Source organism: Vibrio sp. 10N.247.311.12 (genome assembly GCF_041467515.1).
GTDB lineage: Bacteria > Pseudomonadota > Gammaproteobacteria > Enterobacterales > Vibrionaceae > Vibrio > Vibrio crassostreae_C.
Genome location: NZ_JBFSUV010000024.1, coordinates 1 through 57,671, shown reverse-complemented (window position 1 = coordinate 57,671; position 57,671 = coordinate 1). Strand labels below are relative to the sequence as shown.

The following is a 57,671-nucleotide window of genomic DNA, read 5'->3' as shown; positions in this document are numbered from 1 at the left end:
GCCGATCATTCAAGCGTGAACTTCTATTTTAAAATGCTGTTAAATATCGATTCGAAGCGTTGAATATTGTCGCGGTCGATGCGGTAACACATCTTCGGCGGAATCGACTCAGCCGTAATAAAACCTGAGGCTTTCAATATTCTTAAGTGCTCTGATACCGTTGATTGAGCTAAACCCAATTCACTCACCAGATCACTGTTCAAGCAGCCGCCCGATTTTTCTAACGTGGAAAGGATACTCAATATACGTATTCTTGCTGGGTGAGCGAGTGCTTTCGCCAGTGCGGCCATTTGCTTTTCTGCTTTAGCATCACCGTGTTCGATGGGCAGAGAACAGCCACCAGATGTCGAGCAAGTTGAGTTCATATTGACGTCTCACTTTCATTAATCGTTAAAAGACGATTAATGATAAGCCTATTTTAAATAGGGGTCAATGCTCACTGTCTATTTGAACGAACTTTAAGGTGGCGATTCAGGGACTATGGTTGAACTCTGCTTTGACTCAGCTACGCAAAATGGCGTGAACATCGATTAAACGCCATTTTGCTCGGTTATCCGCTAGTTAAGAACGGTATAGCCTCGGTTGATCATACAGTTACGATTCACTTGAAACTTCTGCTGCTCAGATAGCTCGGCGGATTGTCTTTTTTGAGCACCGTGCTTTAAAGCGCCGCTGATAATACCGATGCCAGCACCAATTTTTGCACCATCATGACCACTCCCGCCAGAGACGGCTCCACCAACCGCACCCAGCGCTGCACCCTTAGCGGTTGAACCGACAATATCGCTGCCAAGAGAATCGACCTCTTCAGGCTTCACTTGTTGAGCGTATTGCTCACATTCATACAGATCGGCGTGATACTGTGTTTCATCAACACCTTTAGTATCGACAATAATTTGATTAGCAAATACTGAACTTGATGCTACAAGCAATATCGCTGCGATTGGAGAGAATGGAAATTTCACAATATAGACCTCTAGAGTATTCATTGCATTGTTAAAGTGACGTGTAGTTCTCGATGAAATCAAGGCGACGATCGGTGTACTCACCAGAATCCAACATCTTAGATAACCCGCGAAGCGTGTTGTAAGGCTGAGAAACGGCCACCATGTTAATGAGCCAATACGGAATATCGCCACCTGGATCACTCAATACTCGATAAGAGATATGGGTGGTGTTTTCGTCGATTGGTGTCAGGATCCAACTCGCCTCTAATTCAGCCACTCTGATGATTTTTTTATTATTGTTTGGCAGGTAATCAGGCCTACCATGCTGACCAATGGTGACAACCATCGTCTCTGGATCTTGAGTGATGACGTTCTCTACGATAGCTTCACGATCGGCAACTGGCCAAGGTGCCTTGGTATAGGTTTTGGTGATCGTGTGCGCCGCACTAAAATGCTCTATTTCTTCCATGTCATCGATGTTTTCTACCCATTGCGTGCCAACAGAGGTATCGATAAAGAGTGCGATAATAGAAGTGAGGGACGCGTTGATGTCGCCTTCTGCTCGAAATTCTTTAAAGTGACTGCCTTCAATTTTACGGTTATAAACCTCGATGCCTTTTTTATCGCGTGCCAGTGACCAGCCATCGGTGTCTGATGCAAACACCGAAACTGAACAAGCAAGAAGAAGCAAAGTAATAATCTTATTCATCATGTTAATGAGCGCCCTTTCCAGCTGATTTTATTGGTTTTAGATAAGCGGTAACTGTTCAGCACGAGTAGGCTTTGAACACAAATACCGAAGGGTACGGTTAACGCAAATTTTGCGGGAACAAACAGTTCCTTAACCAAAATGAAGTAGGTGACGATCGACACCAAGAGCATCACAGAGCTGACAATGAGCGAATAAGCATGAATGGCAGACATGTCACTGATGAAGGCGTTCGCCGATACAAGCATCAAAAGCGGTCCCGCCCATGCGATGATGTTGGCTTTGATGAAGACTTTTAAAGCTTGTGCTTGCGATTGACAATTCACAATAAGATTCATGTTTTTGGAAAAGCCAGCCCAGATTGAGTTGAAGTCTGAATACATGTGCGTACTCATTAGTTTGTCTGCAAATGCCCAGAAAATCTTAAATCCATTGACCTTCATGACTTTTGCAAAGGCGATGTCTTCCGATATCGCGTTTGCTACTGCGGCGTGTCCACCGACTGCGTCGTAGGATTTTCGGGTAAACAACATCGCCTGACCGTTAGCAATCGCTTCTTCCTTAGTCATGTCGTTCGAGTTTTTAAAGTTCATATAAGATGCGATCGATAGAAAGATGCCCGGCAAGGTCGCTTTTTCTGCCACAGACGCAAAAGTTTGTTTTGGATTAAACGATAAGAGATCAGTTTTTTGTTGGATAGCAAAGTCGATAACGCTCTGTAGCATCGCGGGTGCTGAATCGGTATCTGCATCAATGAAATACACATATTCACCGCTCGCGTTGAGTGCGCCAGCCATACATGCATTGCTCTTACCAAGCCATCCGGTCGGTAACGTTCTACCTGAAATACAGCGCGCGTTAACGTCGAACTTACTGATCAATGCTTCTACTTTTGCACGGGTTGAGTCAGTAGAAAAGTCATCAACAACAATGACTTCAAACTTGTCTTTTGGGTAGCTCTGCTTCAATAGAGAGCCAAGGCTGATTTCAATATTGTCTTCTTCATTTCGCGCAGGAATAATGACGGAAACAGTCGGCCACTCAGTTCTTTTGAACGATATTTTAGGTTCAATGTGAATACGATGGCGCTCTAAGTTCGCAAGTGTGATTAGAAACTTGACGGTAACGATGCAAAGCAAGGTCGTAATAATAGCTAAAATCATAATGACTGTGGTCGGAATAAAGTGATGGAGAGACAGGAAAGAATATAGTGGAGTGTGACCTAGCGCACATCTTGTATGTAGGACTTAACCCTTCAAACTGGAATGCGCTTCTGTTAGCGTTTGCCTTGGAAAGATGTGAAACAGTGACTGACAGGCGGTAAAATAAGCATTGTATTCACCAGCGACTCTAGCGATATAATCGAACCCAGAACCGTTACTCAAGATAACGAATGATCATAATCCAATAATAGGTACGCCCGACATGCCCCAACAAAACATCAAATTTATCGCGACTGATATGGATGGCACCTTACTCGATGAACACGGAAAGTTAGACCCAGAATTTTTCAACCTTTACGAGCGCTTAGAAGCTCAAGACATTATTTTTGCTGCGGCATCGGGTCGTCAGTACTACAGCTTGATGGAAACCTTTGCCCCGCTAAAAGATCGCATGATGTTCGTTGCTGAAAACGGCACATTGGTGATGCATAAAGGCCAAGAGCTTTACAGCTGCTTACTTGATACTGATGCCATCAAAGAGATCATTAAAGAAGCTCGCGCGATTGAAGGCGCGCATGTGGTGCTATGTGGTAAGAAGTCTGCATACATCGAAACCAAAGATGAGCGTGCTCTGGCGGAGATCTCTAAGTACTACCATCGCCGTGAGCAAGTAGAAGACTTACTGGCGGTAGAAGACGATTTCATCAAGGTGGCTATCTGTCACTTCGACGGTTCACAAGAGAAAGTGAACCCAACTATTGATGCCAAATTCGGTGAGAACTACCAAGTGGTTGTAAGCGCAAAAATTTGGTTAGATGTGATGAACGCTGAAGCGTCAAAAGGTGCGGCGATTAAACATCTACAGAACACATTAGGTTTCACTTACGAGCAGACCATGAGCTTTGGTGATTACCTAAATGACTTGGAAATGCTTAAAGAGAGCTACCACTCTTACGCGATGGAAAACGCGCATCCAAAGTTAAAAGAGATCGCGCGTTTTGGCGCGCCAAGTAACGTTGACGCGGGTGTGTTCCAAGTACTTGAGAAGTTGCTAGCGTAACGCTCTTAAGCTAGATTCGATTTTTATCAAAGCCAACTCGTGAAAATGAGTTGGCTTTTTTGTTGGCTGCTGTTGTATTGAGTTAAATTTGAACGAGTGTTCAGCTTATTGTAGTCTAACCAGAAAGATGGGTATTCACTTTGAATTGGATACGCCTTAGTAACGATATTTGGAATGATTATGAGCAAGAAACTTCAACTTGATATTATTTCTGACGTAATGTGCCCGTGGTGCGTAGTCGGTTACAAAAACTTAGAGCTAGCCGTTGCGGAACTTGGTTTAGAAGACCAGATTGAACTTGAATGGCAGCCGTTTGAGCTTAACCCTGACATGCCGCAAGAGGGCGAAAACCTGCGTGCCCATATCATGAGAAAATACGGTTCTAGCGCAGAAGAGAGCCAACGTTCACGAGAACAGCTTTCGGCTCGCGGCCAAGCGGTTGGTTTCGATTTCAATTTCTATGACAGTATGAGAATGGTCAATTCACGTCATCTACATGTACTTCTCGATTTTGCACTAGCGCACGGCAAACAGACTGAGTTAAAGCTACGCTTCTTTGCTGCTCACTTCACAGAGCAAAAAGACCTGTCCGATCTTGAAGTCATTGCACAAGAGCTTGAAGCGGTTGGCTTAGACTCAACGAAGGCACTGAAGCGCCTAAAGAACACCGACAACTTGAAGCAAATTGAAGCGCAAGAGTTTGAATGGCAACGCATGGGGATCTCTGCGGTTCCTACTGTGGTGTTCAACCGTAAGAGTGCAGTAACGGGCGCGCAGACGGTAGAAACCTACAAGCAGATTCTTCAAGAGCTTATTGCTGAATCATAAACGGATCATTGCTATCAATTAGAGTCTGAATTTCATGGAATCACTGTCACTCGCTCAAGCGCAAAAACTGGTATTGCTTTCGCAAAAGCTGCCGCCTAAGAAGTTGCCACCTAAAAAGCAACGCAATGGGGGCGCTTTGGCGAACACGTTGTCTGCGATTGAAAACCTTGGCTATGTGCAAATTGATACCATCTCTGTGATTCAGCGAGCTCACCACCACACGCTTTGGAATCGCAATCAAGATTACCAACTGAACCATCTTGATAAGCTGTTAGAGCGTCGAGAAGTATTTGAGTATTGGTCGCATGCCGCCGCGTATTTACCCATGCGTGACTTCCGATTCAGCCTACACCGCAAGAATGGCTTTGCGAGCGGTAAGCTCAAGCATTGGTATAAAAAGGATGACGCACTGATGGCTCATGTTCTCAAACGTATTGAGAATGAAGGGCCGTTGATGGCGAAAGATTTTGAAGGGGATAGGCCAAACCCCGGCGGTTGGGGCGGTAAACCGGCCAAGCAAGCATTAGAAACATTGTTCATGCAAGGCGACTTAATGGTGCCAAGCCGAGTTAACTTTCATAAGGTGTATGACCTAACCGAGCGAGTTTTACCGAGCGGAATTGATACCTCTGAGCCGACAGAACAAGAGTACATCGAGCATCTCATAAAGCGTTACTTAGAGGCTAACGGAGTTGGAATAGCGTCGGAAATGAGCTACCTACTCAAGAACACAAAGCCTTTGATTCAGAGAGCACTCCAACAGATGCTTGAAGATAAGCAGGTTCTGAAAGTAGATATTCAAGGCTCTGATTACTATGTCCTGCCAGGTGCTTTTGAACTGCTGAATCAACCTCTTTCCAGAACCAAGCTTAAGATACTGTCTCCGTTTGATAACCTGCTGATTCAACGAAAGCGAATGCAATCATTGTTCAACTTTGATTACCTCCTAGAATGCTATGTTCCAGAGGCCAAGCGTCAGTTTGGTTATTTTAGCTTACCGATTCTGTGGCAAGGTGAGCTGGTGGCACGAATGGATTGCAAGGTCGACAGGAAGAGTGGTTTGCTCAATATCCGTAACTTGGTTGTGGAAGAGCGAATTAAAAACCATGAGTTGTTGGTTCATGCTTTATGCGATGAACTAAAACACTTCATGGTGTTCAACCAATGTGATGAGATGATCGTCCATAACACCACGCCCTCTGATCTTGGCAAGCGCTTGATGAGCCAATGGCAAACAGTCTAGCGGTCTTTGTTGTTTAGAAAGCGCTTAGTTACTCAGCAAACGCAGCTAACAAGAACTCGACAAAGGTTCTGTTCTTCAACGACAGTTGCTTGGTTTTGTAGAGCAAGTGAATCGGCTTTGGTAACGGCGCCATGCCGGGTAGGATTTCCAACAGCGCTCCACGATCAATCTCTTCTGCGACTAAGATAGTCGGTTGCAACAACACGCCCACACCCTGCAGGGCGGCATACCGCAACACATCACCATTATTCGACATCAAGCGCACACGTTCTTTATTCGGTGTGGCGTGAGGAGCTTGGCTGCTGTAACTGAATCCAAGCGATGGGTGTTGTGCCAAGTCTTCTAATACTCTGATTTCAGCATGTTGGTTTAGGTAAGCGGGCGCCGCGCAATAACACATCTCATAATCCCCTAAATACCTTGCGACCAAGCTTGAATCGGACAGGTCGCCAATTCGCACAATCAGGTCAATGTCGGATGAATAAGGGTCGACAAGGTCATTATTCAACATCAGCTCAACGTTGATGGTTGGGTGATGCGCGAGAAACTTAGCTACGATAGGGGCGAGTACCTTGTTTCCATAGGTGACAGGGCAGTTTATTTTTACCGTGCCTTGTGGTTGATTTTCCAAGGTTTGAATCAGGTTCTCTGCATTGCTGATGTCTTCGAGAATTCGCTTACACTCACGATAGTAAAGTTGTCCTGAATCGGTTAACGATTGCTTACGCGTGGTGCGGTGGATCAGCTGAGACTTCAAACTGGCTTCTAAGGAATGGACATGTTTGCTTATCATGGTCGCCGACAGGTTGAAGTGGTTTGCGGCGCTGCGAAAGCTACCTTGTTCCACCACATAGACGAAGACTTTCATGCTGGTTAACTTATCCATTGAACACTTTTGGTTGATAAACAATAAACAAAACGTGAGTTTATCAATTATTAGGGGTTAATTATATTAATGGCAAACCGATAATTAACTAAAATAAGAGCGTGCAATGCCTCAAACGAATGAAACTATCTTTGTTACTGCCGAACTTAAGATCAAAACCAACATAGAACGAGCAGCTGCGCTCGAAGCTATCGAACAGTTTTGTTTAGACATGCAAAGCGAACCGGGCTGCCTCCAAGCAATTGCAACCTATGATCAAAGCCAAAGCGATCGTGTGATCTTGCTTGAGCAATATGCAAACCGCGAGGCGATCAATCAGCACTTTGTGATGCCTCATACCCAAGCGTTTATTGAGCGTGATATTACCGAGTTGGTTCAAGCATTCGAAACGCAACGTGGGCCTATCAAAGCACAAGAGCAGGAGAGCTAAGCCATGAAATGGGGAATTCTAGGAACCAGTTTTATCTCAGGTGTAATGGCGGATGCAATTAAAGGCGATGCTCAAAGCGAGCTGTATGCCGTTGCTGGTCGCACTGAAAAAACACTTAACGAGTTTGCTGCCCAATACCAACCAACACAAACCTTCAACAGCTATGAAGCCTTGATTGAAGATGAGTCGGTCGACATTATCTATATTGCTCTGCCAAACCATGTTCATCATGAGTATGTGATTAAAGCGGCTCAAAAAGGCAAAGCGATCTTGTGTGAAAAATCGTTATCGGTTGATATGGAAAAAACCGAGCAAGCTTTACAAGCCGTGAAAGAAGCGGGCGTATTCTTTGCTGAAGGTCTGATGTATTTAAACCATCCACTTATCACCAAGCTTCATCAAGAACTGGCAACTGGTGAGATCGGCGAAGTGCGCTCAATTCAAGGTTCCTACGTTGCGGCGATTGATCAGTTCGTGAACCCAGCAAGCAAAGGCGCGTTGTACAACCTAGGTTGTTATCCAATGTCGCTGGTTCATTCTGTTGCGCAGCAGCAATTTGGTGAGAGCGTGTTCGATGACGTGCAGATCTCAGCAATCGGTCGACGAGGCGAAGATGGCAATATCTGTGAATCGTCGGCGATGATGCATTTCAACGACCGTTTTACCGCACAAATCCACACTGCTGAAGACCACGGTTTAAAGCATGGTTTTACGATCCTAGGCAGCAAAGGCTGTATCACGCTAGATACTAATCCATGGCTACCGACGGCAGAAAACACGTTTACGGTAGAGATCTATGAAACGTCGACACGTGAAGTGAAAGTCGAAGCGCAAGGTGATGGTTTCCATTATCAAGTGCGCAATATCCGCCAAGCGGTTGAGCAAGGTGATACACAACTTGCTGCGCCAATGGCAACCCACCAAGACTCTCGCGTAATCATGAAGTTATTAACTGATTGGGAACAAGCGGCGAGCTAATGTTTTAGTAAATTCTATACTCGTCTCATGTTTGATCGCCTCGTAAGCTATCAAACATGAGGCGTTTCCTCTATATCTTCCAGTCGACTCTCCCCAATAAATACTTTGCATTTGAAACCGCCACAGTGTCCAATATCAGGTAGTACGAAACTGACCGAAAAACCTTATTTTTTAAGGTGTTAAATAGGACCTTTGCCGCATGCGTAAATCAGATAAGAAAATCGAGAATCAAATCAGAGACGTGTTAACTGACGTTTGTGAAGACACGCTGAAAGGCTTCGATGGTTTTTTGTGGGTGACTCACTCGGTCAACTTTTCCTCTTTTCCGCAAAGTTTGAAAATTGTCTGTGTATTCGATACCAATCAGGATAGAACGAACTTCTTAAGTGGCGAAGGTCAACAGAGTGTCTCAGGGGCTATTCAACAAGCGTTCAATCAAGTTGGAATTCAACTGAAGAATATCGATAAGCATGTTAGCTACGATACGCAAGAAAATTGCGATCGCGACCATCAAGGGAAGTGGAACAAGAGGCTTTAAGGAGCGTTGTCATCGTTCTTGTTTAGACAGCCTATCCAAATTGAGTTTCAATAGTGTGGCGCTCAAACTGAGATTCGATACAGCAAATCCAAGTCCTATTCTGAGTTCTAGGCTCTGATAACTTCTCATCTTCCAAACCGTATTATTCTCATTTTGAGAAAATCTGAGCTGATTTCTCGTTAGCCGGAGATACTTGGTTTCCAAATAAAATTAAAATCACAAAAACTTATATTTTCCTTAATGCATTGATTTTGAATCGGCATTTGCTCGTTTTACTTGCCACCGATGAAACAAGACAGACGAGCACTTGAACAATAGAGCCATGTAGTCGATACTTTTTTCGTATTTTGATTCCTAAATTGACACGTAAGTTGGCTGACTTTTCGTTTTGTGATTTAAGGCATGACAGTATCGATTAGGAAATTTGAATCATGAAAACCTACATTTCTGGGCTGCTCGCACTCATACCGTCATGTTTAATCGCTGGTTACGCTTTTGCTGTTGGTACAGCGGTTGTGCTGCCAGGGCAACATGAAGTTGGTGTTGATCTTTTGGGCTCCCCACTATCTACGAATGCCGTCATTGATTGGGAAATTTCCAACAGTGATATTGTGTTCGGAGCTTATGCCGACAAAGCCGACAATGAGCGAGCCACGACAATTGGTTATATGTACAACCAAGTCATGGCGATGAACTCGGGTTGGTTGGAGAACGATCTCCGTAACCAAGCTGAGTTAGAAGGCCTCAATTTCGAAGACTATTTCCTGCACTTTTCCGAAGATACTGTCATTGCCGAAGTTGATAAAACTCATGGCGAAAAGACCCTTTTAAACCGAAAACCTATGATCTTGGGTTATACAGCCAGTGAAGACCATGCTGGTTTTTGGTTGTATCAAGAGCCTCCGTGGGATGCCGATGTGTTTGAGAATTTCGAACAGGGTGGGGCTTTGTATGTCTATCATGCTGAACAGTTCGAACGGCTGACCTTTAAGTTCTCACAGTTTGCTGGCAGCGGTGAATTTTGGATTGAATACCCAACTGCTATTGATTCTCAGGGTAGGGTTTCACAATGGGAAAGGCTTGATGTAAAGAAAGACAAAACGCTCAATATGACCAAAAACCAATCGGTGATCTGGAACCTTCCGGATAACTGGTTAAGAGCTACAACTCATGATGGGAGCGGTGCGAGTTATGGCGGCGGCCAGTATTTTGGTTCAACCTTTTTGAGAGATGGTGGGTGCTTATACGTTGTGAGAGTTCGTTGGCAAAGTGAGAATGCCGACGACAGGCCGCGTTTAAAAGAAGTAAAACTCAAAAACAGTTTTCCAACCGTCAAGTTAACCGATGCTCCGACTTCAACCCCGGACGGCAATGCTATCAGCCAATGGCGAAAAATCCGTGGTTTTGATGTGTCTGCAGACCTAGATGGTGATAACTACTTGTCGCCAAGCGAGTATCGAAATCGAACCAATAAGAACGCGACAGCACGTTTTCGTTGGGAATCAAGAGTGGTGCCATTTGGTCGAATGTGGAGCGCTAACTCATCTTGGTCGCTAACGAACGTCGCAAACGCGGATTATCTATCTGCTATTCATCGCTACTACAAGCAAAGCTGGGCAAGACAAGGTTTGAATGGTGCGTACAACGACGACACAAATAAACTCATTGGCTCGAACCAGTTCTATGTTCACTCTGGCGGGCATGTTCAAGAGTTAGGAGCTGTTGCGGGTTCGAATCAAGCGGATGATCTCTACAAGCAACAATTTTCAGCGTTTCTCAAAAATCTTTCTGCTTTAGAAAGTGATGCGTCGATTGGGTTGAATATCGGAACCGCGAACTTACTGGGTCGAAATGGACAGTCTCATCTTAGCGAGGCGGGCTCTCTGTATTTACGCGAGCACTACATTTTTCCGTCTACTGGGTTTAGTGGTTACTCGGGGATCTCAAAATTCTGGGATAATTCTGCGCTCGCCTACAATGGGCAAAGTGTTATTTTTCAGGCGACAACGCGTTATGGGCGAGTTCAGTATCTTGGAAATAGTGAAGATAATTGGAAGCAAGACCAATACTCGACCCTAGCGATCTACCACCTCAATCGACACGCTCAACATAGCTACTTTAATCAGTGGAACAATGGTTACGTCTATGGAAGTGGCAATACGACGGCTGACACTTTCTGGCAAAGTGGTGTCCCTAAAAACATCGCCTACCAACCCAGTTCGTTATTGGCCGTTGACTTGGGAGAGCCGAGTCATCAAATCCCACATGGCTTTGCGCCGATTCCTTTGATGCTTTCGACAACGACACCTCAGCCTGCTGACTACACCATCGTTGGCGATTCCTCTATGAACGAAATGGTGCATGCTGATCTGCCCAATGGTATCACTCACGTTCTACCGACGTTCACGTACTTTATGTATCAATCTGAAAATCAGGTGGTTGCTGGTGGCCCTGAGGACATGGTGTTAGCGAGAGAGTTCAGCAATGGTCGTGTGTTGTATCGCACGGATTTCCACGGTAAGAATCCGAGCTTTTATGACGCGGCAAAACTCACCATCGCGCTGGATGTTCCAATGAAACCTGTTGATGCTAACGGTAACGTTGGTGACTATGTGAGTGAAATAGAAATTGGCGGTTATGAAGGGCTGTTCTTACTTTATTAGAACTAATGCGAGTGAGCACTCTCGAACCAGAGCAGACTAGAGCTTAGGTTCGGGATATGAGCTTATTCTTTTTACACTGCTTAAATTCTTTGGCGATCCACGATTGCTCGTTTAAACCATTGTCGATTAGAGCAAAAAGGTAGCCATCGACTTTGCCTGAAGCCGCAGGATATTCTTGAAAAGCGTGCTTAGGGTAGCCGGGGTAATCCATCTCGTATTGAGCGTCTAACTGCTTACCGAGTTGACGCCATTTTACGAATAACTCAGAAGAAGATGTCTCAACCTTATATTGGCCCAAAATGCGTTGGTGATGGGTTAACGCCACTTTAGCGCAGTGGTTGGTCTGTACGACTTTTTGTATCAATTCAACTTGTTCTTCACTCATGGTTTTCGCCAGTACATTCTCTTGTTCGATGCGCGCCATTCGTTCACCAAACGTTTCAGCATGGGTGGAAAACACAAAAGTAAGCGGTAAAGCCAATACCAAAAGACGCTTGTAGAACATAACCTAACTCTTTGAATGGATTCATGACTATTATGCCGTTGAGTAACAATATTATTAACGAATAAACACGCTTAATTGTAAGAATTATTTTTATCGAGTGGATAAATAGATGATTTTGGAGTTGTGGTATTCAGGCTCTGAATGTTTGGTTATTTTACGAAGCGACACCGATAACAGAATCAACCCAATATCTAACCATCTTGATTATAAATGTTGGATATCAATCGAGTGGTAGGAAAAACCGATTGCTTTAGCGGCGTTCAACAAAGCTTGTTGAGTCTTGAATACCCTGGGTTGCATTTTTCTGTCGGATTCAAGAAAGCTGTTTACTCCCCACTTATGACTTTTGACCATTAAGTAATAACCATTAGCTCCAGGGGACACGACACCAATTGCTGCTTTCAGGTCGCCACGACTGAAATGTTTTTTGAACTCACGTAATACCATATCAACATCCTTATTCGATGATAAAAAAAGGGAGCGCATTGCTCCCTAGTTAGTGCTTTTCTTAATGTTTACAAGAATGCGCGGTATGGCAGTTCTGGGTCATTTGTGAAGATGTCTGCAAAGCCACGGAAGTGCTGGTAGTGCATGCGGCCTTTATCTGTTGGGTATGTGTATTTACCACCAACTTGCCAGAAGAAAGGTGCGAAGCCGTATTGAAGACGTTCTTTCTTCATGTTCCACAGCATTTCGATTTCACGCGGGTCATTTTGGAAGTTAGCCCAAATGTCGTGGTGGAACGGAACAACTACTTCACAGTTCAAAGACTCAGCAGCACGAAGAATGTCTGAAGATGTCATTTTGTCTGTTACGCCACGTGGGTTCTCACCGTAAGAAAGCAGTGCAACGTCGATCTTGTGGTCATTACCGTGTTTAGCATAGTAGTTTGAGTAGTGAGAATCACCAGAGTGGTAAACTGAACCGCCTGTTGTTTCTACTAGGTAGTTCACTGCACGGTCGTCCATTCCGTCTAGAATTTCTTTGTCTAGGGAAGATGTTCCTTCAGGAAGTGTCACTAGAGCTGTACGGTCGAATGCGTCAAGAACCTTGATGTTCACGTCTTTGATTTTGATCTCGTCGCCAACTTTAGCAATAACACACCGATCTTCTGGCACACCCCATTTCATCCATAAATCAACACACGCTTTAGGGCCAATGAATTTAACGTGGTCGCCGCAGTTTTGTAGAACTGCCGCTGCAACGTTGATATCAATGTGGTCGCCGTGGTCATGAGATGCCATAATTGCATCGATCTCTTTGATAGCGAAAGGGTCCAATGGGAAGATCGCGGTACGTAGGTTTGGTTGAAGTGCTTCCACACCGCCCATACGCATCATTTGGTGCTGGTTTTTCATTTTTTGAACGGCTTGTGTTTTTTTACCAGTACCACACCAGAAGTCCATTGATAGGTTTGCACCTTCTTCTGATTTTAGCCAAATACCTGTACAACCCAGCCACCACATAGAAAACGTACCCGGTTGCACAACTGTTTGTTCAATCTCTTCATTTAACCATGTGCCCCACTCAGGGAATGTATTTAGGATCCAAGACTCGCGAGTGATTTCGTTTACATTGCTCATGATAATACCTTTTATTTCAATAATTTGATTAATTTTGGATGTAGGGAGCCGAGCGCCTTAATTTGGATTAAGGCACTGAGCTAAATTTATTATTATTGGTGGGCTAGTTAGCCCTGCGATTTAAACTAGGATGACTTGCGTCCCTTGAGCTTCAATTAGTTTTACGACTTCGGGATTGGCGTCTTTACCGGTGATGACAATGTCTATTTGCTTGGTGCTGCAAAAGAGCATTCCGGTACGTTGTCCAACTTTTGAGCTATCGACCACGACGACAAGCTTATCGACCTGTTCGAGCATTTGTTGTTCGGCTACGGCCGTTAACATGTCGGCTTTGTACAGCCCGGCATCGGTTAAGCCTTTACCTGAGGTGAACATCCAGTTTCCCGCATAGCCGCCTAATGAATTAGGGGCAGGGTTTAGAAAGATGTTCTGCGCTTTGTTGTATTGACCACCAATGATGATGACATCGTCATGATCTTCGTTGATCAAGTAGCTTGCGAGTGGAAAGTAGTTCGTTACGATTTGAACGTCATCGCCACATAATTGCTGACCGAGTAGGAAAGCCGTCGAACCACAGTTGATCACGACTGTATCGCCAGCCTGACAAAGCCCTGCAGCTGCTTGAGCAATCTCTGATTTCTCTTCATAGAACTCAGTGCTGTTGATATTCAGTGGTGACCACTTTCTCTTCTGAGTTTCTACTCGTTCCGCACCATTTCGAATTTTTCTAAGTCGGCCAACTTCATCTAACTTAGCGATATCGCGCCTAGCAGTAGCAGGAGAAACGCTAAATTTATCAATAATATGAGAGACGTTGATTGTCTGCATATCTTCTAACAGCGACAAGATGCCGTTATGTCTTTGTACTTCATTCATATTTATCACTCTTTTTGTCGTTGTGACAATTTAATGATTACTTTTGATTTGTTTTGATTCTAATAATCACCATCATGATTGTCAAACCACATCGCTATAAAAACCAGACATTAATCACAATGTTTTATAAGTGGTTGATTTTATTGTATTTATAATTTTTACGTGTGATCTAAAGCTCAATTAAGCACATTCTGGGTGTGGTTAATTGATATAAATCAAAGTAATCACAAGTGAGCATTGAATGATTACTTTTGATTGGTAAAGTCTAGTTCGTGAGCAAAACTAGAATCATCACATCCTACAAATCATTAAAATTAAAAATCAATCAGGGGTAAAGATATGGAATTCTTATACGATATTTTCTATATTTTTTACAGTCAGGTAATGACCAAAGCACCGTTGCTACTCGGTCTTGTTACTTGTCTCGGCTACATCCTTCTAAAACGTGACGCAACAACTGTTATCTCCGGCTCTATTAAAACCATCGTTGGTTTCATGATAGTGCAGGTAGGTGCAGGAACATTGGTAGCGGGTTTTAAACCGGTTATTGAAAAAATGAGTGAAATACATGGATTAACGGGATCGGTAATTGACCCGTACACCTCCATGATGTCCACCATGGAAACCATGGGCGACAACTACTCTTGGGTTGGGTATGCAGTATTACTGGCTCTTGGGCTAAACATTCTACTTGTTGCCTTCCGACGTATTACGGGTATCAGAACCATCATGCTGACTGGGCATATCATGTTCCAGCAAGCTGGCCTCATTGCTGTTTTCTACTTCGTGCTTGGTGCAGGTATGTGGGAAACCATTATTTATTCAGCAATATTGATGGCGTTGTACTGGGGTATCTCCTCAAACATCATGTTCAAGCCGACTCAAGAAGTCACTGGTGGTGCGGGTTTCTCGATTGGTCACCAACAACAGTTTGCTTCATGGGTAGCCACCAAGGTTGCACCGAAGCTTGGCGACAAGAACGACAGTGTTGACCACATCAAACTGCCTAAGTGGTTACACATTTTCCACGACAGTATCGCTGCAACAACGTTAGTAATGACTGGCTTCTTCGGCATTATTCTTCTTTCGTTCGGTCTTGATAACCTTCAGGACATGGCAGGTAAAACGCACTGGTTTATCTACATTTTTGAAACTGGTTTGAAATTCGCTGTTGCCATTCAAGTCATCGTTACTGGTGTTCGCATGTTCGTTGCGGAACTGTCCGAGGCATTTAACGGTATTTCTCAACGCCTTATTCCTAACGCTGTTTTAGCAATCGATTGTGCTGCTATTTACGCCTACTCTCCTAACGCAATGGTATTTGGTTTCATGTGGGGCGCAGTGGGTCAATTCACCGCTGTTCTTGCAATGCTAGCGTTTGACGCACCAATCATGATCATTCCTGGCTTTATCCCAATGTTCTTCTCGAACGCCACTATCGGTGTGTTTGCTAACCACTTTGGTGGCTGGAAAGCGGTGATGAAGATCTGTTTCGTGATGGGCATCATCGAAGTGGTTGGCTCTGCGTGGGCAATCCATATCTTCGCTCAATCAGGTACTGAGTTTAATGGCTGGATGGGCATGGCTGACTGGGCTCTGGTATTCCCACCAATCATGCAAGGTATCTCAAGCTCTAGCATGTTCTTCTTTGTGATTTTGGCTTTGGCTGGCATCTACATGTACTTCGCTTCTAAGCAACTACGAGCTGAAGAAGACGCAGAAGCTGCTGCTGAAACAATGACCGCAGTAACGCCTGAAGGTATTGAGGTTGAAGTCGCGGTTCCACAACAATCGACAGCAACCGCTGAAGCACCATCTGTTTCAACAACGGCAGCTTCTACAACATCAGAAACTCGAATCTCACCAGCCGCTGACCAGAAACCGGTTCGTGTCTTAGTGTGCTGTGGCTCAGGACAAGGTTCTTCAATGATGTGCTCTAAGAAAATCAAAGAGTATTTGGACAAGAAAGGCATCCCAAGCTCGACCTTTAACAGCGCCATCACTGATTACAAATCACACCTTGGTTCATTCGACATCATCGTTACTTCGGTTGCTCTTGCAGCGAAGATCACGGGTCTGCCGGAAGGTAAGCAACAGTTAGCGGTTAAGAACATGATTATGGTGAAAACTTTCGGCGACGAACTTGTTTCCATCATCGAGAACAACTTCCATAAATAATTAAAAACGGCTCAGTGGTGTCGCACTGCTGAGCCAATAAAAACAATTATATAAGTGAGCAATAACATGAACTTAAAAGAATCTCTTATCAAGAATAACTCTATCCTACTGAACGCAAAAGCAGCTGACTGGAAAGCGGCGATCAAGCTTGGGACTGATGCATTGGTGAAAGCGGGTATTGCAGAAGAGCGTTACTACGACGCGATTACCAAAGCGATTGGTGAAGAAGGCCCTTATATCTGTATTCACGATGCGTTCGCACTGCCACATTGCCGCCCTGAAGACGGTGTTATTCGTACTGGGTTTGCGCTAACCGTGCTTGAAACGCCAATTACGTTTGAAGGTGTTGATGAGCCTGTAGATGTGCTGATAACACTAGCGGGTAAGGACTCAGAAGAGCACATCGAAGGCACCATGCAAGTGGCGAACTTGATTGAATTCGATGAAGACTTCTCAAAACTTCGCGCGTGCAAAAGCCCAGAAGAAGTGGCGCGTTTAATTGATGCTGCATTGCTTCAAGCGGAAGCGGCGTAAGGAGGCAACGATGTCTAAATATAGCCAATTGAAACAACGTGTTTTAGAAGCCAATTTGCAACTTCCGAAATACGGTTTGGTGACATTTACTTGGGGTAATGTCTCTGAGTTTGACCGTGTTAACGGAGTGATAGCGATTAAACCATCAGGTGTCGAATACAGTGATATGACGGCTGAAGACATGGTGGTCGTCGATCTCGAAGGCAAGGTTGTTGAAGGGAAACTCAATCCTTCAAGCGATACCGCAACGCACTTAGAGCTCTATAAAGCTTTCCCTGAAGTGAGTGGCATTGTTCACACGCATTCACGCAGTGCCACCATTTGGGCACAAGCGGGTATCGACATCCCAGCCTTAGGCACCACTCACGCTGATTATTTCTACGGTGACATCCCATGTACACGTCGATTGTCTCACTCTGAAATTTCTGAAGAGTACGAGAAAAATACTGGCTTGGTGATTATTGAAGAGTTCAAGCAACGTCGAATCGATCCAATGGCCGTTCCAAGTGTGATTGTTGCAGGACATGCGCCGTTCTCTTGGGGCAAAGATGCCAACGACGCCGTTCATAACGCGGTGGTATTAGAAGAAGTGTCGGCAATGGCGTTGGCAACGCGCACCTTGAATAGCGGCATCAAAATTCAGCCAGAACTATCCGACAAACACTACTTACGTAAGCACGGTGAAAATGCTTATTACGGCCAACAGTAAATCGGATTTCGTTTAAGTAAGTCGCTTCTATTCGAAGTAGCTTCAATATTGATTAGGCCCGACTTCAGGGAATAAGTAGAGGACTCTATGTATAAAGTGCTGGCGTTAGATCTCGATGGAACCGTGTTAAAGGATGATCACACGATTCATCCAGAAGTAAAAAAGGCGATCCAAGAAGCCAAACAAAGTTGTCATGTCGTGATTGTGACTGGTCGACACCACACAGCAGCACGACCTTATTACTACGAATTGGGGTTAGATACGCCAATCATTTGCTGTAACGGCACTTATGTTTATGACTATCAAACTGAAACGGTACTGACTCAAAACGCGATAGATAAAGACAAAGCGCTGACCTTCATCGATATGGCAGACGAGTTCCAGCTCAAAATGGTCATGTACATCACGCATGCCATGACGTACTCACACTACAACCCATTTGCCTACATGTTGGCATTGGAAAGTTGGGCAGAAACGGCACCAGAGCAGCATCGCCCTCAAATTTACCAAGTGGAATCATTCATAGAAACAGCTCAACAAGCTGAACACGTTTGGAAGTTTGTGGTAGAGGGGAGCCAAGATTCCGTCGACCGTTTAATGCAACACCCATGGATAGGAGAGAACTTCAACGGTGAGCGTTCTTGGTCAAACCGAATCGACTTTGCTGCAAAAGGTAACAGTAAGGGCCTACGCCTTGCTGAATACATCGCAGAACTCGGTTATCACGCCGATGACGTCATTGCCGTCGGTGATAACCACAACGACATATCCATGATTAAGTACGCCGGATTCGGTGTAGCGATGCTCAATGCTGATGACATCGTCAAATCACACGTTCAACGCGTGTGCTCAACAGATAACAACCATGATGGCTTAGCCCGTCTAATACGTGAACAAATTAAAGGATAACAACATGACTAAACCAATGATTCAGATCGCCCTAGACCAAACAAATCTTCCTGCCGCAATTGAAGTGGCAAACAACGTTGAAAGCTTTGTTGATGTGATTGAAGTGGGCACTATTTTGGCTTTTGCTGAAGGTATGACAGCGGTTTCTACCCTTCGTAAAAACCACCCAGACCATATCCTTGTGTGCGATATGAAAACCACCGATGGCGGCGCAATTTTGGCTCGAATGGCATTCGAAGCGGGTGCTGATTGGATAACCGTTTCTGCGGCTGCACACATCGCAACCATTGGTGCGTGTAAGAAAGTCGCTGACGAATTTAACGGTGAAATACAAATCGAAATTTACGGCAATTGGACAATGGACGATGCTCAATCTTGGGTCGACCTAGGTATCTCTCAAGCTATCTATCACCGTTCTCGTGACGCTGAATTAGCTGGTGTGGGCTGGACTGAAGAAGATCTTGTGAAGATGCGTGCATTGTCTGAAATGGGCATCGAGCTTTCTATCACAGGTGGCATCGTGCCTGAAGACCTTTACCTATTTGAAGGCATTAAAGCGAAAACCTTTATTGCAGGTCGCGCACTTGCGGGTGAAAAAGGTAAAGAAACAGCAGAAGCACTAAAAGCTCAGATCGACCGTTACTGGAATTAGGAGGCGTTATGTACCAAAACTTATTACGCCACCGAGTAGGGCTTTATGAGAAGGCCCTACCTAACGAACTCAGCTGGGAAGACAAACTGGCAACAACCAAAGAGCTCGGCTTTGATTTTCTTGAGATATCGGTAGATGAATCAGACGAGCGCCGTAGCCGTTTGGATTGGAATGACGATGAAGTGTATGTCTTACGTCGCCTGTGTGAAAAGCATGGTGTACCGCTGCAATCCATGTGTTTAAGCGCGCATCGCAAGTTCCCATTTGGATCTGCAGATCCGGTGATTCGTGAACAAGCGGCTATCCATATGGAAAAAGCGATCTCACTCGCTTACAAATTGGGTATTCGTACCATCCAATTGGCTGGGTATGACGTTTACTACGAGCCTGCGGATAAGGTTACTCACCAGAGGTTCATTGAAGGCATGAAGCTTTCTGCGCAGTTGGCGGAAAGGTCGGGCGTTATGCTCGCTGTGGAGATCATGGATACCGATTACTTGAACTCTTTGAGCAAGTTTGAAGTGCTGAGTCGTGAAGTCAATTCACCGTATTTCACGGCGTATCCAGATGTGGGTAATATCTCCGGTTGGAATTACGACATAGTGACGGAACTAAAGTTGAGCAAGCCTCATATCACTCAGATCCACCTCAAAGACACTTATAAAGTGACTAACGAATACAAAGGTCAATTTCGAGACTTAGTGATTGGTGATGGTGAAGTCGACTTTAATGCCATTTTTGAAACGTTGAAAGAGACTGAGTGCGTCGTACCACTCGTGATTGAGATGTGGGCTCAAGATGAACGTTGGAAAGAGAATATACTTACGGCACAAAAACGACTGAATGATGTTTGTGTGCAAACGGGTGTTCCGATGTTGTTTGACCACTAACTCTACTTAGAATTATTAACTAGTTTCTCTTTGCGTTCTCGGTGCTCCTAACGAAAAGAGAAAATGCAGCATATTGCCCCCCAATATGCTGCATTTTTATATCAACATGTCGCTCTAAACTGTTGAAGCTGAGGTTATGTCAATTTCGAAATAGTGGCTGTTCTTAAACAGCAATAGTCACATGATCACGGCCCACTTCAGCCATCTGAATCAGGTAGTCTGTGTGGTACTTCTTTTTGATGACGATTTGGCTACCGATTTCAGCAACAATCTTTACCACTTCTAACGCATCAGAGGGATGCAATGAAGAGTCTTTTGAAATTTCGATATTAACGCCTAAATTTGCCAATTTGATGATGTCGCTAGAATGCATGATGATGTCCAAGATGTTTGATTTTCGTGGACTATACCATCTTCAATTTATGCAACTCTACTCTGCCTATCCTAAAATTTCGGTCGATGCTCTCAATCTATGATTCCAATATGTAAGTAGTAGATCTAACTCACAAATTGCGGGTATCAATAACCTCAATGTGAGGGTGACGTTATGTGCTTAGTATTTACTTTATATACTGCCCCTATTAAGTGATTAGCTTGCTGATCTTCAATAGGGGCATTTTTGGATCGGGCACTCATCAAAATTACTAATCTTTTGGATCTCTCAGTATGAAAATTGTTATTGCACCAGACTCGTTTAAAGAGTCTTTATCTGCCTTATCGGTGGCAGCGTGTATCGAAAAGGGCTTTCGTGAAATCTTCCCTGACGCTGACTATGTGACCTTGCCTTTGGCCGATGGCGGTGAAGGGACTGTGGATGTATTGCTCCAAGGGCTTTTTGGTGAAAAGCGACATAGCCAAGTCGAAGGGCCGTTAGGGCAACCAGTCAATGCAGAATGGGCAATGCTAGAACCGTCGGATCAGAATCCTAAGAAAACGGCTTTAATTGAGATCGCCGCTGCCTCTGGTTTGGATTTACTTAAATCAGAACAGCGTAACCCGTTAATAGCTTCTTCATTTGGTACAGGGCAATTGATCTTAGAAGCCATTGAACAAGGTGCTGAGAGCATTATTTTAGGATTGGGTGGCAGTGCGACCAACGATGGTGGTGCAGGTATTGTTCAAGCGTTAGGTGGACGCTTGTTAGTTAGTAAAGGGCAAGATGGCAAAGGGCAAGATAGTACTGGACAAGAGCTTGGCCGAGGTGGTGCTGCACTTGCAGAATTAGCATCAATAGATCTTACAGGTTTGGATTCGCGCTATGCAGATGTCGAGTTGATTGTGGCATGCGATGTTGATAATCCATTGTGTGGGGATAACGGTGCCAGCCATGTATTTGGTCCGCAAAAAGGAGCGACACCTGAACAAGTCTTAATGCTTGATAAGGCGCTTGCGAATTTTGCTCAAGTCGCAGAAACGCAAGGTTGTGTAGACGGCGGTGAATCCGTTCAAAAGCGTATGGGTTATGGTGCGGCTGGTGGCTCGCCGATGGGACTTGGTTTGCTATTCAACATGCAAATTAAACCCGGTATCGAGATGGTACTGGACGTTTTGCAAGCCGATGATGTGTTGAAAGGTGCCGACCTTGTGATTACCGGTGAAGGGCAGATGGACAATCAAACTCTGCAAGGAAAAACACCTTATGGCATTGCCAAACGTGCGAGCTTACAGGGCATTCCAACCATAGGAATTGCCGGATCTTTAGGCACCGAAGTAGAAGCGCTTTACGGCGAAATGAGCAGCTTGTTTGGAACTGTAAGATCGCCACAAACTTTAGAAAAAGTATTACAAGAGGCGGAGCTTAACTTAACAAGAACGGCAAGAAATATCGCAGCGACTTTACGGTTAGGTCACAAAATATCTCAAAAATAGTGGCTTCTACGAGGTAGGCTGCGCCTAGCTTTGGTTTTCTGCGTGTTGTAAGTTCATGATTATTATATTGTAAATATTATTGTCAATATTGAATGATTATGATTTAGATCATTAATTTGATAGGTTTTATCCATGATAACGATAAATACAAACGATTATATTTTACTTTAGCCCAGGCGTATTCTATATCCTTAATTACTGCGTGGTTTTGTGTGATGAATAGCCACCATTCAGAAGTAAAGATGCAACAAAGATGGTGCATCTAAAAGGTAATAAGGAATAGATGATGAGTAAAAAATTAACTACAGCTGCGGGTTGTCCTGTTGCTCATAACCAGAATGTTCAAACTGCGGGTAAACGCGGTCCTCAACTTCTTCAAGATGTTTGGTTTTTAGAAAAAATGGCGCATTTTGATCGTGAGGTGATTCCAGAGCGTCGTATGCACGCGAAAGGTTCAGGGGCTTACGGCACTTTCACTGTGACTCACGATATTACTCAATACACCAAAGCTAAACTATTCTCTGAAATCGGTAAAAAGACGGATCTGTTTGCACGATTTACAACGGTAGCTGGCGAACGTGGCGCAGCGGACGCGGAGCGTGATATTCGCGGTTTCGCGTTGAAGTTTTATACTGAAGAAGGCAACTGGGATATGGTGGGTAACAACACGCCAGTATTCTTCCTTCGTGATCCTCTTAAGTTCCCAGACTTAAACCACGCCGTTAAACGTGACCCTCGCACTAACATGCGTAGCGCGAAGAACAACTGGGATTTCTGGACTTCTTTACCTGAAGCACTTCACCAAATTACTATCGTGATGAGTGATCGCGGTATCCCTGCGACTTACCGCCACATGCATGGTTTCGGCAGTCACACGTTCAGCTTCATCAATGCTGACAACGAACGTTTCTGGGTTAAATTCCACTTCAAATCTCAGCAAGGTATTAAGAACTTGTCTGACGCAGAAGCGGCACAAGTGATCGGTGATGATCGCGAAAGCCACCAACGTGATTTGCTAGACAGCATCGATAACCAAGATTTCCCGAAATGGACGTTGAAAGTACAAGTGATGCCAGAAGCAGATGCAGCGAAGGTTCCATACAACCCGTTCGATTTGACTAAGATCTGGCCTCATGCAGATTACCCGTTGATCGAAGTGGGCGAATTTGAGCTAAATCGTAACCCGCAAAACTTCTTCGCAGAAGTAGAGCAGTCAGCATTCAACCCAGCGAACGTAGTTCCAGGTATCAGCTTCTCGCCAGACAAGATGCTGCAAGGTCGTCTGTTTGCTTACGGTGATGCACAACGTTACCGTTTGGGTGTAAACCATCAGCACATTCCAGTGAATGCGCCTCGTTGCCCAGTACACAGCTACCACCGTGATGGCGCGATGCGTGTCGATGGTAACTTCGGTGGCACATTAGGTTATGAGCCAAACAACGAAGGTCAATGGGCTGAGCAACCAGATTTCGCTGAACCAGCACTGAACCTAGGTGGCGCAGCAGCACACTGGGATCACCGCGAAGATGAAGATTACTTCTCGCAACCGGGTGACTTGTTCCGCCTAATGACACCAGAGAAGCAAGCGATTCTTTTTGATAACACTGCTCGCAACCTAGGCGGCGTGCCAAAAGAGATTCAATTGCGTCACCTAAGACACTGTTACAAAGCTGACCCTGCATACGGTGAAGGCATTGGTAAACTGCTTGAAATCGACGTGAGCGAATTTAAGTCGTAATCAATCATCTTGATTCGTTAATTGAAAGGCCGTTGAGTGAATCACTCAACGGCCTTTTTTGATCTCGCTGTTTATTAAGCAACCATAAATCATTGAAAAATTTAATAATCCACATTGATAGTTTTTACCTATCGAATTGATAAATCTATCCCATTATCTTTGTAAGAGTGATGGGATTATTCTACGACTATCAGTTTAGAAAGTAGAGGAGTTTGAGATGAATAAGAGCGCATTAATCGTTGAAGGTGGAGCAATGAGAGGTATTTTTGCTGCTGGAGTTTTAGACGCCTTCATGCAAGACGATTTCCGTCCTTATGATTTTGCCATCGGCGTATCTGCAGGTGTGTCGAATCTGGTTGGCTACTTATCTCATGCACCAAAACGCAGTTATGATGTGATCACCACGATGGCGACGGATAAAACTTTCTTTAATCCTGCTCGCTTTGCCAAAGGCGGTAACTTGGTAGATGTTAAATGGTTATGGAACGAATCCAATCAACGTTATCCGCTCGATTGTGGTGAGTTGTTTTCAAGTATCCCACTCATTGCTGCTGTCACAAATGTCGATACGGGCAGTGCAGACTACTACCATATTAAGCCAGAAAACCTTTCTAATGTTGTTGAAGCAACAACGGCTTTACCTATCGCTTACCGTGAAACTCCGTGTTTCTCTGGTGGCTGTTATACCGATGGCGGTGTAGCCGATTCGATTCCGGTTCGTGAAGCATATCGCCGTGGCGCACGCGATATTACCGTGATTCTGTCTCACCCATTGAGCTACCGAATGAAGCCTCAAAAGCACCAATGGATGCTGAAGAAACTATTAAAGAAATTCCCAAATATTGCTGAATCGATGGCGGTGCGTGCTGAAAACTACAACCAGTCTCTGGAGTTCATTCGTAACCCACCCAAAGATGCGACCATTAAAGTGATAGCGCCGCCAGAAGCGTTCGCAGTAAAGCGTTTAACTATGGATCAAAGTACTCTTAATACAGGTTACGAGATGGGCGTCAAAGCCGGTGAAGAGCACCTTGCTATTAGAAAAGGCGTTTATGGTTTAGACACTGAAGATTGTCATTTCTGCGTCTAGGAACGTTTTTAGGATACTGGATAAACGACAAAGCCACGCTGTTCACTTCAGAATAGCGTGGCTTTGTATTTGTAGACCTAGTTTGTTTTTAACTCAGTCTGCTATTAACTCAATTAGCGATTAAACGAGTTCGTTACCGCTGGTGTTGCCAGCAAAGAAGGCATCAACACTGGTGAGCGTTGTATTGGCGATGTTGAACAGAGCATCTTTGGTCAAGAAAGCTTGGTGACCTGTGAACAATACATTGTGACAAGCAGATAGGCGACGGAATACGTCATCGACAATCACATCGTTAGATTTGTCTTGGAAGAACAGCTCTTTCTCGTTGTCGTAAACATCAAGACCAAGCGCGCCGATTTTGCTTTGTTTGAGCGCTTCAATCGCTGCGGTTGAATCCAGCAGTTCACCACGGCTGGTGTTGACGATCATCACGCCATCTTTCATCTTCTCAAATGCCGTTGCATCCAATAAGTGGTAGTTCTCTTTACTCATCGGACAGTGCAGAGAAATCACATCAGACTCTTGGTAAAGTTCGTCGAGTTCAACGTGTTTAGCGCCTAACTCAACAGCTAACGGGTTTGGATATGGGTCATAGCATAGGATATTCATGCCTAAACCCTTCAGAATTCGCATCGTCGCTAGGCCAATCTTACCCGAGCCAATCACACCGACCGTTTTACCGTGGAAGTTAAAGCCAACTAACCCCTCAAGAGAGAAGTTCGCATCACGAGTGCGTTGGTATGCCTTGTGTAGTTTACGGTTCAAACACATCATCATGCCAACCGTGTGTTCTGCTACCGATTCTGGTGAGTAAGCCGGAACGCGAACCACTTGCAGACCAAACTCTTTGGCTGCGTCTAGGTCGACCTTGTCAAAGCCCGCACAGCGCATCGCGATTAACTTGGTGCGGCCTTTAGCAAGAATCTCTAACACGTCTCGCGATAGGTCATCGTTTACAAACGCACAAACCACTTCGTTGTCGTGCGCCATTTTTGCTGTTGTTGTGGTGAGTCGAAAATCGTGAAAATGAAACTCAGCGTTGAGTTCGCCTTTTGCCAGTTCGAATGATTTTTCGTCGTATGATTTTGAGCTAAAAAAAGCAATGTTGAGCATGGCTTCCTCTCTTACCTAAAATATAAATAACCCACTAATTCATTCTCTGAAACGTGATTAAAACAAGGGCATGTTGACCTTTCGCGGTTAAGTTTTGTTCGAGATAAAATCGTTTTAATCGCGACGAGAGGTTTGCCGCCTAGTCATTCTAAGCAAAACCCTCTCAACAAAGAGTAAAACGATTTTAGCCGAACCCTTCGGGCAGTGTTTGTGGTTCCTTTCTACAGCGTTATCGAATTCTCATGTAGGCGAGCTACACGTCGAATTCTCTGCCTTGTATAAATAACCCACAAACGGCTGCAAAAATCAGCTCGATAGGTCAACATGCCCTACAACTCTGTTCAGTGTGCTAGAGTTTTTTTCTCTTGTCTATCACCATTAGTCATTGTAATTGCTATGGTTATTTGATCTTTTGTCTTCACTTATTGAACATTAAAAATCACATTACGAGGTTGCTTGCTTATAAGTTCATCAATATTGAATGAATCTTACTTTCGGGTGTGGAACGTTGAATTTTCCAGTGTGACGGAATACGTAAATGACTCATATAAAACCTCTTCTCTAACTGTTCTTTGAAAGTTGTGCTTCTGTCTAACGAGTGGCGGTTGTTATTTACCAGTAGTTCTCACTGCTGAATTGACCGGGTTTTCTGCGTAAGTGCTTTTCGAAACCTAAGCTAGTTAGCGCTTCGCTTGTGTCACGAACCATTTGCGGATTGCCGCAAAGGTAGAAAAAACTGCGGGTTTGATTGAAAGCGACAGACGCGGCTTGCTCGAGGTCGCCTCCAAGTAACAAATTTGGGATTCGTCCGCGCAAAGTTCCGGTAACTGATTCTCTAGAAATAATTGGCACATATTTAAGTCTCCCTTGAAAGTGATTAACGAGTTGAGTGATACGATCTCGATAAGTCAGGTCTTGCTCTGTTCTTACAGCATGCACTAGAACCAGATTCTTGAATGAAGAGGCTTTGTCTGAAGCCAACTCATTTTGCTGTATCTGCATGCTCTCAAGTATTGAGATAAATGGGCCTACCGCGGTTCCGGTTGAAAGCATCCATAGATCGTCGGCGATCTCTGGGATCTCATCTAAGGTCATAAAGCCACTTGGGTCTTTGCCGACAAAGATGTCATCGCCCATCTTCAACTCATGAAGTTGAGGTGAAAGCTGACCGTTCTGATCCTTAATAATCAAAAATTCCAGATGTTGATGACCTTGTTCGTGCTCTGGCGCGTTCACCATCGAATAGGCGCGTCTTACGAACTCATCCTCACTGTTAAGTAAGCCAAGTTTCGTGAACTGACCTGCCTGATAAGAAGAGACAGGTGCACTAACCTGGAGTGAGAACAATTGATCTGTCCATTCTGTTTTGTTTAGGACTTTGCCTGTAACTAAACCATGAGGAATATCTGTCATATCATCCACCTTTAAGAAGAGAAGTTATCTCATTAAGGATACTCAACTATTTACACTTTAGAGTTGCATGTACCACGCCAATAATGAGAATGCTTATCAATACTTATTAAAGGTTAATTATTGGGTCGAATGTTGTCAAAAAGACAATATACTATTTGAGTCCAAATGACTCGTGCATGTGTTTTGGTTTCATTTTAATAGACTTTAGCTGGTTGAACATCGTTAACATAGGTTGAGTGGTTTGACCCCTAGGATATTCAACCAATTACTGAAGAGAATAATTTATAGATGCGTATAATGGCGGCTTTCGTTCTCAATATAACTGTGTTTTATGCTTGATAATCTTCGTATGGCCTTGAACGTATTGTTCGTGACCATTAATACTGCATTCACCGCATTGGCTGTGAGCCTGTTTGCCCTAATCAAACTTATTTTGCCAATTTCTGTCGTTCAAAAATCATGCACTCGCTTAGCTAACTTCACATTCTGGTGTTGGGCTTCTCTTAATTTATGGATGTTGAACGCCAATAACGATATCGAATGGCAAGTGGAAGGGGGGGAAGATATTTCGACCAAGCAGTGGTATTTGATGATGTCTAACCACCTAAGCTGGGCAGATATTGTGATTTTGTCTTCAATCCTAAAAGACAAAATGCCGATGACGAAGTACTTCTTGAAACATGAATTGTTGTACGTACCATTTGTTGGCTTGGCCTGCTGGGGCTTAGATATGCCATTCATGAGACGCCACTCTCGTGAGTTCCTATTACGCAACCCAGAACGCCGTAATGATGATTTTAATGCAATCAATAAAGCGTGTACTAAGTTCAAATTAGCACCGACAACATTGGTTAATTTTGTTGAAGGGACTCGTGCAAACCACGAGAAACTGGCGTCAGCAAAGACCCCTTATCGCCACTTATTGAAGCCGAAAACTGGGGGCGTGGCATTTGCTTTATCTGCAATGGGCCCAATTTTGGATGGCATCGTGGATGTGACCTTAGCTTACCCTGAAAACCAAACCTCTCCGTTTGAAGATATGCTGAAGGGCAAAATGACTAAGGTCGTTGTGCGTATTAAATTGCATCCAATGGATGAGAACGTGAACGGTAATTACTTTGAAGATAAGGCTTTTAAACGTCGCTTCCACAATTGGTTGAACAGCACGTGGAAAGAGAAAGACGTCTACCTTGATACGGTTTATGGGGTTGATAAGCCTTCTGAGGTAGAGACAGTTGACGAGCCTGATGTGGCTTATAAGAAACAAGAACAGTAAGCTAAAACTGAATCGATAGCATTAATAAAGCCGATAGCTCATTGAACTATCGGCTTTTTTATTAATTTGACTTTCTTAATATTCAAACCATTAAGTTAGTACTTACTATGGCTTAACCGCCTGGTAAGCATCAATAATATGCTTTACTTGGCTAGGTTTGCCTTGCTTCTCTTGTCCTTGATGGATACGTAAGTAGTGCTGCAATGTTTTGGCTTTGTATTGCTGTGATACCTTCACTTGTTCATCACAACTTGGTGTCCAGATCTTGTCACCGACGTTTGATATCTCGCTAACGGTTTGGCTCTTTTCTGAATCACCGCGACTATTACTCACCAATAAAATCTCGTAGTAACGACGGTTCTCTTCAATCAACACTTCATCAATAAGACCAAAATGGATCGCCTTTAAATGGCTTCTCAACTCGAATTGCTGATGCACCGGACAAAGCAAGAAATCGATCGCTTTGTCTGGGTGTTGACGATGAATATCATCGACGAGCTTTTGAGTAAGATCGCCACCGACGCCCGCAATAATCACCAGGTGTTTGCCAGTATGTTTCTCAAGCGGGATAGCGGCGACATCCATACAGTAGACTTGCCATTGGCTAGTCACTTTCTGTTCTGCTATTGCACCTTGCGGAAAGTAACGCGTAAGTTTGCTTTCCAAATCGCTCATAAGAGACGGGACAATATCGACAAAGTGAAGCTGAGGTGCTTTGTTATCCGACAACAGTTGAACACCCAAGAAGCCGTGATCACAACAACAGTCCCAAATATGTTGGTAGTCATTGCTGACAAGGGAATGGAGAGTTTGCAGTCGGTTACTTAGCTTCATAAGGCTCGTGTCGTTAGAAAAGGGGTATTGTCGTGTTGAACGCGCATTGTAATGACTTTCCATAAAAACAAAAGCACCTAGGGTATGAATCCTAGGTGCTTTGTAGTGGCTACAGAAATGTAAGTATAGGTTTACGATGCTTTGGCAACGGCTCTGATATGGCCTTCCACTCGGTTCTTACCAAGTTGTTGCGCGATAAGTTTCGCTTGTTCCGCCAGCGCTAAAGCTGAGTCTGTTTCACCCTCTATTTGCGAGTATCCCACGCTAACCCCTAGCGATAAGGTGATATCTGGAGTGACGATGGTTTTCTCCGCGATTGCGACTCTGCACTGGTCTAGCTGGAATTTGGCATCTTTCACATCATTGGCTTTGAATAATACTGCGAACTCCTTTCCTCCAACACGAGCCAAGCAAAGTCCCTTTGGCTTGGGGAAGTAACTGCGTATCGATTCTGCAGTCAGCTTGATTATCTTGTCGCCAACCGCTTCACCGTAGGCTCGGTTTACGTGGTCGAAGTTATCGATATCAAGCAGAGCGACATAGGTATCGGGCTCGCTCACGTAGTTTTCGATGGCGATGCTGAAACTGCTCTTATTGTCTAACTGCGTCATCAGATCTTTGCTGCTCAATTGATGTTGAAGCAGTAAGTTAGACAAAGAGACTTCAGTGTAATCACGGATCATTCGTAGAATACTCTGGCTGATCGGTAAGTTTACGTTTACGTACAACACTGCGATCAACTGCTGACGAGAGTGCAAAGGAATACAGTAATGACGTTGGTGTATTTTGAGTTTACACGCCAGTGGATCGGCGTACTTACCACTTCGGTAAGCCATAGTGTCCGGTGTAAATCGCTCTGCAAGGGCTTTGTCACAATGTACCGTGGATTTGTTTCCGTGATAGTCGATGGTACTGAATGCGTGGTTCTCAAGCTGATAGAGACAGAATTGAATGCCTTTTTGGTAGGTGAAACTATCCAGTATGGATTTTAACTCTCGCTTAAAGCTTACAAGGTCATCGACTTTATTCAGTTGCGACAAGGACACGTTCAAACGATAAGCCAGATAGTTGGCACCAATCCACAATAGCAGGAGTGAGCCCAGTACTAAGCCCGTCAACGTAAATTGATGTGAGCTGGTTAAGATGTCATGGCGGTCAGTGCCCGCAATGAACACCCAATTTAAGCTGTTGTCTGCGTCAAATACCGATATTTTGAAGTTATCTTGATAGTAATATTCGTGCTTACCAACGGTTTCACCTTGTGAGAGTTGGTGGCTGATCCCTGCATGGAAGCTGATGGATTTAGAACCGATACGCTGTGGATCCGGGTGGAATACCAGTCGCTCTGTTGCTCTGTCTACAACAAATACATAGCCATTATTAAGCGTTTTTAAATCTCTTAAACCTTGCGTGGTATGCATTAAATCAAACTCAATCCATATTTCTTCGTTGAGCTTTTCTGCAGTGTGTTTAACGGCGAAAACCCATCGTCCATCGGCTTTTTGGTAAACGGAAGAGATGTAAAAATCTTCTACAACACCGTCTATTGAATGCCATTGTATTGTGGCGATTTGTTCATTGGAAAGAGGAAGGCCACGAGTGGAGACATAATGTTGGGAGTTAGGTTGGTATCGAACGATATCGGAGAAATTTGGTGTTCTTCTTAGAATATTATCACTCAATTCTCTGAATTTTTTATCACCGATTGGAGCCGTTTTAGGCAAGCCTAGACTGGTTTCTAAAAAATAGAGTTTGCCGAATGTGGCTTCGATGTTGGAACGAATGGTAGAGCTTGCGATACGAATGTTTGATGATGATTGTTCTGTTGCTGCTGTTTCTACTTTTTCAAGCTGAGTCATAGCAAGATAGAGCATCCCTCCAGTTAATAAAATAATGTATGGTTTAAAAAGCCGAATTAATGTTTTAGGTAAAGCCATGATATCCAAAGACGTTATAGATTCATTTTTATAGTACGGCAATACTAAACAGTTTCATTAACCACATCAATGCAAATGATTCCATATGGATGAATGATTTTTATGATATTCAGCTAACAAAAAAGCCAGCTGCAAATATAACTGGCTTCTATGGTTTTCGGTGTTTTATTAAGCTGACTAAGCTTTTGCTTTAATCAAATCAGCCTGATCTGGCGAATAGTGCAAAATTGCCATCGAAGTTGGCGACAACAACATTTCACCTTCTGCATGACCGGGTTTAACGTTTCGCAAGTTGGTATCACAGATGGTTACCCAGTTTTGTTCACGGTCATTCGGTAACGAGAAACGTGCTGGCGCATTGGTTTGGTTGATAAGATAAATTAACTCGTCGCCATCTTTACCAATACCTAAATGCAAAGCGACTGAGCTTAAGCGGTTCCAGTCGTCATGCTCCATAAGTGTGCCATCGACACGGCTCCAGAAGATGCGGTTAGAGTTACGCTTTTCGCCACTGAATGCCTTAATAAACGGCACCATGTATTGCTGACGAGCAGAGATCATTTCAGATAACCAAGTCTTGAAGTAAGTCTTGCGCTCTGAATCTTCCCAGTTAAGCCAGCTGGTCACGCCATCTTGGCAGTAAGCGTTGTTGTTACCTTTTTGAGTATGAGATAACACATCGGCCGTCAAAATATGAGGAATACCAAAAGCAAACAGCAGGCTCGCCATGAAGTTGCGTTTCTGCTTTTCACGTGTTGCGATAACTAACAGGTTTTCGGTTTCACCTTCAACACCGTAGTTTTCCGAACGGTTATCACCATGCCCATCGCGGTTATTCTCACCATTTTCTTCATTGTGCTTGTGCTTGTACGAGACAAGGTCCTGCATGGTGAAGCCATCATGGTAAGTGATGTAGTTGACGGTGAGTTTGTAAGGCCAGTGCGCTGCACTGTAGATATCACGAGAGCCCATTAGGCGTGTAGCAAACTCTTTTAGGTAACCCTGATCACCGCGCCAGAAGCTACGTGTGATGTCTCTCAGCTTGTCATTGCATTCATTCCAACCAAGCGGGAAATTACCCACTTGATAACCATTAGGACCAATATCCCACGGCTCTGCGATTAACTTAGTTTCTTTAAGTACAGGGTCTTGAGCTACGGCTTTAAAGAAAGCAGCCTCAGGGTTGTAGTTGTCACCTTCGCGCCCCAGTGTCGCTGCCAAGTCAAAACGGAAGCCGTCGACTTGGAATTCACTCACCCAGTACCGAAGTGTATCCATCACTAAGTTGAGTGCAGGTTGGTGGGTAAGGTCGACGGTGTTTCCACAGCCAGTGAAGTTCGCGTAATGGCAGCCATGTTTAATGTAGTAGCGGCTATCGAGTGCTTTTAGGTTGAAGGTGGTTCCGCCTTCCCCACCTTCTGCTGTGTGGTTGTACACCACGTCTAGAATGACTTCGATGCCATTGCGGTGCAGTTCGCGAATCGCAGTCTTTAACTCGTTTACGGCATCTTTCTCTGCGTAGCGAGGGTCAGGCACCATAAACAAGTATGGGTTGTAACCCCAATAGTTCACTTTACCCATGTCTAATAGGTGTGGTTCATGCATGCATGCGGCAATGGGCAAAAGCTGTAGAGAGTTGATATTTTGCTGTTTGTAGAACGCAAGCATTTCAGGGCTCACTAACCCTAAGTAGCGTCCTTTAGTATTGGCAGCCACTTCTGGGTGCAGTTGAGATAGACCTTTTACATGCGTTTCAAAAAGAACGGTATCTTCGCGGCTAATGCGTGGCTTTTCTACATCTTGCCAATCGAAGGTGTCATCAACAACGACACATTTCGCCATAGCAAAGCTTTTTTCATTGGTATATGGCGTGACGTAATCGAGCGGTTCGCTTATTGCTTTGGCATACGGGTCTGAAAGCAGGATAGGGCCATTGTCCGTTTCGGCAATGAAGCCGTATTTTTGCCCCGCTTTAATACCATCAATAAAGACATATCTGATATCAGCGTATTCATTTTCCAATTTATAAGTGGTGAATTCGTCGTTCTCGTCAAAAAGAGCGAGTGAAAGAGATTTACAGTCAGGAGAATAAATAGAGAAGTTGCAGCCAGTGTTACCTAGCGTTGCGCCTAGCGGATAAGGGCGAGCGAGCGTTCTAGTCATTGCTTGATTTCTTGTTCGTTTATCGACATCAGTGAACTATAAGTAAAAAGCTTTGTCACAATAAGGTCAAGCAACTTCACAGATTAATTACGGTAAAAAAAATAATTCATCGATGAAGTTCAAATTATATATTTGAGCTAGATCTCACTTATGTTGAATAATTAGATCTGTGTGCTGTCTACTCCTCCTATATTAAGTGATCTACCTCTTTAAAACACCATTCTGTATATTTTCTACTCCCCTCTAGTCCCCCTTAATTAACTTAGGGGCGGAGGAAGTCAAACTTGTCATCCCCTCTTAATATTGACCCCGTTGAAACGAATCAGGGGAAACCCTAAACCTCTCTATCTTACGACTACCATTACTGCCTTTGGTTGCCGCAAGAGAGCAAAAATATAAAAACCTAAAATAAATCGTCCTTAATGGAGTTAAGAATGAAAAAAGTAAGTTTGATTGCTGTTGCAGTGGCAACTACATTAGCTGCTGGCTCTGCGTTCGCTGTAGATTTTAATGGCTACATGCGTGCTGGTACTGGTATTAGCGGTAACGGTAACGGCGACGTATCAGTAAATAAAAACGGTATTGGTCGTCTAGGTAACGAAAATGACAACTACTACGAGTTTGGTCTAGCTGAAGAACTAAAAACTGGCGAGCAAACGTGGCGCGTAGAATCTATGATTGCTCAAGGCAACAACGGTTCTAATGGTTGGGAAGACGGTGATTTCAACGTTGCACAATTTGCTGTTAAAGCTAAAGGCGTGATCGCTTCAGACAAAGAAGCAACGCTTTGGGCTGGTAAAACATACTACCAACGTAAAGATATCCACATCACTGACTTTTACTTCCTAAACACGTCAGGTACCGGTGGTGGTATTGAAAACTTATCTATTGGTGACCAGAAGCTTTCTGTTGCGCTGATTCAAGACGGTGACCACGACGAGTCTACAGGTTACATTTTTGATGCTCGTCTAGCGAACATTGGCCTATGGCAAGATGCATCTCTAGAGCTAGCATTAGCGTACAACTTTGCAACTGACTCTGATGATAAGAGTGAAGAAGCGGATGATGGCCTACTAGCTTCTGCGATCATTCACCAAGGTATGGATAACGGTTTCCACCAAACTATCCTTCAATACGGTACTAACGGTTACGGTGTTCAGGCGGCTAACTTCTGGGGTTCAGGTACATACTACGCTCGTGGTACTGAAGCATTCAACGATGCATCTGGTTTCCGTTTGATCAACTGGGGTGTAATGAACCTAGGCGAATCTTGGGAAATGGGTCACCAACTAGCATACCTATCTGGTAGCGACATCGGTGGTCAAGCTGCAGGCGTTTACACAAACAAAAACTTTGATATCGACCAGTACTCTGTAGTTGCTCGTCCAATGTTCAAGTGGAACGACACTATGCGTACTATCTTCGAAGCAGGTTACAATGCTGGTGAGAAAATTTCAGACAGCGGTTTAGCTAAAGAAGATTTCGGTAACGCTAAGTTCACAGTAGCTCAAGCTTGGGCTATGGGTGACAGCTTCTGGGCTCGTCCTGAAATTCGTGTTTACGGTTCTTACATCCTAGATACTGAAAACAAAGATGCATTCAACGGCGACGATACTGAGTACGTGTTCGGTATCCAAGCTGAAGCTTGGTGGTAAACACTTAGCTTAACCAATCCTAAACTGTCCTAATTCATAGCCGGCTCGCGTCGGCTATTTTTTTAAGGAATGTACGATTAAGTTGATCGTTCCCTAGGTGAATAGTTCTCTTTGTGGTAATTAAAGTTAGTAAATTTCTTAAAAAAATAACAAGAAGGAAGGGTTATGTATTTTAAAGCTCTAATGTTGAGTGGTTGTGTTGCGTTGGCCGGTTGTCAATCTGCACAAGTAGTCGAGCAAGTGCAAGTGGCACAGGCTGAACAAGTTAACTCTATTGCTGGTCTTCAATTTGCCCCGATGAAGCTTCCAAGCTCGGCAATTTTCGATGTAACACCAGACAGTCAAATTTTAAACTATCAGGGTATAAACAGCCCTGTAGTAGCGATCGAGCTACCAGCGGATCGCGGTGAATACTCTATTAAGATCACCAGCATGATCGGTGATACAGCATTTGTGCCGAATGCCGTGATTTACGATAAAAACGGTCGCGAGTTAGAGCGTTATGGCAAAGAGAGCTTCGAATACGCGAAGCCTAGGTTGCATTTGGGCAACCGTCTTGTTGCAGAAAATGATTTTTACCCACCGACAACTGCTGAATCTGTTTACTTAGTTATCTATACAGAGCAAGAAGATCTTGGTGGTTTTACTGATGTCATTCACCCTGCACGTTTAGATGCGGAAGGCCGCGGTAACTACCTGCCAGAAGTAGAAGACATCCCCGTTCCAAACGCGAATGTCGGTAAGATTGAAGTGACTATTGATAGAGTGGGCTTCTTCTTATTTGGCTCTAGCAGTGAATCTAACGCTAAACCAGCGGCAGCAGCTAAGGTTGAGACTATTCAACCAGAAACACAAACTTACTACCATAATGCCATTCAAGCAGCAGTAGACGCAGACAATATTCCCAAAGCACTTAGCTTATTAGATGAAGCAAAAGCCCTTGGTATAGAAGGTGCACAAGAAGCCTTTGTGCGAGCCGTCAACGCCAAGTAATATAGATAAAGGGTTCCTTTAAAAGTGCAATGCTTGTAAGTTAAGCATCGGTTAGCATCTTCTAAGGAACCCTATCGAATACCGCTTTAATGTATATGCTTTTTATTTGCAATGTTCAGCAACTTTCTCGCCTAAAGGGACTTCTGTATTTTCGCATTTTGATACGTGACCAGTAGTCGTTTCCCCTGCTTTATCCGTTTCCATATATTGATCAACATTACCGTTGCTTTCAAGTGTTTGCAGTGCCTGTTTGTGCGCGGCATTTTCAGCTTGTATTTGTTGCGTTGTTGCAGTGCTAGGAGTATGTGCCAGGGCGCGAGCAGCGTCGGTAGATTCTACAAGAACAGTGGTATTAGCCAAAGCCATCCCGCCCATCAATGCTGTAGTCACGATGCCCATTTGGATGGTTTTGATGATATGTTTACGGTTCATGGAAGTTTTCCTAATCAAAATTTAACGACACCGCAAACAACTGCGGTGTTTTGCTGTTGATAGAATATTACATCGAGAATTGAATGTATTTTAATCGTAATTGTAGGGCGTAACCCTTCAAAAAAGGCTGCCAGGATTAATTCTGTTCACTTAAGGGAGAGCGGCATTCCTACTATGATATATCGTTAAGATTTGGTTTTAACGGTTCTAAGGAATATCCTTTCCCTTTAGTTCTAAGTTTTCAGCCATGTAATCGAATGTAGGGGCTATAAAGTATGGTTGGAAATGCCCCGAATTTTAATGGGCGATGCAGTTGTTTATTATTTGCTTAAATCTGCTGGGTTCAATAGTTGTAAAAAAGGGAGACTGACGTCTCCCAAAGGCTAGCTTTCGCTGGTTTTATTATCTTTTTATTAGAATCTAAGCTTTATAGTTTAATTCTTGGTTACTGAAACAACTGGACCATCTACATCGTCATCCAGCTCGTGAATCGCATTCAGAGTGAATGTATAGCTACCAGCTTCTGTTACGCTTAGTTGGCAGTTACCATCAGTACCTAGGTCGATTGATCCATCAGCAAGTTCAAGAGAGTCGCAACCTAAATTAGGCGTTGCCCAATCTGCATCGGCAAACTTGAAGTTATTTTCGCCCACTTCCAAATAACCAGTTACAGAGTACACTCCATTAGCAACAAAGTTCATTGCCCAAGCATCCGTTGCGCCCCATCCATTCATGTCACCTTTAACGTAGACGGTTGTTTGGCCGTACGGAGGAATGCTAGATACATCCTTGTCTGAGTTATCAACCGGCAAACCAGCGCCTTGAGCACCGTTTTGTGCTTGTACAAACACAGCTGTCGTTAGTGCAGGGACTGTGAAGGTTTCAGCGGCGAAGCTTGCACCTTTCACTGTGTCGTCAGCCGAGTTTTGTTGAACGTCATGAAGTGTAAAGCCGGTTGCTCCTGTGATTTTGAATGATTGAGATTTATTAGTTGAGTTTACAACTGCCACAATCGCATCATTTGCAGGGTCAAGATCGTCGCCCGCAGACACGCCATCATCGATCGACATGACAATCAGGCCTTCGACTTGATCTTCGCCAACGTTACGGAAGTCGACACGCTTCATAACTTCGTCAGCTGTATCTAAGCGGAACAGTTCGCTTGAGCTACGGATCTTTAATAGCTCTAGGAATTGCTGCTTAGTCAGCTCAATGTCGTCTGAGTCTGGTTTAGCCGCGCTGTCAGCAATGATTGTTTTGATCAGATCCCAGTTTGCACCATCTTTATCTTCACGAGGTAAGCCAACATTCCAGTTGTTGTCCGTCCCATCAAACATGACGCGGTTGTACCAGTCACCAGAATCGTAAGAATCGCGCTGCATAGACTTAGATCGTAGCAGTTCAGAACCCATATGGATGAATGGTATGCCTTGGCCTAGCATCACGGTAGAAAGCGATACAGACTGCATACGCGCACGCTCTGCAGAGCTAGTACCAGTGGCGATCTTGTAAGCGTTGTTATCCCAAAGTGTTTGGTTATCGTGTTTGGAAACGTAAGAGATGTTCTCGGAAGGCATCTTGGTGTAACCAGCTGGCGCGCCGTTGTAATCAACGTTTTTACCCAGTTTGGTATCGCCTTTGTAATCAATCAGTACGTATTCTGCGAGGTTACCTGCCATACCTAAACGAACAAGGTCTTGGTTATGTAAACGACCATTGATCGAATCTTGATCAACTTTGGTTTCTTCGTTGGCAATCGCTGCGTTACCAAAGCCTTGGTTAAAGCGAAGTGGGTGGTTCCCTTCTGAGTCGACACCACCATCGAATGGGCTACCACCACGAACGGCGTCACGCAAACGGTCTGAGAAGGTACCGATTTCTGTACCTGCCATGTTGATTTGGTTCGCTTGATCGAAGCGGGCGTTGTTGGCGACTTCACCAAAGTCCCAGCCTTCCCCGTAGAACAGAGTATTCGGGTCGATTTTGCGCACTTCTTCCAATGCTTCGACCATTACATCTTTTGGCTGGTGGCCCATCAAGTCAAAACGGAAACCATCCACTTTGTAGTCGTCAGCCCACACCTTAAGTGAGTCGACCATCAATTTACCCATCATCAGGTTTTCGGTCGCAGTGTTGTCACAACAAGTCGAGTTTTCTACGCCACCAGTGTTGACGTTAAGACGGTGGTAGTACCCAGGGACAATCTTATCCAGTACCGACTTATCGTTCACACCAGACGCATTGGTGTGGTTGTATACCACGTCCATGATCAGCTTAAGATCCATGTCGTGCGTAGCTTTGACCATCTGACGGAATTCGAGAATACGCTGAGAACCATTAGGATCGGTCGCGTAACTTCCCTCAGGAACTGTGTAATGGAATGGGTCGTAGCCCCAGTTGAAGCTATCAAGCATACGAAGGTCATTCATTAATGCTTGTGCGTCACCCGTTGAAGGGTCATAACCATCGAGTACGTCTTCGATGACTTTGTTTTCGTCTTCGCTTCCACATAAGGTAGCTGTCGGTTTTACATCACACAGTTTTCCTACGGTGTCGGTGATATCAACACGGCTCGCGGCATCTTCATCGACGGTAGCGATATCAAATGCTGGTAAGATATGCAGCGTAGTTAAACCTGCTTCTTGGAGAGCTTGTAGGTGTTTGACCGACTCACGATCGGCTTCTGTAAGAGCGAGGTACTTGCCATTTAGGCTAGCTGTGCCGAGCTTATCGCTGAAACTAAAGTCACGTAGGTGTGATTCGTAAAGTACGTGGTCTTCGTCTTTCTCTACGGTTGGTCGTTGGTAGTTGTCCCAGTTCGCTGGTTTCAAGGTTGAATCATTCAGGTCAATCACTTGAGAGTATGCTGAGTTCTTTGACAAACTGAGAGAGTATGGGTCTGTCACAAGGCGAGTTTCGATATTGCCTGTGGTTGGGTGATAAACCTTCACTTGGTAACGGTAATAACTGTTCACTGCATTAGACACGGCATCAGTCGCCCAAATGCCTGTCTCAGTGTTTTCCGTCATCGGGATTACTTGTGAACTTAGCAGATCTTCACTGTATAGAACGAGTTCTACATCTTGCGCGGTTGGTGCCCAAAGCTTGAAGGTCGCCGCACTGCCTTCAACAATTGCGCCTAGTTCTTCAGCCATTGCATTACCAGCATCTTCGCTAGCAAATACCGCATCAAGCACACCAGGTTTTTGAACCTCAGTTGAAGAGATAACATCGCCATTGGCATTGTAGGCAACAAAAATTATCTGAGATTTTAAAATAGTGCGAAGTGTGCTGTCGTCAACATCGATAGCTAGGGCAGGTAAGCTTGCAAGGTGTCGGAAACGCTCTTTCAATTCAGAAGATAGTTCTCCGTCTTTGCTTAGTTCAATTGCAGTTCCACCGACAATCTCTTTGTCATCGTTCATTGTGATGCTGTTGTCTAGTGCATAGAAAAGCTTCACAGAGTCTGCATTGCTAGCCGCTTCCCAACCAATTGTGGTTGCATCTAGCCAGTGTGCTTTTTGACCATCAATATTGACTGGTCGCTCTGAAATAGGGTCGTAGTACAACTCGCTGCTGCCATGGAAACCAAATACGCCTTGTGAATCGCCAAGCTTAGTTAACTCGACTTTAGAATTGGCACTGCCAAATGCTTTCTCATCACCATTGTGCAAGATGAAGTTCATGCATTTGTGTGGGTCAGAGGCATCTGGGTCAACTTTCAACACATAATAGGCACCGTAAGTATCGCTGATACCATCATATTCGTAAGGGCTGTTCCAGTCGGTTCCGGTTTCACTTAATCCCATGCCGACTAAATCTGTGCTGGTACAGCCTTCACCATTCCAAAGGTGCAGCCCCCAACCGTCGTAAGTTGAGCCAGATGAGCTGGCAGCGGCAACATCGCGTTTGTAGTAAATAACGACTTCGTTTTCAGCTGCAGGGTATAAACCACTGTTGCCAGGGGCTGTACCGTTGTCGCTATCATTATCACTACCACAACCCGCGATCAAAGTAGCGGTGAAGAGCGGTAACATTGCTTTGGCCAATGTAGAGCGTTTGAAGCTCTTCTTTTTGGTATTGTTGAAGGTATTTCGTAGAGAGATAATTTTATTAATATTTATGTTGTTCACGTTTTGATATCCATATTTCACTTTTTATGAAGATGAATATCCTAGCTTTAACCAAGGTCAACTATTTGTGATGGCTATGTATAAAGTTATTTTTAATATATAAAAATAGGAAACCTAGTGTCAATATCACGCTTTGTATTTGGTTTAAGTTAAATTTATTGGATCAATGACTCATTTGCATAATATCAATAATGTAAGGCGTAGAGGCTAGGCGTAGTTAATAAGGATGAGAGCTCATCCTTATTATTGTGAGTAATATATCGAATTGAGAGAGTGTTAATTTAATGTGGAAATTAAGTTATTTATCAATTAGCTAAAAGCGAGCTGTGCGGTAATTTATATTGATAGGTATATCATCCATTTAAGGATAACACCCAAGCCAAAGACGCCAGCGGTTTCAATTCAATATTAAAACTGCCAACACTGTTCTCAATGTCGAGCACTTGTTGCGCTATGCCTTCAATATATTCATTGAGTATGTAACGACCATCAACTAATTTGAGTTTTTGGATTACATCACTTGGAATCTTAAAGTGAATATTTTCAGTGGTATGTTGGCTGAAATTAGCTGCAACAATGGTTAGCTCTTGGTGGTCAGAGCGCAGAAATGCGTAGACTGAATCACTTAAGTTACAGCACTGGTGTAAGTCTTGGTAATCACCTGTTATCGATGAGTGCTCTAGCGAAAAGTTCATTACCTTTTGATAGAAGTGACGCAGCTGCTTTTCGTTTTCGTCTAATAGCCCGCCATCGAATGCGCCGTGGTTCATCCACTTTTGGTGTTGTGGGACTCCGATGTAGTCAAATATGGAAGTTCGTGAGGGCTGTCCAAAGCCTGCATTCTCCGCGCCCGGTTCGCCGACTTCTTGCCCAAAGTAGATCATGGTTGGAGAACTACTCAATAACGCGCTGACTAGCATTGCAGGCTTCGCTATATTTGGGTCACCTACAAATTCAGGAGACGCGATGCGTTGTTCATCATGGTTATCCAAGAAGTGCAGCATGTGATGTTCAATATCCATCATTTGATGTTGGATTTTGGGGATGATAGCCGTGGAAGTATTGCCTAGCATGATGTCTTTTAGACCGTCGTACAGATCTACTTTGTCATAGAGGTAGTCCATTTTGCCTAAGTGGATATAGTCGCGATATAAGTCCGGTTGGTACACCTCAGCCATTAAAAAGGCATCTTGGTTTTTCATCTTTATAGATGAATTAAGGTAGCTCCAAAATTCGACTGGAACCATCTCAGCCATATCGTAGCGAAACCCATCAACACCTTTATTCAACCAAAACAAGGCGATATCTCGGAATTTAGCCCAAGAGTTAGGCACATAAACAGATTCCCAGAAACGGAAATGATCCATGTAATTGCGTTGAGCATAGTCACTCGGTAGTTCAGGGAAGTCTTTTGAACCGTCTGGTCGCATGCCATAATTGATTTTCACCGTTTCATACCAATCATCGAAACTAGGCTTGGCTAAACGTGAGCCGTTACCTGTCCATTTGGCGGGCGTCTCTATAAACGGGGAGTTTAGGTTGGGATGCTGTTCACCACCTAGCGGCGTAAAGGCGGGCTCTATGTCTGGCAATTCAAAGGTGCTGTTGGGAATGTAGTAGAAGTTATTGTCTTTGTGGTATTCCAGCGTTGTGTCATCTTGAGCGCCGAAGTCACTGACACCTTCTGGGTTGTTTAAGCCTTTATAATGACGCGCAACGTGATTCGGTACGATATCGATAATCACTTTTAAACCATTGTCGTGACTTCTTTTGATTAGTGCCTCGAACTCCTCTAGTCGGCATTCAGGGTTGTCTGCGAGATCTGGGTTTACGGAATAGTAGTCTTTGACGGCATATGGTGATCCCGCACGGCCTTTTACCACGCTAGGGTGATCGTCTGAAATACCAAGGTGCTTGTAGTCATTGATGAGCGCATGATGTGGCACTCCGGTATACCAAATATGAGTCATACCGAGTTTGCGGATTTCATACAGCGCTTTGTCGGTAAAATCACTGAACTTACCGACGCCATTTTGCTCGATTGTGCCCCATGGAACATGTTGGGTGTTTTTATTGCCAAATAAACGCGTAAAAACTTGGTAGATGGCGTACTTTTGGTTGTACATATTTATAATTCCTTTAACTTCCATCATGTTATGTAGGGATGAAAGGGCTTGTTTATTCTTTGCAGGCTAACCGAATTACAATATGCCTTACTCATCCTTATCAAAATCTACAGGGCGTAATCGCTACAGTATGTGAGCTGTTGCCCAAAAGGAGTCATGTTGTCTTCATCTATTCAAATCGTTATCACCTATTTGGTTCTGGTGGCGGTATCTGTGTTGTTTGCAGAAAGTTCTAAAGCGCTGTTGGTGTGGTATTTGGTTATCGGTGTGGTGACGTTTTTTGTGTACGCGAAGGACAAGCGAGCAGCGATCAATGGCAATTGGCGTGTGCCAGAGAAAACCCTGCATATTTTTTCTGTTGCTGGTGGTTGGCTAGGGGCGTTGATCGCTCAAGATAAGCTGCGTCATAAAACGCAGAAACAGCCGTTCAGAGCGATATATTGGGTGACAGTGGCAGTGAATGTTGCGGCGTTTGTGTGGACACTAACCCCGAGCGGGCAGGCGACGTTTGGACGTTGGCTTAGCGAGGTTATTGGATACTTGTAATGAAATTGATGGCTAGTAATCACTTACTAACCATCATAGGAAAGCTATTTTGTTATAACATCGGAATCGTTGAGGCTAACAGCAAGCCTGCCATACCGTAGTTGAAGCTTTTGATACGGACTGGTGTTGTTAACCAGTGTTGCAGTTGTTTACCTGCCGCTGTCCAGAATGTCACGGATGGTAAGTTGGCGAGCGTGAAGATACCTGCGATGATCGCAAGCTCCCACCATGAACTACCGCTGCTATAAACAGAAATGGCTGTCAGTGCCATTGACCAACCTTTCGGATTAACCCACTGAAAACTTGCCGCGCCAATGAAGGTCATCGGTTTATAAGCTTCAGTGCTTTTAGCTTTTCCACTCTTTGCTATTTTAATCGCTAGGTAAACCAAGTAAGCAAGGCTCAGGTACTTTAATATTTGGTGCGTAACCGGATAAGCGTTGAAAATACCCATTAAACCGAAGCCAACCAGCAGCAACATGGCTGCAAACCCTAGAGCAATGCCAAGCATGTGCGGAATAGTGCGGGCAAAGCCAACATTTGCTCCTGATGTCATAAGCATGATGTTATTTGGACCCGGCGTGAAGGTCGAGACGAACGCAAACAAGGCAAGTGCGCTCAGTTGTTCTAAAGGCATTATGGTTCTCCAGCAAAAAAATGAACGAAGTGACTGACCGGTCATGACTTTCACGTGTTGAGAAACATAGTAGGTGGAAAGTGGGGCAATTATGTGCTTTTATTTCCTCTATTATCACTAAATGCACAATAATAAGTACTTATGGACAGATTTGACGAAAGGATATTGCAAGAGCTTAAATTGGACGGCAGAATCTCCAACATTGAGCTTTCAGAACGGATTGGCTTGTCGGCTTCTGCGACCTTAAGACGCGTCCAGGATCTTGAGCGTAAAGGCATCATTCAAGGTTACCGTGCGGTTCTGGATAATGGGCTAATGGGGGTCGGTTTTATTGCTTATGTTTCGATTGGGTTATCAAGCCATAGCAAAGCGGCTCAGCTGGAGTTTGAACAGCACGTCAGTATGGAAAAGGAGGTAGTGGAGTGTCACAACATTACCGGTGCCAACGAATACTTGCTAAGGGTAGAAACCAAAGATCTACCGGGCTATAAGAAGTTTCATGCCGATGTGCTTGGGGAATGTGCTCAGGTGCAATCTATTACGACCATGGTTGTGATGGATACACCCAAAGACGAACGCTAGTCGAGTTTTAATTCAGGAGAGGCACAGTGCCAAATACCAATCAGTTGTTATTGTTCTTAGATGTGGTTCAACAAGGGTCGTTTACCAAAGCGGCAACCTTACATGACATGGACAACTCATCACTCTCTAAACAGATCAAAAAGCTCGAGCAAGATTTAGGTGTTCAGCTGCTTAACCGCTCTACACGCTCGTTTTCGTTGACTTCGGCCGGGGAAGATATTCTCGCACAAACCTATGTGCTGAAAGACACCATCAATCAGATCCAAGGAATTGCAGATTCATACCAGTCTGAACCCAAAGGTGTGCTACGAATTACTTCACCGATCTATTTTGGGCAGCAATATTTGCAACCTATCATCACTCAGTTCATGAGAAAGTACCCAGATGTTCAGATCGTACTCTCACTAGACGATAAGATCGCCAACATCATTGCCGGGCAGTTTGATATCGCGTTTCGCTTCAGTAAGCTTGTTGAATCGAATTTGATTGCGAAGAAGATTGCCGACAGTAACTTCATGTTGGTCGCATCGAACGATTTTGTGAAGGAGCACGGAGAGCCGAAGACGCCACAAGATCTACTCGCGCTACCCGCGGTGATTTATACCAATGGCGATATGACAGTCGATCACTTGCGTATCAGTGAAGAGCCGCATGGTAATACCTTTCAAAGCCTGACGATTCGTGGCAACTATAAGGTGAGTGATGTTCGCACCATGGTCTCTTGCGTAAAAGATGGCTTAGGCTATGGCTTCCTTGACCAATCAAACCTGTATGCCTCAATGAAAGATCTGGGCTTGGTTACGTTGCTTCCAGATTACCCGATTTCAACGATTGATACTGCAATCTACGCTGTGTATCCGCACCGTAAACAGACCAAGCTGGTCAAAGAGTTCATTACGACGGTTCAAGACTATATCGGCTCTCCGACGATTTGGGAGAAGATGCAGCAAGGTTAGTTGTGTTTCTAATAGTTCAAACTAAAAAGGAGCCAGATCGTCACACGATCTGGCTCCTTTTTAATTGTTCCGGCTATCACTGATTTACAATGTAAAGCTTAGCTATAGCTGGCGTGAACGGCTCATATTCACTAATACCTATTAATGCTCATGAATCACTTCTTTACCACTCGGATAAGCTTTGGTACCTAGTACATGACCATCAACTTCTTTGCCATAGTAACCTTGGTGATTGTGGTAGCGCTTAGCATTGCTAGCAACATCACCCTTGTATCGAGGATCTTGTGGGCGTTCATGACTATTCACAAATGCAGCCACATCCCATGCATCTTGAATCGAAAGTTGCTGGCTCTTTCCAAGCGGCATGTTTTCATAGATGAAATAGGCAGCGGTGTTCACCCGGTGCATACCCGCGCCCCAGTTATACGCGTTTTCGCCCCACAATGGTGGAAAGTATGAACGTCCGTCAGCCCCTTTAATACCTTCACCATTTTGACCATGACAGGTTTGGCAGTTGGTTTGGTAAACCTTTTCACCACGCGCTATCGATGGCTCTTGTTCAGGATTATCAATCTTAGGATAGCCACGCCCTGCCAACTTACTGCGGCCATCGATTGGGTATTTGCTTAACAGCTCTTCAGGGAGAGGGAAGCTTTCCGCTTTACCACCGACTTGTAAGTCGGCATCGCTAATCTCAGGAACGGGTGTATCTTGCATGCCGTTCTTGTCTAAGATGCCGCCCATCGCCAGCCAGTATGAATACGCCGTCAGTGCGACCATCTCTTTTGAACCCTCAGCCGGTGGCAGACCATTCATTGAGTAGGTGAAGCAACCTTGGATACGTTCTGCGTAGCTGTTTACCTTGTCATTCTTAGAACGATACGCAGGGTAGGCCATGTACGCACCCCAAAGAGGGGCAGCGTTAGGCTTCATGCCCGCTTGCATGTGGCAGTTGACACAGTTTTGTTCATTGCCGACGAACGTACCACGCATCTGTTGTGAATCGACAAACAGGGAATAGCCCAGTTTTACTTTGTCACCAAATTCCCCATCAGGAATATCTACCAAGTCGCGTGGCACCAGATATTTATTATCTTGTGGTTTTTCAACGGCGGGCAGTTCGGTTTGGCGATCGGGTAACTCACCTTCGGCATAAGCCATTCCAGAGGCAAGGGTTGCGGTAATTAGAAATAATGTTTTCATGCGAGCCCTTTAGTATCGGAAAGATGCGAAGTAGTAAGAGAGGTTTTTGATCTCATCGTCGGTCAACTTGCCGGCGATATTGCCCATCATGTTTAAATTATCACCCTTACGAGTGCCGTTTTTCCAAGCGTTGAGCTGAGTCTGAATGTAGTCGGCATGCTGGCTTGCTAGGCGAGGAAATTTGTCTACGCCCATACCACTTGGTCCATGACAGGTAGCACAAGCAGGAATGTTTCGATCCCAATCACCTTGGAATACAAGTTTACGATACGGGTTATCGATATCGGCTTGTGAGCCGCGCTGCTCTAAATCGGTAAATTCGTATGAAGGTAGTGATGCAAAGTATTCTGCGACCTCACGACGAACTGCGGGATCAGATACACCGTCAGCCATTCCCGTCATGATCGCGCTTTGACGCTCACCACTTGAGAACAGAACCAGTTGATGTTCTAGATAGTCAGCATTGAGCCCTGCAAGCATAGGGGCAATGTTGGGCATGCCTTTACCGTCGGCTTGATGGCAGCCGCTACAAGTTTCTGCGGCTTCTGGCATTGGATTAGGTGCTGCTTGTGCAAAAGCGGATAAAGAAAGGCTTCCTAGAGCAGCGATGCAAAGCGTTAGAGTTTGAGTTTTAATTGTCAGCTTAGTCATGAGGCGTCGCTATTGGTTGTAATGCATGCATTTTCGACATAATTGGTTGTTCGCGCTATTGTGGATTTCCACATTAATTCACTTGGAACTTGAGGTGAGTCTCACATTAATAACCTCAATCACCATAATGGTATTGATGTGAACTTCTATAGGTTGATCCAACTGCCGTTTATGAAATGCAAGGGAACTGCCATGTTCGCCTCGGTATAACTGCTTGTTAAGGCTCTTTTATGGCATCGATTGTATAAGCATAGCTGCTTTATGGATGCGGGCTAAAAAAGTTGTGGTGAAATGAAGATTACCTAATGGCTTTGGGTTGATTACTCTATTTAGAGCGGATGCTTTATCTAGATTGGGTACTTTATGTAGATTGGACGTTTATCCAAATAGCCTGCTTTTCTAGATCAAGGGGACGAAAAAGCAGAGCAACCTCGAATGACGAAGTTGCCCTGTTGTGTTCTCATCTGCAAATCAGATAAGGAAGTGTTTTGAATGAGTGATTAAGTTATAGCTTGCTGAGTTTAAGCTAGACCTTGTAGATCTTAGCCGGAAGCGCTTGCCTTGCTGCTGCCCCCACAACCCAATCCAACATGACGCCTTTGCCTTCTCTCGTCGGATCAATCAAGCCAATATCATTGATGTTAACGCCATCGTTTGACTTCATTTTCACCGGTTGTTGTGTGTCACCAATCCAGTGTGCACGCTCACCGAGTTCTTTGTGTCCAAAGCCGTGTTCAAAGCCTAATGTTCCCGGTTTGATGCCATCAATCACCATCGCCAACGCATGTGTGGTTGAGCTCGGTGTTTCAATCGCAAATACGTCACCTGTTTTGATACCCGCAGAAGAGGCGTCTTGCGGGTGGATGTAAACCGGATTTACCCCCTTGATAGATTCCAAGCGTGGTGACAAATTCGATACCGCACTGTGAATGTTGGACTTAAAGTTGGTTAGGGTAAATGGCCACTCTTTTGCTGGGAACTGCTCTGCCAAAGGTGTGCCGTCTGCAAGCTTTTGTGGATACCATGTCGGGCAACCCATGTACTGCTCACCACTGATGGTGTTGCGAGAAGTACCGAGCTTTTCATTCCAGATTGCCAGTGGTTTGGTCCATTTGTACTTCATGGTTTCATTGGTGTAGGCATTGGTGGCGTCTTCGAAACGACCGCCACGCGCAAAGATATACGCTACCTTGAGCATCTCTTCAGGCTTGAGTGTTTTGTTCATCACAGGCACTAAGCGTTCTAGACCAGACCAAACAATATCTTCCGCATCGACATTCGGCACGCCACCTTTTACGAACGCTAAGTTAGCAGCCGAGCGCAGGTAGAAATCTTCAGCGCTATGGATACCGTGCCAGTTACCTTGATTGTCTTTGATTACGTTGTCGCCGAAGCCACCTAGGCCAAGCGTTTTTGCTAGATCAATAAAGAAGTTCTCTAGGTTGATGGCACGTCCGTCTTGAGTGCGTGAGGTTTTAGGCTCAACAATCGGCCAACGAGCAGTGATCGCCTTAGTTGCAACGCCATGCCACGGTGTTGCCATACCCCAACTCTCGTAGGTTACTGTGTCTGGCACAAGGTAATCGGAGAGTGCTGTTGTTTCATTGATGAACGCATCGATAGAGACGATCAAACCCAGCTGTTTGGGATCTTTAAGCTTTTCACCCAGCAAGTTGTCTAAACCCGGAACACCATAAAGTGGGTTCGCCATGTGGTTGATCCACGCTTTTGCGCGATATGGGTAGCCATCAATCGCCGCTGACAAATGCTCAGTTAGCAGCGGTGCAGATATTGGGTACCAAGGCGCGCGAGTTGGGTAGGGTGACTCACCGGCTGCAACGCGACGTTTGTATTCGCTGGTTTTTTGATACGGGAACTTGCTGCGGGACAAGAATACACCTTGAGGTTTAGTCTTACCCTTGAACTTAGTAAAGTCGTAACGAGGACCTGCAACAGAAGTCGGGTAGCCACCCGCTTTAGCCATCGCACCGCCTTTTGCATTGATGTTACCGATCAGAGCGTTCAGCATCAGAATAGAGAATGAGTTGTAGAAGCCGTTGGTGTGCATGTTGCCACCGTGAGTATCGACGACGGCTTTTGTCCCGTAACTGGTGAAGCGTTTTGCTAACGCAATGATCTGATCTTGTGGGATCTCACACTGCTCACTGTAGTATGCAAGGTCATATTTGAAGGCTTCTTCCTTCAATCTTTGTAGAGAAGACTTAACACGAACAGTCTGACCATCAACTTCTACGTCTTGATCGACGAACAGAGCCGCTTCATTCACCTGAAGATGTGATGCTAATAGTGACGTTGTCACATCAAGTGCAATAAATCCGTCATCGTCAGACATCGGTTCGCCTGTTTCTAGCAACCCTATATCCGATGCACGAAGCATACGCCCATTTTGTGGGTGCGATTCGTCACTGATCACAAGGTGAGATGCATTACACCAGTGTGTGGTGCCTGCTTTCTTCATCGCTTGTGCGCTTGGGCGAGACAAGAAGTCGTGATTGTAGCGCTGGTTGTCGATGATCCATTGGATCATACCCAGAACTAATGCTGAATCGGTGCCCGGTTTGATCGGTAGCCAGTTATTGCGATCACCCGCGGCAAGGCTTGACGATCCTGCTGGAAGGCTTGGTGTCACTATGGTGTAGCTCAGTTTTCCGTTGGTACGAGCCTCAGCCAGCTGTCTTGCTTGACGCTTAAACGGGTTACCCGCTTGAGCCGGAGACATACCGATGAAAAGAATGAACTCTGCGTTGTTGAAGTCGGGTTTTAAGTGCGAGAACTTGTCTAGATCGTTCATGATTGCGCCTGAACCTGCGCGGAATGCGTAGCCACAGTAAGAGCCGTGATGACCAAAGTTGCGTGTGCCGTAGCTGTTAAATGCAAAGCGCTTCAAGATGTCGTCACGGCCTTCATTACCGGCATTGGTCACAAGCAGTTGGTTGGCTTTTGGTCCGTATTCAGGGTTGTTTGGATCGAGTGGTGTTTCGATGTCACGAATCGATCGTAAGCCCTCAACTTTACCTTCACCGAATAAGTCACCACCCTCGGTGATCTCAGAGATAAGTTGTTCGTAGCTGATCGGCTCCCACTTGCCTTCACCTCGTTTACCAACACGTTTTAACGGTTGAGTGATTCGGTATGGGCTGTTTTGAATCTCCAACATGCCGTTACCACGGGCACAGGCTGTCGAGCGGTTATTGATGCCTGACTCACCAGACAAGCCAATGTAGGCGTCTTTTACCGGTGTTTGGAACGGGATCTGCTGATCACTTGATAGTGGGTGATACGGATTACCTGAGATACGCAAGATCTCGTCATTGCGATTATCGATACGTACACGCAAGCCACACAGTGTCCAGCAACCAAAACACATTGATGGTGCAACGCGTTGGTTTGGATTCGGCGAGATCTTACCTTGCTCATCGACACTGTATTCCGTCTCTAGCGAATTACCGTGATGGATGTGGTTGGTTTTCTTACCCGCGGTGCCATCGATAGCACCGTGAACCATGTGTTTTGTGGTTGTCGCATAACCTGCAGCAAAAGCTCCAGCACCACCGGCAGCAAGGCCTGTTTTCAAAAATTGACGACGTTTGTTATCCATGATGATTCCTCAGACTACAAGCTATGTGAGCGGTTAAGTGGTGACGATGTATTTTGGTTTGTATTCGATGTTGTCTTTGGTGCAGAGCCAGTTGCTCTTGTCGATCCAGCAGACACGATTTCAGAAGCAAACAACGCAAGCGCAAGCCACAGGCCACACATGCCAACGATGCCGAGTAATCCTGCACTACCCATCGGCAGTTCATAAGGGAATGGACCCACATCAAAACGAGGAATGGTTTGAACTTCCATCATGGTGACCCAACGTACCGCCCATGCTGAAATAATGGTCGCAAGCGCAACACAGATAATTCCTAGCTTACTTTGCGATAGGCGTTGCAGCGGAAGAACCAAGATCATGCATACCAAAATGCTGGTGGTCATGATGCCTAAATTGATGCCCCAAGCGTCGTTCTCATACAGGCTGAAGTGACCATGGTTAGATGCCCAAATCGACGTAAGAATGATGGCAAGGCCACCCGTTAAGGTAATGGTTCTTTGTACTAGAGCGAGGTCTGTTGGTTTTAAGCTTGGCTTGCTTGAAGGCAGTAGAGCCCAAATCAACAGCGTTAAACCCGTTGCAGCAAAGAACGCTGTCGTAAACCAAAGCAGCGGAGAAGCCGGTTGATGCCAAAGCGGTCGGCTCGCCAAAATCGCAATCTCTGCACCTGTATAAAGCGCGATGCTTAGCCCTGATAACGCAGTTGCAGCGGCTAATGCAATCATCAGTTTTTTCGATAATTGCCAATGGCCCAGTGTTAACCAAGACAGGCGTTTTAGAAGTGGGTTTTCACTCTCTTTGAGCTGTGCGATGTCATCACGCAGGTAAACCCAAGCCGTCGCGACAGCCAGACCAGAGAACAGAGGTAGAAACAGAGAGCCCAATGACATCCATGACCAAGGTGTGATGTGAGCATAGAAGTGCCACGCACGTCCCGGTTGGTGTAAGTCTCCAGTGAGGGCTAATGGCCCAACAATCGCGCCGATTGCCATCACAAGCACAAGGGCAGAACGAAATTGATGACTGGTTGAATTTTTAAATATTAGGGCAATCAAAAACAGAATCGCAGCCGCGTAAGCCGAACCTATGTAGAAGAAATATTGAACCGCCCACGGTAGCCAAGCGATCTCTTGAGCGGGGACTAACACCTCAGTGATATTCATGCTGTCTCTCCTTGTTTGCCTTGTGTCGCGATTGCCAATTCTTGTTTGCTAGAGGATGAGTTATCGATGGCGGCTGGATCATAAATCGCAGGTTGGCCTTCAATGTGGCTAACGAATCGCTCGTTCATGCCGATATAGAAAACATGGGGGTTGGTATTCTGCTCTGGCTTAAGCACCTTGATGTCGTCTCGATTTTCATTGAGTAGGCGGTTTATCTCACTGTTTGGATCTTTGAGGTCACCAATGACACGCGCGCCACCAACACAAGTTTCTACACAAGCGGGCAGTAAGCCGTCTTCAAGGCGGTGTGCACAGAAGGTACATTTGTCTGCGGTAAGGGTGTCGTTATTAATGAAACGAGCATCGTAAGGACAAGCTTGAACACAGTAAGCACAGGCTACGCAGCGTTCGTTGTCGACCATCACTATCCCATCTTCACGCTGGAAGGTCGCTTGAACAGGACAAACCTTGATGCAGGGGGCGTTGTCACAGTGATTACATAGGCGAGGTAACATGAATGATTTCACGTCTTGTTGAGCCGTCGAACCATCATCAAGGGAGACTTCATACTGTTTTACGGTGGTTCTGAACTGGCCAATTGGCGCTTGGTTTTCAACGCTACAGCCAACAGTGCACGCCTGACAGCCAACGCACTTACGTAAATCAATCGCCATGGCGTAGCGTTTGCCTATTTTGCCTTTGCGGTCAGGTTGGTTGTTATTGCGAATGGCTGTGCTTGCGACTGCGGTGTTGATTCCGGCAATGGGAATGAGCGCAGCACCAGCGGAAACCTTGCCGAATTGGCTGAGAAACCGTCTTTTCAATGAGTCCATAGAGGTACCTATAAATGGGTATTCGATCTGTTAGGCTCATTGTCAGTTTTTGACCGTTCACGGGGTATTGTGGATTTCCACATACCCAGATCAAACTTGATCTAGAACAAATGTGGTTTTCGCTATCTAGCTGTTATGCTTTATTTAAAAGTGCTTCAACGCGTTGAGAAATCATTGAATAGGTAATCCGATTGAATAAAGAGATGTCCGTGACTGTTCGCAACTTCATCACATTCATCAGTACGTGCTGGCTGAACTTGAGTGCAGGTATTTGTTTCGCTGCTCAAACGGAACCTGTTTCAGTAGCGACAAGTACGATTGAATCAGATCAGACGATTGAAGTGGGTGTTTTAGCCATCAGGGGTAAACTTGCAGCGCAACAACGCTGGCAACTAACGATGGACTGGTTGTCTGAGCGTATCCCAGGAAAACACTTTGTTCTCAAGCCTTTTAATTTGGAAGAGATGGCGGAAGCGGTAAAGAAGGTCGAGGTCGATTTTGTTATCACTAATCCCGGCCAAGCAGTGCGTTTAGGACGTCAATACGCGCTCTCTTGGATGGCGACCATGACCAGTCACAATTACGACGATCAAGGTGTGAGCAGCACGCGCAGTATCGGTTCTGCATTAGTGGTCAGAAGAATGTCACCGTATATCTCGTTTGAGCAACTTAGTGGAAAGCCGATTGCTGCTGTCTCTGAAAATGCGTTTGGCGGTTACTTGACTATGCGTTACCAAGTAATGCAAGAAGGGCTGAACCCTAATCACTTTTTCTCTAACACCCAATTTTTAGGTTTCCCGATCGACGCCAGCTTGTATCAACTACGTGAAGGGCACATTGAAGCGGCTGTCGTACCAAGCTGTTTAGTTGAGAACATGATCAGTGAAGGTTTGCTGGTGGCTGGGCAATATCGAATCATCGGTAATCAAGCGCCTGAAGGCTTCCGATGCCAAGTGTCTACACCTCTGTATTCTAATTGGTCGTTTGCCAAAACAGAACGAGCCTCTTCGGCACTGGCTAAACAAATGAGTCAGGTGCTGTTTTCGATGCCAAAGAGCAGTGCACCAGCCATTGCAGCGAATGCATCGGGTTGGACGTCACCGACAAGCTTGCTGGCGATCGACAAGCTATATCAACAACTCGACATGCATCCACTGCAACAACCTTGGTGGAAAGAAGCGTTAATCTGGCTCAAGTACAATCAACAGTGGGCATGGGCGTTCTTTATTCTTGTCGTGTCTCTGAATGCTTACCACTTCTGGCTAGAATACAAATTCAGTCGCAGCAAAAAGCAACTAGAAGCGACGCTTTATAAGCTGAAAAGTAAGAGTGAACAGCTAGAGCACTCACAACGAATCGCGGTAGTTGGTGAACTGGGAAGTAGCTTGGCACACGAGATTAATCAGCCTTTGGCAGCTATTCGGAATTATAGCGAAGGTGGTTTACTGCGGATTTCGAAGAACAAACCGCTGACTGACATAGAGCCTGTATTTGAGAAGATCCAGTCGCAAGTGGACCGTGCTGATGCGATCATCCAGCGCTTAAGAAACATGATCAAAAAACGCTCATCAGATAAATCTCAAACTGATATAGAAGTTCTTCTTACAGATACCATCGAGCTACTGCAATTTCGATTACAGAAACACAAGATAACCATTGAACGTTATGTCGTGGGTAAACCTATCACGCTACATGTTGACCCCGTCGGATTGCAGCAGGTGGTTGTAAATTTGATCAACAATGCGACTGATGCGTGTAATGCTCAGATGCATCGCGAACAAAGCGCTACGTCTGATATTGGTAACAAAAACAACGAACCATCGACAATTAAAGTGATTACCGAGTATCAACCGGATAAAATAATGTTGTCGATTATCGATAACGGAACGGGCTTAGATTTCACTGAACAAGAAGTGACTCAAGCCTTTGTGAGCAGCAAAGAAAATGGCTTGGGGCTTGGGCTCGCGATTTGCCAAGATGTTATTGAAGATCACAGTGGTCAAATGACGATCACGTCACTCACCCCACATGGATGTCATGTTGCGGTGACACTGCCTTTCTCTCTTTCAAATGATTCATAAGGAATCTTGTTATGTCTGAACTTCATCAAAGGCTTCCTGTCTATGTGGTTGATGACGATGAGTCGATGCGCGATTCGTTGGTGTTCTTATTAGAAGAGCATGATTTCACTGTATCAGCTTTTGAAGATGGCCCCAGTTTTTTAGACTCAGTGGACTTGAGTGCGCCGGGTTGTGTGGTTTTAGACAGCCGAATGCCAGAGATGAGAGGGCAGCAAGTTCATGAGTTGATGGTAAAAGCGCAGAGCCCACTGTCGGTGATTTACCTGACGGGGCACGGTGATGTGCCAATGGCGGTTGAAGCCTTACAAGCCGGCGCGGTGAATTTCTTTCAAAAGCCAGTTAAAGGCAATGAGTTAGCTGAGGCGATCAAGCAAGGTTTGGACGCTTCAGAAAAGCACTTACACATGAATGTGTATCGCCAAGCGTACGCGTCGTTAACCGAGCGTGAGATAGACATCCTCAAACAAATTATCGACGGTAAGCGTAACCAGAAAATAGCCGATGAATTGTGCATTGCCATGAGAACAGTGGAAGTACACCGAGCAAGCTTGATGAAGAAATTCTCAGCGAAGACGGTTGCCGAGTTGGCTTACATATACGGTCAATTGACCTAGGTATAGAGCTATTCCTGTAAGAGAGTTGTACGGCAGTTGCACGAAATTGTTGATGGGAAAAACATCAATTTCGTCACTAAGCTTTAGGACTTTCCTGATGAAAGGCAGCCTTCATAATTTATCTATATTGAAGCAAGATCACATCGTCTATGGACTGCATACGGATTGAACCTCCTAGGCTTCTTATCGCAATGTAATCCTGAGATACTGAACTAAGTTCATTTTAAGGCGGAACGTGCCAGTAACTGCACTTTTCCCTGTAATTCGAAACATAACATTCACTATGGGTAGAACACACTCTCAACGTCGAGTCTTGTATCTGCCGAGTTAGGTTAAATATTTTATGAGTACAATGGGAATCGCAATTGGTGCGACCGCTCTTTCGTTAATACTTGTTGCTGTGTGGCTGATTTCTTTATCACTAAGAAAGCAGCGCTTGGAACAAGAACGTAAAGCGCGAGCTGTCGCTTACCGAAAGGCGATTGAAAAGGCACGTATCCAAGAGCAAAAAGAGCGCCACTTTAAAGCAGAAACAGGGCATGTCCCGTCGATTCTATATTTAGCGAAAGAGGCTGAACGTAACAATATCAAGGAAGCGTTATATTGGTACGATAAAGCGGCGCATTTGGATAACGTCAACGGCATGTACGGCATTGTTCGCTTAAGTATGAAGCGCAAAGAAGATCTGATCTTGAGAGAACAAGCCAACTTTTGGCAGCTTGCGATCTCTGCCTTAGATAACGATATGTCGGCGAAATTTGAGATGGGTAAAGCCCTGGTTCATGGACGTGGGACCGTGAAGAACATCCCCAAAGGCTACACCTATATTGAAGAGTCTGCCGCTGGTGGTAATACCGAAGCGATGCTATTCATGGGTGACTGGTGCCTAGACAAAGAGAATCCAGATTACTCGGCTGAAAGCTCTGTCGAGTGGTACCAAAAGGCCGCTGAAAAAAACAACCTAGACGGCAAGATCAAACTGGGTATGAGTTACTTAAATGGTGTTGGCGTAGAGCCGAACCATGGTGAGGCTGTGTACTGGTTTGAGACAGCAGCAGAAAAGAACAGTGCAGAGGCAATGTTTAGAGCGGGTGAAGCGTGGATCGACCATGGTGAACACGGTAATGCAATTGCTTATATCTGGCTATTCCTATCTGCTCATTTTGGCTACTCAGAAGCTAAGCAGCAGAGAGATAAAGTGGGCGGTGAGCTTGGTGTGGATGCCGTCGTGGGCTTGCAGGCTCTGACTAAGCCGATAATGACTAAGCTGACACAAGAAGCAATCACTAAGCACTCAATAATTAAAGCGCTCAATAAGCTCTACAAACGCAATGTACCTGTTCCTAAGAAAGTGAAAGAAGTGCTCGATGAAGAAGGTAACGAGTTGAATGTAGATACGAGTCGCATAGAGACTCAAGCGCCTAGTGAGCAAGAGACTAACGTTGATTATAGCCAACAGGTGAATATCGAGCAGGTACCAACAGATAAACAAGCTAGTCAGAATAGTGGTTCTCTAGACTTTAGTCAGTCTGCGGTTGACTCTAGTTGGAACAGAAACCAGTAAATTGCACTCATTAGTTGTGTACGGTTGATAGGTCGTTTTAGTTCTAATCGAGAAACTCAAGACAACAAAAAAGGGAAGCGAATGCTTCCCTTTTTATTTGTGTGCTATTTGCTTTTAGAGCTTAGAGCTTAGAGCTTAGAGCTTAGAGCTTAGAGCTTAGAGCTTAGAG

Annotated in this window: 49 protein-coding genes; 25 read left to right on the top strand and 24 right to left on the bottom strand. The window is 44.8% G+C overall.

The window, feature by feature from the left end; translation table 11 throughout:
• Positions 1-23: 23 nt before the first annotated feature.
• From AB6E30_RS12290 to AB6E30_RS12275, 4 genes are all read right to left on the bottom strand, one after another.
• Positions 24-365 (bottom strand): helix-turn-helix transcriptional regulator, encoded by a 342-nt coding sequence (locus tag AB6E30_RS12290; RefSeq protein WP_017064015.1) that lies wholly within the window; start codon positions 363-365, stop codon positions 24-26.
• 192 nt (positions 366-557) lie between these two features.
• Positions 558-965 carry a glycine zipper family protein gene (locus AB6E30_RS12285; protein WP_029235181.1) on the bottom strand — a complete coding sequence of 136 codons (408 nt, stop codon included), beginning with the start codon at positions 963-965 and terminating at the stop codon, positions 558-560.
• A gap of 31 nt (positions 966-996) precedes the next feature.
• A complete protein-coding gene (locus AB6E30_RS12280; RefSeq protein ID WP_017069715.1) occupies positions 997-1,659 on the bottom strand; it encodes an START domain-containing protein in 663 nt (220 codons plus the stop codon).
• On the bottom strand, positions 1,656-2,819 hold the full coding sequence (locus AB6E30_RS12275) for a glycosyltransferase family 2 protein (RefSeq protein ID WP_017064013.1): 1,164 nt from the start codon (positions 2,817-2,819) through the stop codon (positions 1,656-1,658). The genes AB6E30_RS12280 and AB6E30_RS12275 overlap by 4 nt, the downstream gene beginning before the upstream one ends.
• Positions 2,820-3,081: 262 nt before the next feature.
• Between AB6E30_RS12275 and AB6E30_RS12270 the strand changes: the two genes are divergently transcribed.
• The 3 genes from AB6E30_RS12270 to AB6E30_RS12260 all read left to right on the top strand — a co-directional run bounded on the left by AB6E30_RS12270 (position 3,082) and on the right by AB6E30_RS12260 (position 5,950).
• Positions 3,082-3,879 (top strand): Cof-type HAD-IIB family hydrolase, encoded by a 798-nt coding sequence (locus tag AB6E30_RS12270; protein ID WP_372103764.1) that lies wholly within the window; start codon positions 3,082-3,084, stop codon positions 3,877-3,879.
• A 180-nt stretch (positions 3,880-4,059) separates the two neighbouring features.
• Positions 4,060-4,707, top strand: coding sequence for a DsbA family oxidoreductase (locus tag AB6E30_RS12265; protein ID WP_017060931.1), 648 nt, complete (start codon positions 4,060-4,062; stop codon positions 4,705-4,707).
• 34 nt (positions 4,708-4,741) lie between these two features.
• Positions 4,742-5,950, top strand: coding sequence for a winged helix-turn-helix domain-containing protein (locus tag AB6E30_RS12260; protein ID WP_372103762.1), 1,209 nt, complete (start codon positions 4,742-4,744; stop codon positions 5,948-5,950).
• A gap of 28 nt (positions 5,951-5,978) precedes the next feature.
• On the opposite strand, the gene AB6E30_RS12255 is transcribed toward AB6E30_RS12260, so the two are convergent.
• Entirely contained in the window at positions 5,979-6,836 is an 858-nt protein-coding gene (locus tag AB6E30_RS12255) for a LysR substrate-binding domain-containing protein (RefSeq protein ID WP_017069718.1), read from the bottom strand.
• Positions 6,837-6,942: 106 nt separating this feature from the next.
• Here AB6E30_RS12255 and AB6E30_RS12250 point away from each other — a divergent pair, with 106 nt between their 5' ends.
• The 4 genes from AB6E30_RS12250 to AB6E30_RS12235 all read left to right on the top strand — a co-directional run bounded on the left by AB6E30_RS12250 (position 6,943) and on the right by AB6E30_RS12235 (position 11,445).
• Positions 6,943-7,266: a putative quinol monooxygenase gene (locus AB6E30_RS12250; RefSeq protein ID WP_102320689.1), complete on the top strand. Its 324-nt coding sequence runs from the start codon at positions 6,943-6,945 to the stop codon at positions 7,264-7,266.
• 3 nt (positions 7,267-7,269) lie between these two features.
• A complete protein-coding gene (locus AB6E30_RS12245; RefSeq protein ID WP_102394247.1) occupies positions 7,270-8,244 on the top strand; it encodes a Gfo/Idh/MocA family protein in 975 nt (324 codons plus the stop codon).
• Positions 8,245-8,443: 199 nt separating this feature from the next.
• Positions 8,444-8,782 (top strand): hypothetical protein, encoded by a 339-nt coding sequence (locus tag AB6E30_RS12240; protein WP_017060926.1) that lies wholly within the window; start codon positions 8,444-8,446, stop codon positions 8,780-8,782.
• A 431-nt stretch (positions 8,783-9,213) separates the two neighbouring features.
• On the top strand, positions 9,214-11,445 hold the full coding sequence (locus AB6E30_RS12235; RefSeq protein ID WP_102394248.1) for a hypothetical protein: 2,232 nt from the start codon (positions 9,214-9,216) through the stop codon (positions 11,443-11,445).
• Between the two features lie 43 nt (positions 11,446-11,488).
• On the opposite strand, the gene AB6E30_RS12230 is transcribed toward AB6E30_RS12235, so the two are convergent.
• The 4 genes from AB6E30_RS12230 to ulaR form a co-directional block, all read right to left on the bottom strand.
• Positions 11,489-11,950, bottom strand: a complete 462-nt coding sequence (locus AB6E30_RS12230) for a hypothetical protein (protein ID WP_017069722.1) — start codon at positions 11,948-11,950, stop codon at positions 11,489-11,491.
• A gap of 204 nt (positions 11,951-12,154) precedes the next feature.
• Entirely contained in the window at positions 12,155-12,397 is a 243-nt protein-coding gene (locus AB6E30_RS12225; protein WP_017064006.1) for a hypothetical protein, read from the bottom strand.
• A 68-nt stretch (positions 12,398-12,465) separates the two neighbouring features.
• Positions 12,466-13,533 (bottom strand): L-ascorbate 6-phosphate lactonase, encoded by a 1,068-nt coding sequence (ulaG, locus tag AB6E30_RS12220; RefSeq protein ID WP_102394249.1) that lies wholly within the window; start codon positions 13,531-13,533, stop codon positions 12,466-12,468.
• A gap of 120 nt (positions 13,534-13,653) precedes the next feature.
• Positions 13,654-14,409 (bottom strand): HTH-type transcriptional regulator UlaR, encoded by a 756-nt coding sequence (gene ulaR, locus AB6E30_RS12215; protein WP_017064005.1) that lies wholly within the window; start codon positions 14,407-14,409, stop codon positions 13,654-13,656.
• Positions 14,410-14,748: 339 nt separating this feature from the next.
• Here ulaR and AB6E30_RS12210 point away from each other — a divergent pair, with 339 nt between their 5' ends.
• The 6 genes from AB6E30_RS12210 to AB6E30_RS12185 all read left to right on the top strand — a co-directional run bounded on the left by AB6E30_RS12210 (position 14,749) and on the right by AB6E30_RS12185 (position 20,281).
• Entirely contained in the window at positions 14,749-16,587 is a 1,839-nt protein-coding gene (locus AB6E30_RS12210) for a PTS ascorbate-specific subunit IIBC (RefSeq protein ID WP_017060920.1), read from the top strand.
• A 66-nt stretch (positions 16,588-16,653) separates the two neighbouring features.
• Positions 16,654-17,121 (top strand): PTS sugar transporter subunit IIA, encoded by a 468-nt coding sequence (locus tag AB6E30_RS12205; RefSeq protein WP_017064004.1) that lies wholly within the window; start codon positions 16,654-16,656, stop codon positions 17,119-17,121.
• 10 nt (positions 17,122-17,131) lie between these two features.
• The gene (locus tag AB6E30_RS12200; protein WP_017064003.1) at positions 17,132-17,830 is read left to right on the top strand and encodes an L-ribulose-5-phosphate 4-epimerase; all 699 of its coding nucleotides are present in this window, start codon (positions 17,132-17,134) and stop codon (positions 17,828-17,830) included.
• An 87-nt stretch (positions 17,831-17,917) separates the two neighbouring features.
• Positions 17,918-18,739, top strand: a complete 822-nt coding sequence (locus AB6E30_RS12195) for a pyridoxal phosphatase (protein ID WP_372103759.1) — start codon at positions 17,918-17,920, stop codon at positions 18,737-18,739.
• Between the two features lie 4 nt (positions 18,740-18,743).
• Positions 18,744-19,391, top strand: a complete 648-nt coding sequence (locus AB6E30_RS12190; protein ID WP_017064001.1) for a 3-keto-L-gulonate-6-phosphate decarboxylase UlaD — start codon at positions 18,744-18,746, stop codon at positions 19,389-19,391.
• Between the two features lie 8 nt (positions 19,392-19,399).
• Positions 19,400-20,281: an L-ribulose-5-phosphate 3-epimerase gene (locus AB6E30_RS12185; protein WP_372083013.1), complete on the top strand. Its 882-nt coding sequence runs from the start codon at positions 19,400-19,402 to the stop codon at positions 20,279-20,281.
• A gap of 163 nt (positions 20,282-20,444) precedes the next feature.
• On the opposite strand, the gene AB6E30_RS12180 is transcribed toward AB6E30_RS12185, so the two are convergent.
• Positions 20,445-20,654 (bottom strand): hypothetical protein, encoded by a 210-nt coding sequence (locus AB6E30_RS12180; RefSeq protein WP_009845895.1) that lies wholly within the window; start codon positions 20,652-20,654, stop codon positions 20,445-20,447.
• Between the two features lie 293 nt (positions 20,655-20,947).
• On the opposite strand from AB6E30_RS12180, the gene AB6E30_RS12175 reads away from it, so the two are divergent.
• The 3 genes from AB6E30_RS12175 (at position 20,948) to AB6E30_RS12165 (ending at position 24,978) form a co-directional block, all read left to right on the top strand.
• Entirely contained in the window at positions 20,948-22,150 is a 1,203-nt protein-coding gene (locus AB6E30_RS12175) for a glycerate kinase (RefSeq protein ID WP_102360730.1), read from the top strand.
• 286 nt (positions 22,151-22,436) lie between these two features.
• Positions 22,437-23,888 (top strand): catalase, encoded by a 1,452-nt coding sequence (locus AB6E30_RS12170; RefSeq protein ID WP_372103756.1) that lies wholly within the window; start codon positions 22,437-22,439, stop codon positions 23,886-23,888.
• Positions 23,889-24,105: 217 nt separating this feature from the next.
• On the top strand, positions 24,106-24,978 hold the full coding sequence (locus AB6E30_RS12165; protein ID WP_065583767.1) for a patatin family protein: 873 nt from the start codon (positions 24,106-24,108) through the stop codon (positions 24,976-24,978).
• Positions 24,979-25,098: 120 nt separating this feature from the next.
• Here the strand turns inward: AB6E30_RS12165 and AB6E30_RS12160 are convergent, their stop codons facing one another.
• Both AB6E30_RS12160 and AB6E30_RS12155 read right to left on the bottom strand, forming a co-directional pair.
• Positions 25,099-26,091, bottom strand: coding sequence for a 2-hydroxyacid dehydrogenase (locus AB6E30_RS12160; protein ID WP_372103753.1), 993 nt, complete (start codon positions 26,089-26,091; stop codon positions 25,099-25,101).
• Positions 26,092-26,703: 612 nt separating this feature from the next.
• The gene (locus AB6E30_RS12155) at positions 26,704-27,504 is read right to left on the bottom strand and encodes a ferredoxin--NADP reductase (protein ID WP_017058858.1); all 801 of its coding nucleotides are present in this window, start codon (positions 27,502-27,504) and stop codon (positions 26,704-26,706) included.
• Between the two features lie 331 nt (positions 27,505-27,835).
• On the opposite strand from AB6E30_RS12155, the gene AB6E30_RS12150 reads away from it, so the two are divergent.
• Positions 27,836-28,780, top strand: coding sequence for an acyltransferase (locus AB6E30_RS12150; protein WP_017063993.1), 945 nt, complete (start codon positions 27,836-27,838; stop codon positions 28,778-28,780).
• A gap of 105 nt (positions 28,781-28,885) precedes the next feature.
• On the opposite strand, the gene AB6E30_RS12145 is transcribed toward AB6E30_RS12150, so the two are convergent.
• From AB6E30_RS12145 to glgX, 3 genes are all read right to left on the bottom strand, one after another.
• Positions 28,886-29,614 (bottom strand): tRNA (adenine(22)-N(1))-methyltransferase TrmK, encoded by a 729-nt coding sequence (locus tag AB6E30_RS12145; RefSeq protein WP_017069730.1) that lies wholly within the window; start codon positions 29,612-29,614, stop codon positions 28,886-28,888.
• 131 nt (positions 29,615-29,745) lie between these two features.
• Entirely contained in the window at positions 29,746-31,488 is a 1,743-nt protein-coding gene (locus AB6E30_RS12140; RefSeq protein ID WP_372103751.1) for a diguanylate cyclase, read from the bottom strand.
• A 240-nt stretch (positions 31,489-31,728) separates the two neighbouring features.
• On the bottom strand, positions 31,729-33,714 hold the full coding sequence (glgX, locus tag AB6E30_RS12135) for a glycogen debranching protein GlgX (protein ID WP_017069732.1): 1,986 nt from the start codon (positions 33,712-33,714) through the stop codon (positions 31,729-31,731).
• A 434-nt stretch (positions 33,715-34,148) separates the two neighbouring features.
• Between glgX and lamB the strand changes: the two genes are divergently transcribed.
• Together lamB and AB6E30_RS12125 are read left to right on the top strand one after the other, a co-directional pair.
• Entirely contained in the window at positions 34,149-35,369 is a 1,221-nt protein-coding gene (gene lamB, locus AB6E30_RS12130; protein WP_017058853.1) for a maltoporin LamB, read from the top strand.
• Positions 35,370-35,534: 165 nt separating this feature from the next.
• Entirely contained in the window at positions 35,535-36,362 is an 828-nt protein-coding gene (locus AB6E30_RS12125; protein ID WP_372103748.1) for a MalM family protein, read from the top strand.
• A gap of 102 nt (positions 36,363-36,464) precedes the next feature.
• Here AB6E30_RS12125 and AB6E30_RS12120 read toward each other — a convergent pair whose 3' ends face one another.
• From AB6E30_RS12120 to AB6E30_RS12110, 3 genes are all read right to left on the bottom strand, one after another.
• Entirely contained in the window at positions 36,465-36,794 is a 330-nt protein-coding gene (locus tag AB6E30_RS12120) for a hypothetical protein (RefSeq protein WP_372103745.1), read from the bottom strand.
• Positions 36,795-37,228: 434 nt separating this feature from the next.
• A complete protein-coding gene (gene pulA / locus AB6E30_RS12115; RefSeq protein ID WP_102320680.1) occupies positions 37,229-40,927 on the bottom strand; it encodes a pullulanase-type alpha-1,6-glucosidase in 3,699 nt (1,232 codons plus the stop codon).
• A gap of 353 nt (positions 40,928-41,280) precedes the next feature.
• Positions 41,281-43,053: an alpha-amylase family glycosyl hydrolase gene (locus tag AB6E30_RS12110; protein ID WP_372103743.1), complete on the bottom strand. Its 1,773-nt coding sequence runs from the start codon at positions 43,051-43,053 to the stop codon at positions 41,281-41,283.
• A gap of 156 nt (positions 43,054-43,209) precedes the next feature.
• Between AB6E30_RS12110 and AB6E30_RS12105 the strand changes: the two genes are divergently transcribed.
• Complete coding sequence (locus tag AB6E30_RS12105) at positions 43,210-43,599, top strand: DUF1294 domain-containing protein (RefSeq protein WP_102320678.1); 390 nt, start codon at positions 43,210-43,212, stop codon at positions 43,597-43,599.
• Between the two features lie 52 nt (positions 43,600-43,651).
• Here the strand turns inward: AB6E30_RS12105 and AB6E30_RS12100 are convergent, their stop codons facing one another.
• Positions 43,652-44,236, bottom strand: a complete 585-nt coding sequence (locus AB6E30_RS12100) for a LysE family translocator (protein ID WP_102320677.1) — start codon at positions 44,234-44,236, stop codon at positions 43,652-43,654.
• Positions 44,237-44,377: 141 nt separating this feature from the next.
• On the opposite strand from AB6E30_RS12100, the gene AB6E30_RS12095 reads away from it, so the two are divergent.
• Positions 44,378-44,818, top strand: a complete 441-nt coding sequence (locus AB6E30_RS12095) for an Lrp/AsnC family transcriptional regulator (protein ID WP_009845852.1) — start codon at positions 44,378-44,380, stop codon at positions 44,816-44,818.
• 26 nt (positions 44,819-44,844) lie between these two features.
• Positions 44,845-45,774, top strand: coding sequence for a LysR family transcriptional regulator (locus tag AB6E30_RS12090; RefSeq protein ID WP_017058846.1), 930 nt, complete (start codon positions 44,845-44,847; stop codon positions 45,772-45,774).
• A gap of 141 nt (positions 45,775-45,915) precedes the next feature.
• Here the strand turns inward: AB6E30_RS12090 and AB6E30_RS12085 are convergent, their stop codons facing one another.
• From AB6E30_RS12085 to dsrO, 5 genes are all read right to left on the bottom strand, one after another.
• On the bottom strand, positions 45,916-46,977 hold the full coding sequence (locus AB6E30_RS12085) for a c-type cytochrome (RefSeq protein WP_372103740.1): 1,062 nt from the start codon (positions 46,975-46,977) through the stop codon (positions 45,916-45,918).
• Between the two features lie 9 nt (positions 46,978-46,986).
• Positions 46,987-47,628 (bottom strand): cytochrome c, encoded by a 642-nt coding sequence (locus AB6E30_RS12080; RefSeq protein ID WP_372103737.1) that lies wholly within the window; start codon positions 47,626-47,628, stop codon positions 46,987-46,989.
• Positions 47,629-48,154: 526 nt separating this feature from the next.
• Complete coding sequence (locus tag AB6E30_RS12075) at positions 48,155-51,247, bottom strand: tetrathionate reductase subunit A (protein ID WP_372103734.1); 3,093 nt, start codon at positions 51,245-51,247, stop codon at positions 48,155-48,157.
• A 14-nt stretch (positions 51,248-51,261) separates the two neighbouring features.
• Positions 51,262-52,410 (bottom strand): NrfD/PsrC family molybdoenzyme membrane anchor subunit, encoded by a 1,149-nt coding sequence (nrfD, locus tag AB6E30_RS12070; protein ID WP_136979047.1) that lies wholly within the window; start codon positions 52,408-52,410, stop codon positions 51,262-51,264.
• Complete coding sequence (dsrO, locus tag AB6E30_RS12065) at positions 52,407-53,243, bottom strand: sulfate reduction electron transfer complex DsrMKJOP subunit DsrO (RefSeq protein WP_017070609.1); 837 nt, start codon at positions 53,241-53,243, stop codon at positions 52,407-52,409. Before dsrO ends, nrfD begins: the two co-directional genes overlap by 4 nt.
• Positions 53,244-53,452: 209 nt before the next feature.
• On the opposite strand from dsrO, the gene AB6E30_RS12060 reads away from it, so the two are divergent.
• The 3 genes from AB6E30_RS12060 (at position 53,453) to AB6E30_RS12050 (ending at position 57,502) form a co-directional block, all read left to right on the top strand.
• Complete coding sequence (locus AB6E30_RS12060; RefSeq protein WP_137001432.1) at positions 53,453-55,324, top strand: sensor histidine kinase; 1,872 nt, start codon at positions 53,453-53,455, stop codon at positions 55,322-55,324.
• Positions 55,325-55,335: 11 nt separating this feature from the next.
• Positions 55,336-55,938 carry a response regulator transcription factor gene (locus tag AB6E30_RS12055; RefSeq protein ID WP_048609831.1) on the top strand — a complete coding sequence of 201 codons (603 nt, stop codon included), beginning with the start codon at positions 55,336-55,338 and terminating at the stop codon, positions 55,936-55,938.
• A 352-nt stretch (positions 55,939-56,290) separates the two neighbouring features.
• A complete protein-coding gene (locus AB6E30_RS12050) occupies positions 56,291-57,502 on the top strand; it encodes a tetratricopeptide repeat protein (protein WP_372103773.1) in 1,212 nt (403 codons plus the stop codon).
• Positions 57,503-57,671 lie beyond the last annotated feature (169 nt).

What these genes read in the sequence shown, in the direction of transcription:
- AB6E30_RS12120 (WP_372103745.1), bottom strand. Translation starts at nt 36,794, where the DNA reads ATGAACCGTAAACATATCATCAAAACCATCCAAATGGGCATCGTGACT.
- AB6E30_RS12200 (WP_017064003.1), top strand. Translation starts at nt 17,132, where the DNA reads ATGTCTAAATATAGCCAATTGAAACAACGTGTTTTAGAAGCCAATTTG.
- AB6E30_RS12075 (WP_372103734.1), bottom strand. Translation starts at nt 51,247, where the DNA reads ATGGATAACAAACGTCGTCAATTTTTGAAAACAGGCCTTGCTGCCGGT.
- AB6E30_RS12050 (WP_372103773.1), top strand. Translation starts at nt 56,291, where the DNA reads ATGGGAATCGCAATTGGTGCGACCGCTCTTTCGTTAATACTTGTTGCT.
- AB6E30_RS12230 (WP_017069722.1), bottom strand. Translation starts at nt 11,950, where the DNA reads ATGTTCTACAAGCGTCTTTTGGTATTGGCTTTACCGCTTACTTTTGTG.
- AB6E30_RS12290 (WP_017064015.1), bottom strand. Translation starts at nt 365, where the DNA reads ATGAACTCAACTTGCTCGACATCTGGTGGCTGTTCTCTGCCCATCGAA.
- AB6E30_RS12210 (WP_017060920.1), top strand. Translation starts at nt 14,749, where the DNA reads ATGGAATTCTTATACGATATTTTCTATATTTTTTACAGTCAGGTAATG.
- AB6E30_RS12105 (WP_102320678.1), top strand. Translation starts at nt 43,210, where the DNA reads ATGTTGTCTTCATCTATTCAAATCGTTATCACCTATTTGGTTCTGGTG.
- AB6E30_RS12245 (WP_102394247.1), top strand. Translation starts at nt 7,270, where the DNA reads ATGAAATGGGGAATTCTAGGAACCAGTTTTATCTCAGGTGTAATGGCG.
- AB6E30_RS12085 (WP_372103740.1), bottom strand. Translation starts at nt 46,977, where the DNA reads ATGAAAACATTATTTCTAATTACCGCAACCCTTGCCTCTGGAATGGCT.
- AB6E30_RS12265 (WP_017060931.1), top strand. Translation starts at nt 4,060, where the DNA reads ATGAGCAAGAAACTTCAACTTGATATTATTTCTGACGTAATGTGCCCG.
- AB6E30_RS12240 (WP_017060926.1), top strand. Translation starts at nt 8,444, where the DNA reads ATGCGTAAATCAGATAAGAAAATCGAGAATCAAATCAGAGACGTGTTA.
- AB6E30_RS12170 (WP_372103756.1), top strand. Translation starts at nt 22,437, where the DNA reads ATGAGTAAAAAATTAACTACAGCTGCGGGTTGTCCTGTTGCTCATAAC.
- AB6E30_RS12175 (WP_102360730.1), top strand. Translation starts at nt 20,948, where the DNA reads ATGAAAATTGTTATTGCACCAGACTCGTTTAAAGAGTCTTTATCTGCC.
- AB6E30_RS12055 (WP_048609831.1), top strand. Translation starts at nt 55,336, where the DNA reads ATGTCTGAACTTCATCAAAGGCTTCCTGTCTATGTGGTTGATGACGAT.
- AB6E30_RS12160 (WP_372103753.1), bottom strand. Translation starts at nt 26,091, where the DNA reads ATGCTCAACATTGCTTTTTTTAGCTCAAAATCATACGACGAAAAATCA.
- AB6E30_RS12205 (WP_017064004.1), top strand. Translation starts at nt 16,654, where the DNA reads ATGAACTTAAAAGAATCTCTTATCAAGAATAACTCTATCCTACTGAAC.
- AB6E30_RS12150 (WP_017063993.1), top strand. Translation starts at nt 27,836, where the DNA reads ATGCTTGATAATCTTCGTATGGCCTTGAACGTATTGTTCGTGACCATT.
- AB6E30_RS12095 (WP_009845852.1), top strand. Translation starts at nt 44,378, where the DNA reads ATGGACAGATTTGACGAAAGGATATTGCAAGAGCTTAAATTGGACGGC.
- nrfD (WP_136979047.1), bottom strand. Translation starts at nt 52,410, where the DNA reads ATGAATATCACTGAGGTGTTAGTCCCCGCTCAAGAGATCGCTTGGCTA.
- AB6E30_RS12185 (WP_372083013.1), top strand. Translation starts at nt 19,400, where the DNA reads ATGTACCAAAACTTATTACGCCACCGAGTAGGGCTTTATGAGAAGGCC.
- AB6E30_RS12270 (WP_372103764.1), top strand. Translation starts at nt 3,082, where the DNA reads ATGCCCCAACAAAACATCAAATTTATCGCGACTGATATGGATGGCACC.
- AB6E30_RS12165 (WP_065583767.1), top strand. Translation starts at nt 24,106, where the DNA reads ATGAATAAGAGCGCATTAATCGTTGAAGGTGGAGCAATGAGAGGTATT.
- AB6E30_RS12250 (WP_102320689.1), top strand. Translation starts at nt 6,943, where the DNA reads ATGCCTCAAACGAATGAAACTATCTTTGTTACTGCCGAACTTAAGATC.
- glgX (WP_017069732.1), bottom strand. Translation starts at nt 33,714, where the DNA reads ATGACTAGAACGCTCGCTCGCCCTTATCCGCTAGGCGCAACGCTAGGT.
- AB6E30_RS12255 (WP_017069718.1), bottom strand. Translation starts at nt 6,836, where the DNA reads ATGGATAAGTTAACCAGCATGAAAGTCTTCGTCTATGTGGTGGAACAA.
- AB6E30_RS12280 (WP_017069715.1), bottom strand. Translation starts at nt 1,659, where the DNA reads ATGATGAATAAGATTATTACTTTGCTTCTTCTTGCTTGTTCAGTTTCG.
- dsrO (WP_017070609.1), bottom strand. Translation starts at nt 53,243, where the DNA reads ATGGACTCATTGAAAAGACGGTTTCTCAGCCAATTCGGCAAGGTTTCC.
- AB6E30_RS12110 (WP_372103743.1), bottom strand. Translation starts at nt 43,053, where the DNA reads ATGTACAACCAAAAGTACGCCATCTACCAAGTTTTTACGCGTTTATTT.
- AB6E30_RS12225 (WP_017064006.1), bottom strand. Translation starts at nt 12,397, where the DNA reads ATGGTATTACGTGAGTTCAAAAAACATTTCAGTCGTGGCGACCTGAAA.
- AB6E30_RS12125 (WP_372103748.1), top strand. Translation starts at nt 35,535, where the DNA reads ATGTATTTTAAAGCTCTAATGTTGAGTGGTTGTGTTGCGTTGGCCGGT.
- ulaG (WP_102394249.1), bottom strand. Translation starts at nt 13,533, where the DNA reads ATGAGCAATGTAAACGAAATCACTCGCGAGTCTTGGATCCTAAATACA.
- AB6E30_RS12100 (WP_102320677.1), bottom strand. Translation starts at nt 44,236, where the DNA reads ATGCCTTTAGAACAACTGAGCGCACTTGCCTTGTTTGCGTTCGTCTCG.
- AB6E30_RS12260 (WP_372103762.1), top strand. Translation starts at nt 4,742, where the DNA reads ATGGAATCACTGTCACTCGCTCAAGCGCAAAAACTGGTATTGCTTTCG.
- AB6E30_RS12145 (WP_017069730.1), bottom strand. Translation starts at nt 29,614, where the DNA reads ATGAAGCTAAGTAACCGACTGCAAACTCTCCATTCCCTTGTCAGCAAT.
- ulaR (WP_017064005.1), bottom strand. Translation starts at nt 14,409, where the DNA reads ATGAATGAAGTACAAAGACATAACGGCATCTTGTCGCTGTTAGAAGAT.
- AB6E30_RS12190 (WP_017064001.1), top strand. Translation starts at nt 18,744, where the DNA reads ATGACTAAACCAATGATTCAGATCGCCCTAGACCAAACAAATCTTCCT.
- AB6E30_RS12235 (WP_102394248.1), top strand. Translation starts at nt 9,214, where the DNA reads ATGAAAACCTACATTTCTGGGCTGCTCGCACTCATACCGTCATGTTTA.
- AB6E30_RS12155 (WP_017058858.1), bottom strand. Translation starts at nt 27,504, where the DNA reads ATGACAGATATTCCTCATGGTTTAGTTACAGGCAAAGTCCTAAACAAA.
- AB6E30_RS12180 (WP_009845895.1), bottom strand. Translation starts at nt 20,654, where the DNA reads ATGCATTCTAGCGACATCATCAAATTGGCAAATTTAGGCGTTAATATC.
- AB6E30_RS12275 (WP_017064013.1), bottom strand. Translation starts at nt 2,819, where the DNA reads ATGATTTTAGCTATTATTACGACCTTGCTTTGCATCGTTACCGTCAAG.
- AB6E30_RS12195 (WP_372103759.1), top strand. Translation starts at nt 17,918, where the DNA reads ATGTATAAAGTGCTGGCGTTAGATCTCGATGGAACCGTGTTAAAGGAT.
- lamB (WP_017058853.1), top strand. Translation starts at nt 34,149, where the DNA reads ATGAAAAAAGTAAGTTTGATTGCTGTTGCAGTGGCAACTACATTAGCT.
- AB6E30_RS12140 (WP_372103751.1), bottom strand. Translation starts at nt 31,488, where the DNA reads ATGCTCTATCTTGCTATGACTCAGCTTGAAAAAGTAGAAACAGCAGCA.
- AB6E30_RS12080 (WP_372103737.1), bottom strand. Translation starts at nt 47,628, where the DNA reads ATGACTAAGCTGACAATTAAAACTCAAACTCTAACGCTTTGCATCGCT.